Origin of the sequence: Escherichia sp. Lx600-2, from assembly GCF_036662595.1 — a bacterium.
In the GTDB taxonomy this organism is placed as follows: Bacteria; Pseudomonadota; Gammaproteobacteria; order Enterobacterales; family Enterobacteriaceae; genus Escherichia; species Escherichia coli.
Map to the genome: position 1 here is coordinate 1 of NZ_JAYQWM010000003.1, position 57671 is coordinate 57671.

Genomic DNA, 57671 nt, shown 5'->3' on the forward strand with positions numbered 1-57671 from the left:
ATTACTACCCATATATAGCGCCTATAAAATTTAATAAATAATGACGCCCTAGTTAAACTTAAAGTGCCTGGTTCAACTATCAAAAATCGCTCACCCTTTTTCACCTGTTTAAAATATGTTCAGCAACCCATCTTGATGGCGACCTCCTCTCCGCGATGATTTCAATAACATATTCTGTGTTGGCATATGAAATTTTGAGGATTACCCTACACTTATAGGAGTTACCTTACAGGGGTTCCTTCAATTTGTGTTGATTTACGCGAGATAACGCTATGGAATTAAAGGATTATTACGCCATCATGGGCGTGAAACCGACGGACGATCTCAAGACAATCAAGACCGCCTATCGTCGACTGGCCCGTAAATACCATCCTGATGTCAGCAAAGAACCGGATGCCGAAGCCCGCTTCAAAGAGGTCGCTGAAGCCTGGGAAGTGTTAAGTGATGAACAACGTCGCGCTGAGTATGATCAGATGTGGCAACATCGCAACGATCCGCAATTTAACCGTCAGTTCCATCATGGCGACGGTCAGAGTTTTAACGCCGAAGATTTTGACGATATCTTCTCGTCAATTTTCGGTCAGCATGCCCGCCAGAGCCGTCAACGCCCCGCCACACGCGGCCACGATATTGAAATCGAAGTGGCGGTATTCCTCGAAGAAACGCTTACTGAGCATAAGCGTACCATTAGCTATAACCTGCCGGTTTATAACGCCTTTGGCATGATCGAACAGGAAATCCCGAAAACGCTGAATGTGAAGATCCCGGCAGGCGTCGGCAATGGTCAACGCATCCGCCTGAAAGGCCAGGGGACGCCGGGCGAAAACGGCGGTCCAAATGGCGATTTGTGGCTGGTGATTCATATTGCGCCACATCCGCTGTTTGATATTGTCGGCCAGGATCTGGAAATTGTGGTGCCGGTTAGCCCGTGGGAAGCGGCGCTGGGTGCTAAAGTCACCGTTCCAACACTGAAAGAAAGCATTTTGCTGACTATCCCGCCTGGCAGCCAGGCCGGGCAACGATTGCGCGTTAAAGGCAAAGGTCTGGTGAGCAAAAAACAGACCGGCGATCTGTATGCGGTACTGAAAATCGTGATGCCGCCGAAACCGGATGAAAACACTGCCGCGCTGTGGCAGCAACTGGCAGACGCCCAGTCGTCTTTTGATCCACGTAAAGATTGGGGGAAAGCATAATGGCTAATGTTACGGTGACTTTTACTATTACCGAATTTTGCCTGCATACCGGCATCTCTGAAGAGGAACTGAATGAAATTGTCGGTTTGGGGGTGGTTGAACCGCGTGAGATCCAGGAAACAACCTGGGTATTTGACGACCATGCCGCCATTGTGGTGCAACGCGCGGTACGTCTACGTCATGAACTCGCTCTGGACTGGCCGGGGATCGCGGTGGCGCTGACGTTAATGGATGATATTGCGCACCTGAAGCAGGAAAACCGCCTGCTGCGCCAGCGGCTTTCCCGGTTTGTAGCTCATCCGTGATGTGTGTTTGCCGGATGTGATGACGCATCCGGCAACTGCGCCATAATGCCTGATGCGACGCCTGCCGCGTCTTATCAGGCCAACAAACGACGTTATCTGTTTTGGTGGTCGCCCTCCACTAACACCAGCAATAACTGGCTTAGTGCCGCGTAAAAACCAAAGCTGTCATACTGATGGCAACGCGTAGCAAACTCTGGTAACCATTCCCGCAGCGCAGTCAGCGTTTTTTGCCGCAAACTGTCGATTCTTCGCGCAGGAACGGTCCCCTCTCCCAGCGAAAAATGCAGATGACTCAACAACTCGAGATAGATCGCCAGATGATCTGCCGGTTCGTTGAAATTGCCGCTGGTTTCCATCCCTGCCTCAACTAACAAGCGTTTAATCTCTTGCTCGTCCTGTTTGTAGGCCGATGCATACGGCAGCGCCGCTTGTTTGTCAGTCATCAGAAACAGGCCACAAAAGTCAGCGGCCAGTTCCAGACGGGCATCGTCACGTACTGTCAGAGTGGCAACACGGTTTTCCAGCTCATCCACCGCCGCAGTGAGCGGCGGTTCGCTTTTCAGCAACGAAAACCATTCAGCCATCTGCGCACTGGCGATTTGCGTCAGTTGTTCATCGTCCAGTTCACGGGAGAACAACTGCGCCAGCCAGGCGTAAACACAGGCAATCTGTTGTGCTGTCAGCGTGGTCATAATTTCACCTGCGACGCGGGAACATATTCGCACTGCGCCACCATCTCCACGGGGCCGTTAAACGCCGTTACCTGCTCCACTGTTCCGTTGTACTTCTCAATTTCCACCAGCGTAGTGTGCGCACTGGTCGCCTGCGCCAGCTGCGAAGTACCGATGTCGATGGTCAAGACGTTGGGGTTACCGTATTTGCACAGCGCACCAGGCTCGCCGCCTTTATCTGGATCGTACCATGCCCCTTCGTGAATTCGCGCCACGCCGGGTGCATAGCGGTCAGAAACGACTGCCCCTGCCAACACCTGACCGCGAGCGTTAAAGACGCGTACCACATCACCGTTACGAATACCGCGCGCGCTGGCATCCTGCGGGTTAATGAACACTGGCTCTTTACCCGCTACCGTATATTGCTGACGCAGAGTTTCCGACTCACATAACTGCGAGTGAAGTCGGAAATCCGGATGCACAGATTGCAGATGCAACGGATACGTCTGCGAGCCAGGCCCACCGTGGGAGCGTTCGATTTTCTCAAACCACATCGGATGCCCCTGACAATCGTCGTAGTTCATATCGGCGATGGTTTTCGAATAGATCTCAATCAGGCCACTCGGCGTGCCCAGCGGTTCAAGATCCGGATCTTCGCGGAATGCCTGGTGGCGAACAAACATCTGCGGATGGTCAAACTCGACGTACTCTTTGTTATTCCAGAAGTCATCAAACGCTGGCAGATGAACGCCGCGTCCTTTGCCTTGCTGAACACCTTCCTGCCAGATGCGTTTCAGCCAGCCCATTTCGTCCAGCCCTTCGGTAAAGGCTTCTTCGCGATTAAAGCGGCGGCACAGCTCGCGGAAAATATCAAAGTCGTTGCGCGCCTCGAACTGCGGCGGCACGACCTGTTTCATGGCGATAATGCCACGGTTGGAGTGGTTGCCGTACTGGTCGAGATCGTTACGCTCAAACTGCGTGGTCGCAGGCAGCACGATATCGGCAAAGCGGCAGGTTGAGGTCCACTGGTTATCTATGGCGATAACCGTTTCCAGCTTGCGCCAGCCTTCAATAATGCGGTTGATCTGCTGATGGCGATGGAATGGGTTAGTTCCGGCAAAAATACACATTTTCAGCGGCGGCAGTTTTACCGATTTACCGTTCCAGTTGATCACTTTCCCCGGTTCGAGGATCGCATCGATAAAACGGGCAATCGGAATGGTGCTGCTGTAGCCTTTGTAATCACTGTTGTCGTGAACAGGCGGAATCGACGTAGAGCCGGAGAAACCACTCAGAATAACGCCTTTACGCCCCGGCGTGCCTGCGCCGTTATAGTGCCAGCCAAAACCAAAGCCACCACCTGGCAGGCCAATTTGCCCCAGCATCGCCGCCAGAACCACAATCATCCACGCCCACTGTTCACCGTGCTGCATACGCTGTACGCACCAGCCAGCAATAATCTGCGTTCTGTTCGCCGCCATCTGCCGCGCCAGCCCACGAATGGTTTCGGCATCAATGCCGGTCAGTTTTTCAGCCCATGCGGCATCTTTCGGCTGACCGTCTTTCTCGCCCAGCAGATACGGCAGGAACTGCTCAAAACCCACACAGTAGTTAGCGAGGAAGTTTTTGTCGTACAGGTTTTCACTGTACAGCGTATGCGCCAGCGCCAGTTGCAGCGGCACGTCAGTTTGCGGGTTAACCGCAATGTGCTTCACATGCTCGCGCCCCAGATACTCATGGGTGGATGTAACAACCGGATCGATGCTAATGACCTCAATTTCACCGGCGGCGACTTTCGCTTTCAACTGCGCGTAATATTCATAAACATCGTGATCCGGGCACCACCAGTTCGCTTGCTGGTTTTTCAGCAAATCGGAGCCCCACAGCACAATGGTTTTGCTGTTCTGCAATACCAGCGGCCAGGAGGTTTGCTGTTCATACACTTCCATCGAACCGACTACGCGCGGCAGGATCACCTGCGCAGCACCAGTAGAGTAATCTCCGCCCGTACCAACGCTATTACCATGCAAGGCAATAGCTTTCGCCAGCATCCCCGAAGCGTTATGGAACATCCCCGTCGATTGCCAACCACTGGCGGTCAGCAAGGCACTCGGCCCGTGAGTTTTCTGTACGCGTTCCAGTTCTTCATAGAACATGTCGAGGGCTTCATCCCAGCTCACACGCACAAAACGGTTATCACCGCGCTGGGAGGTATCGCTGAGATGGCGCTTACGCAGCCAGTCCACGCGTACCATCGGATAACGAATACGCGCCGCGTTGTGTACGTGGTCCGGCAATCCGGCGATCATTTTCGACGGATATTTATCCAGTTCGAACGGTTTTGCCGCCACAAAGCGACCATCCTTCACCGTCGCGCGGATAGCCCCCCAGTGCGACCCGTTAAGAATGCCCTCTTTCGAGATAACAGCCTCGGTCGCCGCTTGCGCCGCAGTCGCACGGCGCGGCGTTAACAATGACGGCCCCAGCATCCCGGCGACGGTTAAGCCGCCGAGTTGTGCCAGAAAACGCCGACGTGATGCCTGAAAGAGATCGTTATTGTTCATTATTTTTCTTCCTTCTTATCGCCGTGAGCCTTACCTGCGGTGTCAGACGCATTCATTTGCAGATATTTCAACAAGGTGCGTTCTTCACGTTTATCGAGGCTGGTAAAGCCAATCATGCCGTTGAGCGTGCCAATCCAGCCGTTAGCGTCAAAGTGAGAGATTTCCGGTGCGCCGTGGCACTGGTTACAGGTGCCGTTGTACAACGAATCCGCATAAGCCCAGATCGGTTTGATATCGTTCACCATGTCACCTTTCTTCATCCACGCGGTGGCTTGCAACTTGCTCCACTCGGTATTGGTGTCGGCAACGGTGGTTTTCTCCAGCGTTTTTACCTGCTGCTGCACATCACCACGAATCGAGGCAACAAAGATGCGTTTACCTGGGAATTGGGTGAGTACACGCTGACGTCCGGCGCTTTCTGTCCAGCCGGTAATTTCAATTTGCAGCCAGTCGCCGTCACGTTTAAGGACTTTCACTTCCGAAGCAGGCAGCAGTGAACCAGACGCTTCTTTATCGCCTTTCGCCGCATAAATTGGCTTAATATCAATAGAGTACAGCGTGTCACCACTGTCATTAGCACTGGCGCGCAGCTCATCGAACTGCTTACGGAAGCCGCTACTCATATCCGGTAACTGGTGGGCAATACCTTTATGACAGTCGATGCAGGATTGATTATCTTTCGCTGCCACCTTCATCTGACGTGCCGCTTCAGGATGCTGCTTCGCATGATCCATCGCGTCGTAGTTATGGCAGGAGCGGCAGGTTGCCGAGTTGTTTTCTTTCATTCGTGCCCATTCACGCTCGGCAAGTTCCGCGCGTTTGGCTTCGAATTTTTCAGGTGTATCAATGGAGTGGGCAATAAAGGTCTGGTAGATATCGTTGCTCGCTTCCAGTTTGCGCTTCACCATGCCTGGAATATCCGGCGGGATATGACAGTCATGGCATTCAGCTCGCACGCCGGAGGCGTTCTGGAAATGCACCGACTGTTTATATTCTTCATACACCGGTTGCATACTGTGGCAACTGACACAAAATTCGGTTGTGCTGGTGACTTTGATCCCAACGTGTGGCAATACAATCAGCGCAATGCCAATCACAATCCCAATAGCGACCAGCGCCAGTACCGACCAACGAGCACTGGGTCGGCGTAGCGCGTTCCAGAGTTTCCGCATAATAGCCCCTGTAAAATTATGGTTTAGTGAAGCGATCTTAATGAGCAAATATGAACAGCGGCACTGGTCAGAATGAATGGCTTACGGCAGAATATGAACAGATATGAACAGAATGAGTAAAACCCTCTGATGCCACATCACATTGTTATTGTTGAAGATGAGCCGGTTACCCAGGCGCGATTACAATCCTACTTCACTCAGGAGGGGTATACCGTTTCCGTTACGGCGAGCGGTGCCGGGCTACGGGAAATTATGCAGAATCAGCCGGTGGATTTAATTCTGCTGGATATCAACTTGCCCGATGAAAATGGCCTGATGTTAACCCGCGCCCTGCGAGAACGCTCAACGGTGGGGATTATTCTGGTTACCGGACGCAGCGATCGGATTGACCGTATTGTTGGGCTGGAAATGGGCGCAGACGATTACGTCACCAAACCGCTGGAACTGCGCGAACTCGTAGTACGGGTAAAAAATCTGCTCTGGCGAATCGACCTCGCGCGACAAGCTCAACCGCTCACTCAGGACAACTGCTATCGCTTTGCGGGTTATTGCCTGAATGTGTCGCGCCATACGCTGGATCTGGATGGCGAGCCGATTAAACTGACCCGCGCAGAGTATGAAATGTTGGTGGCATTTGTGACGAATCCGGGCGAAATTCTCAGCCGTGAACGTCTGCTGCGTATGCTCTCTGCGCGTCGGGTGGAAAACCCTGACCTGCGCACCGTCGATGTGTTAATTCGTCGTTTACGCCATAAACTCAGCGCGGATTTACTGGTGACACAACATGGCGAAGGTTATTTCTTAGCCGCTGATGTGTGCTGATAAAAATAGACCGGACGAAATCCCCCCGGTGACAGCGAGCGGCGGATATGTTCTCGGTCGGCATTTTTCGGCGTCAGAACTAAAATCGGTGGGCTGACATTATCAGACACCGATTGCCCCTGTAACTGCCTGATGGCCTGCTCAACCGCCAGTTCCCCCTGCCAGACCATTTGATCGCTGGCAGCCATAATCACTCTTCCCCGCTTCAGCCCGCGATACACCTGATGTGAAAGATAAAACGACACCACGGTAAGCGGCGTTTTCAGGTTACGCCCTTCCCCCATTGCCGCCTCTGCCGCAATGGCCGTTCCGGCAACGACGTCGATTTCTGAATGGCGTTCCAGCATCTCCTGCAACAGGTTACGCTGGATTTCAATATCGTTATCACCAAGCGCAATATCAACAATACGCACCGGGCTTCCGGCAATGGCTGCGCGAAAACCCTCGACCATCTCCTTACTGCCCCCGGCGTTATCGGGTCCGGGCATCAACAGCACATTCAGTGGTTTACCGTGCGCCCATTGCACCAGATATCGCCCAGGTTGATAGCCCATCTGAAACCAGGGTACACCAACGCGGCTTTTCACCTGGGGAGCATCAATAGCATTTACCAGTTCGATCACCGGCAGACTTGCTACCTGATTTTGCAGATCGGGAAATGACGTCGTACTACTACCGAGCAAAATGGCCTCTGCGCCCCACTGTTTACACTGGTCGATTTGTGCTTGCTGGGTAGTCAACTGGCTGTAGCCGCCTGCCTCCAGCACTTTTAAATCCACACCGTAGCGGCGAGCAGCCTCCTGCATACCATAGTTCAACGATAACCAGTATGAATCTTTCAGGCTGGGATAAAGCGCGCACAGTTTCCATACGCGTTTGGCTTTAAGCGGCATAGAGGCTTGCACCGTGAAATGCTGCGCATCATGCCAGCGCAACAGGTTATCAGCCGAAAATGCCGGCAACATGAAAAGGGAAAGAAGTAAAAATAGCAGTACGCGCATGATAGCCTCATCAATAATAAGGCTTTATGCTAGATGCATTCCGCTTTGCGACTCAACATTTTTCACCTAAAGTGCACCGACCGTGAATTTAACCCTGACCCGAAGACTCTGGATGGGCTTTGCCCTGATGGCGCTGTTAACCCTGACCAGTACCCTGGTGGGATGGTACAACCTGCGCTTTATCAGCCAGGTGGAAAAAGACAACACTCAGGCATTGATTCCTACCATGAATATGGCGCGCCAGTTGAGCGAAGCCAGCGCCTGGGAACTTTTCGCCGCGCAGAACCTGACCAGTGCCGATAACGAAAAGATGTGGCAGGCGCAGGGGCGAATGCTCACCGCACAAAGCCTGAAGATTAATGCGTTGCTGCAAGCGTTACGGGAACAAGGTTTTGATACCACCGCTATTGAACAACAGGAGCAGGAGATCTCCCGTTCGTTACGTCAGCAAGGGGAACTGGTGGGGCGACGTCTGCAACTACGCCAGCGACAACAGCAACTCAGTCAGCAGATAGTCGCTGCCGCCGATGAGATCGCACGCCTGGCGCAAGGTCAGGCGAATAATGCGACAACTTCCGCTGGAGCGACCCAGGCCGGGATTTACGATTTGATCGAACAAGATCAGCGTCAGGCTGCTGAAAGTGCACTCGATCGGCTGATTGATATCGATCTTGAGTATGTTAACCAGATGAATGAACTGCGCCTTAGCGCTCTGCGGGTGCAGCAAATGGTGATGAATCTGGGGCTGGAGCAGATCCAGAAAAATGCACCAACGCTGGAAAAGCAGCTCAATAATGCGGTGAAAATTCTGCAACGTCGGCAAATACGCATTGAAGATCCGGGAGTTCGTGCGCAGGTCGCAACAACGTTAACTACCGTTAGCCAATATAGCGATCTGTTGTCGCTGTTCCAGCAGGACAGTGAAATCAGCAATCACCTGCAAACTCTCGCCCAAAATAATATCGCCCAGTTCGCGCTGTTTAGTAGCGAAGTCAGTCAGCTGGTCGACACCATTGAGCTGCGCAATCAGCATGGACTGGCGCATCTGGAAAAAGCCAGTGCACGCGGGCAATACAGCCTGTTATTGCTGGGGATGGTTTCACTTTGCGCACTGATTCTGATCCTCTGGCGCGTGGTTTATCGCTCAGTCACGCGTCCACTTGCCGAACAAACGCAGGCGCTGCAACGGCTGCTGGACGGTGATATTGACTCCCCTTTTCCGGAAACCGCTGGCGTACGGGAGCTGGATACCATCGGGCGGCTGATGGATGCGTTTCGCAGCAGTGTTCATGCACTGAATCGCCACCGCGAACAGCTGGCGGCGCAGGTCAAAGCGCGTACAGCTGAATTGCAGGAACTGGTGATAGAACACCGACAGGCACGGGCGGAAGCAGAAAAAGCCAGCCAGGCAAAATCGGCGTTTCTGGCGGCGATGAGCCATGAGATCCGCACACCGCTGTACGGTATTCTCGGCACCGCGCAACTGCTGGCAGATAACCCCGCACTTAACGCCCAGCGTGATGATTTGCGGGCGATTACCGACTCTGGCGAATCGTTGCTGACCATCCTGAACGATATTCTCGATTATTCGGCTATCGAAGCAGGCGGCAAGAATGTTTCGGTCAGCGATGAACCCTTTGAACCGCGACCGCTGCTGGAAAGTACCCTGCAATTAATGAGTGGACGGGTGAAAGGTCGCCCGATTCGCCTGGCAACGGCAATTGCCGACGATGTACCGACTGCGTTAATGGGCGATCCGCGGCGTATTCGTCAGGTCATTACCAACCTGTTGAGCAACGCCCTGCGTTTTACTGACGAAGGGCAGATCGTTTTACGTAGCCGTACTGATGGTGAGCAATGGCTGGTCGAAGTGGAAGACAGCGGCTGCGGTATTGATCCCGCGAAACTGGCAGAAATCTTCCAGCCATTTATTCAGGTAAGTGGCAAACGCGGCGGCACCGGGCTGGGGCTGACTATCAGTAGCCGTCTGGCCCAGGCGATGGGCGGCGAACTGAGCGCCACCAGCACGCTGGAGGTTGGAAGCTGTTTTTGTTTACGCTTGCCGTTACGTGTTGCCACAGCACCCGCGCCAAAAACAGCCAATCAGGCGGTGCGTCTGGACGGTTTACGTTTGCTGTTAATTGAAGATAACCCGCTAACCCAGCGAATTACCGTTGAGATGCTGAACACCAGTGGTGCGCAGGTTGTTGCTATTGGCAATGCCGCGCAGGCTTTAGAGATACTGCAAAATAGCGAACCGTTTGCTGCCGCACTGGTGGATTTTGATCTGCCGGATATCGACGGCATTACCCTTGCCCGGCAACTGGCACAGCAATATCCGTCGCTGGTTTTGATTGGCTTTAGCGCCCATGTCATTGACGAAACGCTGCGCCAGCGTACCAGTTCACTATTTTGCGGGATTATCCCTAAACCGGTGCCGCGTGAAGTGCTCGGTCAGTTACTGGCGCACTATCTCCAACTGCAAGCCAATACCGATCAACCGCTGGATGTATCGCAACTCAATGAAGACGCTCAGTTAATGGGGACGGAGAAGATCCACGAATGGCTGGCATTATTTACACAACATGCCCTGCCGCTTCTCGATGAAATCGACATTGCCCGCGCCACTCAGGATAGCGAGAAAATAAAGCGTGCCGCGCATCAGCTAAAAAGCAGTTGCTCGAGTCTGGGAATGCGTAGCGCCAGCCAGCTCTGCGCACAACTGGAGCAGCAGCCATTATCTGCCCCCCTTCCACACGAAGAAATTACACGCAGTGTTGCCGCTCTGGAAGCATGGTTGAATAAGAAAGACCTGAACGCGATTTGAATCAATATCAGCCAGTTAAGAATAACTAGAATAGTGGCATTTGGCATGCAACTTAACGGACTGGCAAAATCATGGCAGAGAAAAAAAGAACCCGCTGGCAGCGGCGGCCAGGCACGACGGGCGGCAAATTACCGTGGAATGACTGGCGCAATGCCACGACCTGGCGTAAAGCGACGCAATTCTTACTATTGGCAATGAATATTTATATTGCCATCACGTTCTGGTATTGGGTGCGCTATTACGAAACGGCAGGTAGTACGACATTTCTCGCCAGACCGGGAGGTATCGAAGGCTGGCTACCGATTGCCGGTTTGATGAATCTGAAATATAGCCTTGCAACAGGTCAGGTACCGTCCATCCACGCCGCCGCGATGCTGTTATTGGTCGCTTTTATCGTCATCAGTCTATTACTCAAAAAGGCCTTTTGTTCATGGTTATGCCCGGTTGGTACGCTTTCTGAATTAATCGGCGATCTCGGTAACAAACTGTTTGGTCGGCAATTTGTCCTTCCCCGCTGGCTGGATATTCCTCTGCGCGGCGTGAAGTATTTGCTGTTGAGTTTTTTTCTCTATATCGCGTTATTGATGCCCGCTCAGGCGATTCACTATTTTATGTTGTCGCCCTACAGCGTGGTGATGGACGTTAAAATGCTCGATTTCTTTCGTCATATGGGGACCGCGACATTAATCAGCGTGACCGTTTTGCTGATTGCCAGCCTGTTTATTCGCCATGCCTGGTGTCGTTATCTTTGCCCATATGGCGCGCTGATGGGCGTGATTTCGCTATTATCGCCGTTTAAGATTCGTCGCAATGCCGAAAGTTGTATCGACTGTGGCAAATGCGCAAAAAATTGCCCATCACGGATCCCGGTAGATAAATTAATTCAGGTACGAACAGTGGAATGTACCGGCTGTATGACTTGCGTAGAGTCATGTCCGGTAGCCTCAACATTGACCTTTTCACTGCAAAAACCTGCGGCAAATAAAAAAGCCTTTGCGTTGTCTGGCTGGTTAATGACGCTACTGGTTCTGGGGATTATGTTTGCGGTGATTGGTTACGCAATGTATGCGGGAGTATGGCAAAGCCCGGTACCGGATGAATTGTACCGACGCTTAATTCCACAAGCGCCAATGATTGGTCACTAAATTAGCAACAAGCGGAACATCACCTCGCACGGGTGATGTTCACAAAATCACATTATTTTGATTTTGACATCATAACTTTCAAGCCCGGTCATTTTTTCTCGTGCGGTGAAGCGAATTTCAGAGACTTCTTTCCCTGTATTCTTGTTCAGCTCGGCGATTTTTTGCGCGATAAAGTCGGCGATTTCCGTTTCGGCTTGTTTTTTTAACTCTTCAATATTCACTGTTAACCTCGTCTGGTCTTGAAAGACAGCAACACGCCAGTAAGGTGTTGGTTCCCGGTACCCTGGTCAGGTAAGAAATGTTATAAGCCATCTCCCCGAAAGATTCAATAATCAACAGGTTATCGCTTACTATACATACAGCGTTGAAGAAAAATAAGGCAGATATAAAAAAGGCTCCACGAGGGAGCCTGATATTATTTTGTGAAATCCAGCGGCGCATGGTCAGTGCGTATTTGCAGCGCGACGTTATCAAAGGTGATCATAGTCGATTTACAAAAAATACACTTAGCGCCCAAAGGGTTTCGCTCCGTCACATCGAATGCCGATGTACGGTACTGTGAACCATGACAACATGGACAGCGGAAATGGAGATGTTGAGTAATAACGGCAACCTTAGAGCGTAACAACGTTCGCTGCCGCGGGGCCACGTTGCCCCTGCTCAATAGAAAATTCAACTTTCTGATTTTCGTTCAGCGTGCGGAATTCATTGCTCTGGATGGCGGTGAAATGGACGAAAACGTCTTTGCTGCCATCATCAGGAGTGATAAAGCCAAAACCTTTATCTGCGTTAAACCATTTTACTAAACCAGTCATTTTATTAGACATATTTTACTTCCTTCATTTTGGGCCTTTCGGCAAACAGGGCTTTAATACAGAAACTACTTAGTGTTCAGGAGAGAGACTCAAAAGAAGGGGATAATGCCTGATAATGAGAACTGCTTTAGTAAACTACTTTATATGCTGTCTGTCTTTCAAACCGACGCAGCTATTAACGCATGATAATTGAGATTAAGCAAATTTTATTTTAGCCGTCCGGCGGTCTTAAATATCGCTGGCTTTATTTTATTAACCCCGTATAGTGCAGCGCAGTATTTTCAGTAAGGAATTTGTTTGTCCCGTAAAATGACAGGAATTGTCAAAACCTTTGATCGCAAAAGCGGCAAAGGATTCATTATCCCCTCCGACGGTCGTAAAGAAGTCCAGGTCCATATTTCCGCATTCACTCCCCGCGACGCAGAAGTGCTTATACCAGGATTACGCGTGGAATTTTGTCGCGTAAATGGCCTGCGAGGACCAACAGCGGCAAATGTTTATCTCTCTTAATATGACGCTGCTTGTTTAAAGCTGACTGGTTTTAATGGAATAGTTCAATAGTCAACACCATGCATTATAACGCAAGTTACTTTTTACCAGGAAACTAATCCATTTAACCGAATATCTCGGCAACTAATAGTTATAAATGCCACTTAACAGCCAGTTATAGTACCACTTGAAACTATATTACCAACAATAGTTAATAGCTTTCTTAACAATTTTCTTATCTTTAATTTGTATTTTTCTAAGATTTATCTTATGCACACAAGTCGTATTTCAAGAGGGAAATCGTCAACAATCTTATATTTCCCTCTGCGCGCCTTTCTCACCCGCTGTATATAGTGCAAGTGGTATGAGGAAAGGGAGATTTCACAAGGATGTTATACTCAAAGTAGACAATCCTGATCTCAAGCGTACGTATTGTCCATGCGATGAATAAAGGAAAAGTTATGAAACACAAGCTTTCTGCAATCCTTATGGCCTTCATGTTGACGACGCCAGCTGCGTTTGCTGCCCCTGAAGCAGCAAACGGGACCGAGGCAACGACGGGTACTACTGGCACCACAACGACCACTACCGGTGCAACCACGACGGCTGCTACCACTGGTGGCGTGGCTGCTGGCGCTGTCGGCACGGCGACAGTTGTCGGTGTGGCAACGGCTGTTGGTGTGGCGACGTTGGCAGTAGTTGCAGCAAATGACAGTGGCGATGGCGGTTCTCATAACACCTCAACCACCACGTCCACTACGCGCTAATTCTGCTTAAACGCGTCGAAATTAAAGTTAAATAATACCCGGTTGCGATATTCGTACCGGGCTTTAGAGATTTGCATTTTTTTAATTAACCTTTCAAGGATTAAAGGTGCGCCCTCTTATTTTATCGATTTTCGCACTATTTCTTGCGGGATGTACGCACAGCCAGCAAAGTATGGTCGATACATTTCGCGCCAGCCTTTTCGATAATCAGGATATCACCGTAGCGGATCAGCAGATCCAGGCGTTGCCTTATTCCACGATGTATTTACGCCTTAATGAAGGGCAACGAATCTTTGTGGTACTGGGATATATAGAACAAGAACAAAGCAAATGGTTATCCCAGGATAACGCCATGCTGGTTACCCATAATGGACGTCTTTTAAAGACCGTCAAACTTAATAATAATCTGCTGGAAGTGACAAATTCCGGGCAGGACCCTCTGCGTAACGCGCTGGCAATAAAAGACGGCAGCCGCTGGACGCGCGATATTCTCTGGAGTGAAGACAACCATTTTCGCTCTGCGACCCTGAGTTCCACTTTTTCCTTTGCTGGATTAGAGACGCTGCATATTGCGGGTCGCGATGTGCTGTGTAATGTCTGGCAGGAAGAGGTGACTTCCACGTTGCCAGAAAAACAGTGGCAAAACACATTCTGGGTCGATTCGACTACTGGCCAGGTTCGTCAAAGTCGGCAAATGTTAGGCGCAGGGGTTATTCCCGTAGAAATGACGTTTCTTAAACCCGCACCATGAATAAATTACAGTCGTATTTCATTGCCAGCGTACTTTACGTAATGACACCCCATGCCTTTGCGCAAGGAACGGTGACTATTTATCTGCCTGGCGAACAACAGACACTTTCCGTTGGCCCCGTGGAAAATGTTGTCCAGTTGGTGACACAACCGCAACTGCGCGATCGCCTCTGGTGGCCTGGTGCCTTGCTGACCGACTCTGCGGTGAAAGCTAAAGCGCTTAAAGACTACCAACATGTCATGGCACAGCTTGCTTCCTGGGAAGCAGAAGCTGACGACGATGTGGCGGCAACGATTAAATCCGTGCGCCAGCAGTTACTCAATCTCAATATCACTGGTCGCTTACCGGTCAAACTGGACCCTGATTTTGTACGAGTGGATGAGAACAGCAATCCCCCGCTGGTCGGGGACTATACGCTCCATACCGTACAGCGTCCGGTGACTATTACTCTGCTGGGTGCGGTTTCTGGGGCTGGGCAATTGCCCTGGCAGGCAGGCCGTAGCGTTACCGATTATCTGCAAGATCACCCCCGTCTTGCAGGCGCGGACAAGAATAACGTTATCGTGATTACGCCTGAGGGTGAGACTGTCGTCGCCCCTGTTGCCCTGTGGAATAAAAGACATGTGGAACCACCGCCTGGCAGCCAGCTTTGGTTAGGCTTTTCTGCGCATGTACTGCCCGACAAATATGCTGATTTAAATGACCAGATTGTGTCTGTTTTAACGCAACGTGTTCCTGACTGATGAAGAAGAATTCTTATCTTTTAAGCTGCCTGGCCATTGCCGTCTCCAGTGCCTGTCATGCTGAAGTATTAACCTACCCGGATCCGCTGGGTTCGTCGCAATCGGACTTTGGCGGCACAGGATTGTTGCAGATGACAAATGCGCGCATCGCACCGGAAGGTGAATTCAGCGTCAACTACCGGGATAACGATCAATACCGTTTCTACTCCACGTCCGTGGCGCTGTTCCCATGGCTGGAAGGCACCATTCGTTATACGGATGTGCGCACACGCAAATATAGCCAGTGGGAAGATTTCAGCGGCGATCAGTCATACAAAGACAAATCATTCGATTTTAAACTTCGCCTGTGGGAAGAAGGTTACTGGCTACCGCAAGTGGCGTTTGGTAAACGTGATATTGCTGGTACGGGTCTGTTTGACGGTGAGTATTTGGTGGCCAGCAAGCAAGCGGGGCCATTTGATTTCACCCTCGGGATGGCATGGGGCTACGCCGGTAATGCGGGCAATATTACCAACCCGTTTTGCCGGGTGAGCGATAAATATTGTCATCGCGCAGGGTCTCACGATGCGGGCGATATCAGCTTTAGCGATATCTTTCGTGGCCCGGCCTCCATCTTTGGCGGCATTGAGTATCAAACGCCGTGGAATCCCCTGCGTCTGAAACTCGAATACGACGGCAACAATTACCAGAATGATTTCGCTGGCAAACTGCCTCAGGCAAGCCATTTCAACGTCGGTGCAGTTTATCGCGCTGCCAGCTGGGCAGACCTCAACCTGAGTTATGAACGCGGTAACACGTTGATGTTTGGTTTCACTTTACGGACCAATTTCAACGATCTGCGCCCTGCCCTGCGCGATACGCCAAAACCGGCATATCAACCTGCGCCTGAATCTGAAGGATTGCAGTACACCACGGTAGCAAACCAACTTACCGCCCTGAAGTATAACGCGGGCTTTGACGCGCCAGAAATTCAGCTACGCGATAAGACGCTGTATATGTCTGGTCAGCAATACAAATACCGTGACTCTCGTGAAGCGGTCGATCGTGCCAACCGGATTCTGGTGAATAACCTGCCGCAAGGCGTTGAGAAGATTAGCGTGACGCAAAAGCGCGAGCATATGGCGATGGTGACTACCGAAACCGACGTAGCCAGCCTGCGCAAACAGCTGGCTGGTACAGCGCCTGGTAAATCAGAGCAACTGCAACAACAACGTGTTGAAGCAGAAGATCTTTCTGCCTTTGGTCGGGGCTACCGTATTCGTGAAGATCGCTTTAGCTACTCTTTCAACCCAACACTTTCACAATCGCTGGGCGGCCCGGAAGATTTCTATATGTTCCAGTTGGGGCTGATGTCCAGCGCCCGCTACTGGTTTACTGACCACCTGCTGCTTGATGGCGGTATTTTCACCAATATTTACAATAACTACGACAAGTTTAAGTCTTCGCTATTACCCGCGGACTCTACCCTGCCCCGCGTGCGCACGCATATCCGTGATTACGTTCGCAATGACGTTTATCTCAACAACTTGCAGGCGAACTACTTTGCCGACTTAGGCAATGGTTTCTATGGCCAGGTGTATGGTGGTTATCTGGAAACGATGTACGCCGGTGTCGGTTCCGAGCTGCTTTATCGCCCGCTAGATGCCAGCTGGGCGCTGGGTGTGGACGTTAACTACGTGAAGCAGCGTGACTGGGACAACATGATGCGCTTCACCGATTATTCCACGCCAACTGGTTTCGTGACGGCTTACTGGAACCCGCCGACGCTCAATGGCGTACTGATGAAACTTAGCGTTGGGCAATATCTGGCAAAAGATAAAGGGGCAACGATCGACGTCGCCAAACGCTTTGACAGCGGCGTGGCGGTAGGGGTATGGGCGGCAATCAGTAACGTATCTAAAGATGACTACGGCGAAGGCGGCTTTAGTAAAGGTTTTTATATCTCGATTCCGTTCGACTTGATGACCATTGGACCTAACCGCAACCGCGCGGTGGTTTCGTGGACACCATTGACGCGTGATGGTGGACAAATGCTGTCACGCAAATACCAGCTCTATCCAATGACGGCAGAGCGAGAAGTACCGGTTGGACAATAACCTGACGTAATTCATAACATTACATTGACTGATAAATATAAACCAATGAAAAAGAACATTTTTAAGTTTTCGGTACTGACATTGGCTGTTCTGTCTTTGACAGCATGTACCCTTGTTCCTGGTCAGAATTTATCGACCAGTAACAAGGATGTCATTGAACTACCTGACAATCAGTATGACCTGGACAAAATGGTCAATATCTATCCCGTCACGCCAGGATTGATTGATCAGCTGCGCGCCAAACCGATTATGTCGCAGGCTAACCCGGAGCTGGAGCAGCAAATCGCGAACTATGAATATCGTATCGGCATTGGTGATGTGTTGATGGTTACGGTCTGGGATCACCCGGAACTAACCACCCCCGCAGGGCAATACCGTAGCGCCAGTGATACCGGCAACTGGGTTAACGCCGATGGTGCGATTTTCTACCCCTATATTGGTCGCCTGAAAGTGGCCGGGAAAACACTTACCCAGGTACGCAACGAGATTACAGCGCGTCTGGATTCAGTCATTGAAAGCCCGCAAGTCGATGTCAGCGTCGCGGCGTTCCGCTCGCAAAAAGCGTACGTCACCGGCGAAGTCAGCAAATCGGGTCAGCAGCCGATTACCAATATTCCTCTGACCATCATGGATGCGATTAACGCCGCGGGCGGTCTGACCGCAGATGCAGACTGGCGCAATGTGGTGCTCACCCAGAATGGCGTAAAGACCAAAGTGAACCTCTATGCGCTGATGCAGCGTGGCGACTTGCGCCAGAACAAACTGCTGCACCCGGGCGATATTTTATTTATTCCGCGCAACGATGATCTGAAAGTCTTCGTGATGGGTGAAGTGGGTAAACAGAGCACGCTGAAAATGGACCGCAGCGGTATGACCCTGGCGGAAGCGCTGGGTAACGCTGAGGGTATGAATCAGGATGTCGCTGATGCGACGGGGATTTTTGTTATTCGTGCAACGCAAAACAAGCAGAATGGCAAAATCGCCAATATTTATCAGCTGAATGCGAAGGACGCATCGGCAATGATACTCGGAACGGAATTCCAGCTTGAACCTTACAACATTGTTTATGTCACTACCGCGCCGCTGGCTCGTTGGAACCGTGTGATTTCCCTGCTGGTACCGACGATTTCCGGGGTGCATGACCTGACAGAGACTTCACGGTGGATTCAAACATGGCCCAACTAAAATTTAACTCAATCCTGGTGGTTTGTACCGGCAACATTTGCCGTTCGCCCATTGGCGAGCGCTTGTTGCGTAAACGTCTGCCAGGCGTAAAAGTCAAATCGGCAGGTGTTCATGGTCTGGTAAAACACCCTGCAGATGCGACAGCAGCAGATGTTGCCGCTAATCATGGCGTATCTCTTGAAGGACATGCCGGACGTAAGCTCACTGCTGAGATGGCACGAAATTACGATCTGATTCTGGCAATGGAGTCGGAACATATTGCTCAGGTTACCGCAATCGCTCCCGAGGTCCGCGGGAAGACAATGCTGTTTGGGCAATGGCTGGAACAGAAAGAGATCCCGGATCCCTATCGTAAAAGTCAGGACGCATTTGAACATGTCTACGGTATGTTGGAACGCGCCAGTCAGGAATGGGCGAAGCGCCTCAGCCGGTAATTTGAGTTTATAAAATACGATGACAACTAAAAATATGAATACGCCACCAGGCAGCACTCAGGAAAATGAGATCGATCTGCTTCGTCTGGTCGGCGAGTTATGGGATCACCGTAAGTTTATTATCAGCGTGACCGCGTTATTCACCCTGATCGCTGTCGCTTACTCGCTGTTAAGCACGCCAATTTATCAGGCAGATACTCTGGTCCAGGTTGAGCAGAAACAGGGCAACGCCATTCTCAGCGGCCTGAGCGATATGATCCCTAACTCATCGCCCGAGTCTGCACCGGAGATCCAACTGCTGCAATCGCGCATGATTCTCGGTAAAACCATTGCTGAACTGAATCTGCGCGACATGGTTGAGCAAAAGTATTTTCCGATTGTGGGTCGCGGCTGGGCGAGATTAACCAAAGAGAAACCAGGTGAGCTGGCGATCAGCTGGATGCATATTCCACAACTGAATGGTCAGGATCAGCAACTGACACTCACGGTTGGGGAAAACGGCCACTATACGCTGGAAGGTGAAGAGTTCACCGTCAATGGTATGGTCGGCCAGCGTCTGGAAAAAGATGGCGTTGCGCTGACTATCGCGCATATTAAGGCCAAACCAGGAACACAGTTTGTCCTGAGCCAACGTACCGAACTGGAAGCGATTAACGCGTTGCAGGAAACCTTTACCGTTAGCGAACGCAGTAAAGAAAGCGGGATGCTGGAACTTACCATGACCGGTGATGATCCCCAGTTGATTACCCGTATACTGAACAGCATCGCTAACAACTATTTGCAACAGAATATCGCTCGCCAGGCGGCGCAGGATTCACAAAGCCTTGAATTCTTACAGCGCCAGTTGCCTGAAGTGCGCAGCGAGCTGGACCAGGCGGAAGAAAAACTCAACGTTTATCGCCAGCAGCGCGATTCGGTTGACCTTAACCTGGAAGCCAAAGCCGTTCTTGAGCAGATTGTGAACGTTGATAATCAACTCAATGAGCTGACCTTCCGCGAGGCAGAGATCTCCCAGCTGTATAAGAAAGATCACCCAACTTATCGTGCGCTGCTGGAAAAACGCCAGACGCTGGAGCAAGAACGCAAACGCCTGAATAAGCGGGTATCGGCAATGCCTTCCACCCAACAGGAAGTGTTGCGTTTAAGTCGTGACGTAGAAGCGGGCCGTGCGGTATATCTGCAATTACTTAACCGCCAGCAGGAGTTGAGTATTTCGAAATCCAGTGCGATTGGTAACGTGCGGATTATCGACCCGGCAGTCACTCAGCCGCAGCCAGTGAAACCGAAAAAAGCGTTGAATGTGGTGCTTGGTTTTATTCTTGGCCTGTTTATTTCGGTGGGTGCCGTGCTGGCGCGTGCGATGTTGCGTCGTGGTGTAGAAGCCCCGGAACAACTGGAAGAGCACGGCATCAGCGTTTATGCCACCATCCCGATGTCCGAGTGGCTGGATAAACGTACCCGTCTGCGTAAGAAAAATTTATTTTCTAATCAGCAGCGCCATCGTACTAAAAATATCCCCTTCCTGGCGGTGGATAACCCGGCGGATTCTGCTGTTGAAGCCGTACGTGCGCTACGAACCAGTCTGCATTTCGCTATGATGGAGACTGAGAATAACATTCTGATGATAACCGGTGCGACGCCAGACAGTGGTAAAACATTTGTCAGTTCAACTCTGGCAGCGGTGATCGCCCAGTCCGATCAAAAAGTGTTATTTATTGATGCCGACTTACGCCGTGGTTATTCGCATAACCTGTTTACCGTGAGTAATGAACATGGCTTGTCGGAATATCTGGCAGGTAAAGATGAGCTCAACAAAGTGATCCAGCATTTTGGCAAAGGAGGCTTTGATGTGATTACTCGCGATCAGGTGCCACCTAACCCGTCTGAACTGCTGATGCGCGATCGGATGCGTCAATTACTGGAATGGGCGAACGACCATTACGATCTGGTGATTGTCGATACGCCGCCGATGCTGGCGGTGAGCGATGCTGCGGTCGTGGGGCGCTCTGTCGGCACCAGCCTGCTGGTTGCGCGTTTTGGCCTGAACACCGCCAAAGAGGTGAGCTTGTCAATGCAGCGTCTGGAACAGGCAGGCGTCAATATTAAAGGCGCAATCCTCAATGGTGTGATTAAACGCGCCAGCACCGCTTACAGTTACGGCTATAACTATTACGGTTATAGTTACTCCGAGAAAGAGTAAAACTGAAGGTAAAGTGACCGGATGCGGCGTGAACGCCTTTTCCGGTCTACGCATTAGACAGTTCTTCGTTTGTCATCAGCCTCAGAGCATTCAGGTAGCTGAATGCTCTTTTTTATGCATTACAAACTGCACGCCGGTATGCGTGCTTCATTCACGATTTGCGTAAAACCGGCCAACGAACACATGCCCTGCGCATTTCGCTCTTCACATCCTGCCAGGGTCAGTTTCACCTCTCCGGGCGGCGTATTTAATGACAGCGGCGTTTTATCACGCATCTGCTGTAAAGTCTGGAAGACCAGCGAAACCTGAATCCACTGGCTGTTATCGCTTAGCCGACGCCAGCGTTCAAACACCAGTTCACCACCTGGCGGCGTGTTATCCGGCTGACCTGGAAGCGTCCAGTTGAGCTCCAGTGCGCCGCCGAGATTTGCCAGATTAGTATCGTGTCCGGCGATAAACAGCACTGAAGTGGGTAATGTCACACCATACGCCTGTTTTTGCGGTGGATGGGGCGTCAACGCTGTCATAATCAAATCCAACAACGGGGTGGCGCGGCTGCGGGCAACCTCTGGCGTGCGTTGTAGTAAATAAAATTGCGCGTTATGCAAACTTAGCAACGTGTTCCACTGGTGTGAATCAGTGATCCTTCCCCACCCCGGCTCCGGCATTCCCTGTGCCTGTTGCAGGAGAAATATTTCCGTCAGCATTGATGCGAGGCTTACCGCACCGGTTAATGAGACATTGTCGGCGCTCACCTTGAGTTCCGATGGTAATGCCTGCGTTAATGAACAGCTTTCGTCCTGTTTCTCACGGTTAAGGCACAAGTTTGATTGCGGGAAATTAAGCACCCGTTCCAGTTCGCGAAACGCCGTTTGCCGATGCCCGGTAAAGTCAGCAATTGACCCTCCTGCCCTGCTGAGGATCGCGTCAGTCACGTTCGCGTTATCCAGTTGGCAAACGCCAGTTTTTAGAGGATTAAATAACGGATCGGGACTGGACGTATCTGCCTGGGTATGTACGGTTATTGCACAGTCAGGTGCCAGCCCGGCGGCGAAGGCTTCGCCTGTTTTACGGGTACGCTCGTCGACATCAGCAATAATCGCGACCTGACCAGACTGCGGGCAGCCCTTTTTCGCCAGCAATCCGTCGGCTACCAGACGCTGGCGTTGGTAATGTCCGAGATAGGCGATTAGCTCACCACCGCGCGGTGTCAGCCAACCCAGTTTTACCGGCCAGGTTGGCCATGCGTCTGGGGTGACATCCTGCATCAGTTGCGTGGCCTTGGTTGGTGCACGCACACCATGACGACTGACAATCACCACACTTTCCAGCTTCAGTTCCGGCTCACTCTGAGCGAATGTAGATTGCGGGGTTAACGGAATCAGAAGAGATAAAAATGGGATCAAGATCGCTTTCATCGATATGTTTCCGCTTTTCATATCCGACATTATTGATTGCCTGATGCGACGCTAATGCGCCGCATCAGACTTACGTTCGTTAACTTTTCAATCGCGGGTCCAGCCATACCAACACAAGGGTGGAGAGCGAACACATCAACAAAATGCCGACGAACCAAAGTAAATACCACATTGTTCCTGCTCCTTAGTACAGCTCGTTTTCGTTACGGCGGAGAGTTTCTGTCGTCATGCGTCCCCACATTTTGTAGTAGCTCCAGAGTGTGTAGAGCAACACAATGGGCAAAAATATCAGCACGATTACCAACATAATGCTCAGCGTCAGCTGACTGGAAGTGCTGTCCCACAACGTCAGGCTGGAGATTGGACTCACGCTTGACGGCATGACAAAGGGGAACAGCGTGATGCCTGCCGTGAAAATCACGCCAAATTGCATCAATGATGCCATCAAAAATCCCCAACCCGGGCGACCACGATAAATCGCCATCACCGTCAGCAATGGGCAGAAGAACCCCAGTAGCGGGAAGATCCACAAAACGGGCGACTCGACAAAATTATTCATCCAGGCACCAGGTAGCACTGCCACCAGTTTCATTAACGGATTGGAAGGACCGTTAGCATCCTGGGCGAGCAGTACAAAGCCATCAATACCGACCCACAGCCAGTAACCCGCCAGCAAAAAGCACAGCATCACCAGTAGTGCGGCGCGTTTAGTCGCCAGCTGTGAACGCAGATGAATCACACCAACAGTTTTCAGTTGTAACCAGACGCCACCTTGCAAAATCACCATCCCAAGGCTGAGCAATCCGCACAATAAAGGGAATGGCGTCAGCAGTTGCCAGAAGCTGCCGAGATACTCCACGCGTAATTGCGGTGTGAAGGCAAACGGCACGCCGAGCAACAAGTTGCCGAAGGCGATACCGAAGACTACCGGCGGCACCAGACTGCCGATGACCAGACCGGCATCCCACATTTTACGCCAGCGTGCATCGGCGATTTTTCCGCGATAATCAAAGGCCAGCGGGCGGAAGAACAGCGAGCACAGCACCAGGATCATCGCCACATAAAAGCCGGAAAACGCCGCTGCATACACTCTGGGCCAGGCGGCAAATAATGCCCCACCTGCGAGGATCAACCAGACCTGATTGCCTTCCCAGTGCGCACCAACGCTATTAATCACTATCCGGCGTTCATCATCATCACGCGCCACCAGCGGCAGCAAACAGCCAATCCCCATGTCAAATCCGTCGGAGATCATAAAGACCACCAGGATCACGCCAATCAGCAGCCACCAGATGAAGCGCAATGTTTCATAATCAAACATGATTTTCTCCTTTACCCCTGTTGCTGCGTCGGTTGTTCACTCTGCATCGCGCTCGGCCCCAGACGGGCATATTTCTGCATCAGGTAGACTTCGGCGATTAAGAACAGGGTGTAAAGCCCTACGATCATGATCAGTGAGAAAGCCAGTTGTCCTGTGGTTAAGGCGGAGTGCGCGGAGTATGTCGGTAAGATGTCCTGTATCGCCCACGGCTGACGACCAAACTCGGTCATAAACCACCCGGCTTCAATCGCAATCCACGGCAACGGCAAACTCCAGAGCGCCATTTTCAGCACCCAGCGATGCTGGTCGATTTTGCCACGCAGCGTCTGGACAAGCGCAATAAGCATCACCAGTAGCAGCAGGGAACCACAGCCCACCATGATGCGGAAACTCCAGAATACCGGCGCAACCTGAGGTATCGCGCCACGCATCGCCGCCTGGTACTGTGCGGCTGTGACATGATTCATATCCGGCGCATAGCGGGAGAGCAACATGCCGTAGCCCAGGTCGCCTTCCAGCTCCCGGAATGCCTGCAACACATGCGGCTCACGATTGCCTTGCGATATTTCCTGCATTAACAGCCAGGCCATACGTCCGCGTTGCAAGCGTGGGTAGGTTTCAGCCATCAAATTCTTCAGACCCGGCACGGGTTTATCTAATGAGTGAGTGGCGAGGATCCCTAGCAGCGCGGGAATTTTGATGGCAAAGGCGTTACGCTCTTGATCCTGTTCCGGCCAGGCAACCACATGGAACGGTGCAGGTGCAGGTTCCGTTTGCCACTCCCCTTCCATCGCCGCCAGTTTTACCGGTTGTACTTGCGCGACTTCATACGCAGAACTGTCTCCGAGTTGCAGCGTGCCAATAATCGCCAGAGTACCGAAGACGGAACCGATGGCAAACGAGCGTAATGCGACATCGCGCTCCCGTCCGCGCAGTAAATACCAGGCGCTGATCGCCATAATAAACATGGCCCCGGTCACGTAGCCCGCCATTACGGTGTGCACAAATTTCACCTGGCTGACCGGGTTAAAGACCAGCTCGCTGAAGCTGGTCATCTCCATACGCAGGGTGTCGATATCAAAATGCGCACCGGTCGGGTATTGCATCCAACCGTTGGCATTCAATATCCACAATGCAGAGAGATTTGAACCGAACGCCACCAGCCACGTCACCAGCAGGTGCTGGTATTTATTCAGCCGTTGCCAGCCGAAGAAGAACAGCCCGACAAAGGTGGATTCGAGGAAGAAGGCCATTAATGCTTCCATCGCCAGCGGTGCGCCAAAAATATCGCCCACATAGTTGGAATAGAATGACCAGTTAGTACCAAACTGAAACTCCATGGTCAGGCCGGTAGCCACGCCAAGAGCAAAGTTGATACCGAAGAGCTTACCCCAGAAGCGCGTCATATCGCGGTAGATTGTTTTGCCGGTGACCACGTAAATGGTTTCCATGATAGCCAGCAAAAAAATCAGCCCCAGGGTAAGGGGTACAAATAAAAAGTGATACAGCGCGGTCAGCGCAAACTGCCAGCGCGATAAATCAATGACATCCCACATGCGCACTCCTGTAGGCGAAGAGAGAAAAATAACCCGATAATGGTAGATCTCCCTCTTTATCCTGAAACTCTACGACCAGAGGTATTCGCCGATTGCGATATTCATAAGACTGAAAGCGATACTTACCGTCTTTTTACGTCGGTGCAGCTTCCGCCAGCCACTGACATACCTCGCTAAGCCGCTGCGCAGAGTCGACCAAATCTTCTGGCGCTGCCAGCACCACTTCCGGTATTGGGCAGATTTCATAACTTTCCAGTAAAGGGCCTTTTAAGGTGTCCGTACAGCGTAAATGCCAGACATGGCGTAACCCCGTGGCGTTGATATAGCTCTCGCCATAGCCAATGGTACGAATCTGAATATTTCCCGGCCCACAGAGACGTGAGAGAAAAAGCCGATCAGCCTCGCTGATGGGTAATTGCGTCAGATTAATGCTGTGCGGCTGCGCGTCGGGGTTACGTACATGCGCCAGTAACTCATGCGCCAACGGTAGGCCATTCATCAGGCCATCAATGGGCGGCGGTAACAGCGAATCTGTCGGCAAGAGATTTTGCGTTGCCGCCTGCCACAACGCCAGCGGCGCGCAGCCAGCCTCCAGTTTGTCCTCCAGCAACTTTTCGCCGCGACGTCTGCGCACCCGCCATAATCCGCAGAAGATCGCCTCCTGTATTTCACTTTCACTGTCGTCAGCCTGCTGAATGCGCACTGACACTTCCCCTTCCCCGAGAAGCGTATTGATAAAGTGACGATCGTCGGCATTGAGATTTAACAGATCGACTGCCAGCACCTCGCCCAACGGCGGCTGGCGTTCGCTTAGTTTATGTTGTAACTCGTTTAACAGCGCAATCACCTGCGGGCTGTGAGCACATTGCTCCAGGGCTGCCATACTCGGTTCATCATTCACCTGACAGGTGATCGGCAGTGGATTCATGCTGAAACTGTCATCGTTCGGTTGCGTTCCTGGCCCCAGCAGATGGAAAAAAGTTTCGCTCATGAGGCACGCTCCTGTTGTGGTTCGACAAGCCCACGCATCAGGTTTATCAGTTCCGCCCACGGGTGAATACCATTCAGCACGCCGCGATAGTTTCCGCCGGTAAACACTAATGTGGCGGGAAAGCGAAAGACGCCAAAGCGATCTCCGATGGCTTCGCTCTGTTCAAGGTCAGCAATCGCCACCTGCCATGTGTAGTCGGGAAACTCGCGCAGTAATTCGCCAATCATTACCGGATTATCGCTGACCTCTGGCGTGCGTTTCGGGTCACTGCTTAATAACACCACGCCGTCTGGCGCTTGCGTAAGCCAGTCGTCAAGACGGAATTCACTAACCGGCGTCCAGCCGCGCGCCAGCATTCGTTGCCACAACGCATCAAATGGCGTGTCGTTGCTCATCCCTGCTCCTCCAGTGTCATCCTGTACTGGCGCAAGCGAACGCCTTCGTAATTTTCCATCGACAGACAGTCATAATTGAGACAGCGCGATTCATTAGCCGGTTGCGGCACAATTCCCCATGCAGCCAGCTGCGCCAGCGCCGCCTGTTCCGCTGCGGGCAGTTGCTCCCGTGCCAGTTCGCTCAGGCTGCCGCCGTAGTCGTCGAGCATTGCGGGTTGCAGACCGACGAGGGCAATATGTGCTGGCAGATGTCCGCGGATATCTGCCAGCGCCAGCACTTCGGAGAAACTGTTCTGGTGCAGGCTCATTTTCTTCGCGCTGAGATAAGCCGGAATACGTTCTCCGGCATAGGTTCGCAGCGTTCCAGGTTCCAGCCCGTAGTCAATGGCATCGAGAATCAACAGATGGCTGGCGCTTTCGACATACCCCAGCAAGTTCAGTCCCTGAGTACCGCCATCGACAATCTCCACATACTCGGGCCAGTGGTAATGGGCATACAACCGTTCCGCCACCCGCACGCCGAAACCTTCATCGGCCCACAGCAGGTTGCCCAGCCCCATGACCACCACGCGTTGCTCGCTCATGAACGCTCCTTGTTACTTATTTTGCCAAATTTGTGGCTACGGTAGCCGTTGACCATGGTGGAGATCACCGTGTCGTCGGACATGATGTCTTCACGCAGCGCCATATAGACATGACCGATCACAAACGCGCCAATCAGCCACATCCCCAGCCGATGCCAGCTGTGAATGTCCATTGAGTTGCCTCCCGTCCAGTAGAAAAATTCCACCACATAACGGAACGGCGCAAAAATAGCGTACTGGCTGTGTTCGCTGTACAGCGCAAAGCCGGTGATGATCATAAAGACCGACATCAGGAAATAGCCAAACATCGCCGCCTGGGCGATGGGGTTATGGCCTATATCGGCACTCGGACGTTTTGCCAGAAACAGATACCAGCGGATTTCATACCACACGCCCTGCCACCAGCTTTTACGCCATACTGGCACGATAAACAGCTCGCGGGAGTATCGATTGCCAACAAAAGCCCAGTAGATCCGCATCAGCAAGACCACGGTAAAAACCATCCCGGCGCTGAAGTGAATTAACCTGATGTAGCCCATATAGAACAGATACGTCGCCTCGCCGCTGACGGAAGGTAGCGGTTTGCCGATAAAGTAACCGGTGACCATCAACACCGCCATGCATAACACCGTCAGCCAGTGCCAGATACGCACTGGCGCTTCAAAGACATAGTGGCTGACAACGTTGTCGCTTTTCTGTTGCATGATGATTCTCCTTCGCTGTTAACGCACCTGCACGGAGATCAGCTCGCTACCGTCGTCGCCCAGCACGTGTGTTGAACAGGCGAGGCACGGATCAAAGCTGTGCAGAGTACGCAGGATCTCCAGCGGTTGCTCGGGGATCGCCATTTTGGTGTTCATCAGCGCCGCTTCATAAGCGCCAATCTGCCCTTTGGGATCGCGCGGGCTGGCGTTCCAGGTGGTCGGCACCACGCACTGGTAGAGATCAATCTTGCCATCGCGAATGGCGGCCCAGTGGCCTAACGCCCCGCGCGGCGCTTCGGTAAAACCGACACCACGGCACTCTGTCGGCCAGGTTGTGGGTTCCCATTTTTCCGTGGAGGCGGTGGCAAGATTGCCGTTTTTCAGGTTAGTCATCAGCTTGTTGAAGAAATACTGCAACTTACCTGCGGCCCACTGTGCTTCGTGCGCGCGACACAAAATGCGGCCTAACGTTGACTGGATGCCGGAAAGCGGCAGGTTCAACGCCGACATCATGCGATCGACCGACTCAACGGTCGCAGCATCGCCTTTGTGATAAGCGATTAACGTGCGTGCCAGCGGCCCCACTTCCATCGCGTTACCGCGCCAGCGGGGCGCTTTGATCCACGAGTAGCGTTCCTGTTCATTCAGCTGCTGAATGTTGGTATCGCTGCCTTTGACATCGCCGGGGTTGTACCACGGGTCGGTGATGCCATCGAACGGATGACGCCCGACCTGATCGTTGGGATATCGATACCAGGCGTGGTCGACAAACTCCTGCACCTGCTGCGGATCAACCAAATCCACTGGCAGCACATTGTTGAAGTCGCCGTTAATCACCGCGCCGCCAGGCATCAGCAGACTTTTCTCGCCAAAGTCGTTGGCAATATCCGGGAATGCGCCGTAGCTGAGGACACATTTATCAGAAAGACCCGTGCCGATTTCGCTCCACGGTTTGTTGAACTGACCGATGGCTAAGGCGTCGGGGATCATCACGTTGTTAATGAAGTCTGCCGTGCGGGTGATAATCGACTGCACCAGGTTCAGGCGTTCCATATTGACCGCCCCGACCGCGCCGCTTTCGTCAATGTTAATGGCGCAAGGCATCCCGCCGACAATCCAGTTTGGATGCGGGTTTTTACCGCCAAAGACCGCGTGGATTTTGACAATTTCACGCTGGAAATCGAGAGCTTCGAGATAGTGGGCAAAGCCCATCAGGTTGGCTTCTGGCGGCAACTTGTACTGCGGGTGCCCCCAGTAGCCATTGCGGAAGATCCCCAACTGCCCGCCTTCAACGAATTTCTTCAGGCGGTTTTGTACGTCGAAGAAATAGCCAGGGGATGATTTCGGCCAAGAGGAGAGACTTTGCGCCAGTTCGGAGGTTTTCCGCGGGTCGGCTTTCAGCGCATCCAACACATCGATCCAGTCCATCCCGGCAAGCTGATAGAAGTGCACCAGATGATCGTGGCACCAGAGCGTTGCCAGCATAATGTTGCGGATGATATTGGCGTTGTCCGGCACTTTAATACCGATGGCATCTTCGATGGCGTAAACCGAAGCCAGAGCGTGTACGCCAGTACAGACGCCGCAGATACGTTCAACGAACGCCCACGCATCGCGCGGGTCGCGCCCTTGCAGGATGATCTCCAGCCCGCGAAACATGGTGCCGCAGGAGACGGCATTGGTGATTACATTCTGATCGTTAATATTCACTTCGCAGCGCATGTGGCCTTCAATGCGCGTAATCGGGTCGACCACCAGGCGGCGTCCGGCATTATTGATGGTGTATCCCTGAGTTTCGTACTGAGTGCTCATGCCTGTTTATCCTCATTGCCTGGCTGATGTTCGGTTTCTGTAGGTTGCTGATTATGACGTCTGCGCTGGTCAACGGCGCTGGCGACTGCGTGCACACCAACAGCCGCTGCCACCACACCAAGCGCGGTTAAACCGACGGTATCGGCGGTGGAATGAGTACCCATTTGTGGAATATCGACCACGCGGCTGTAGAACGAACCGCGATCCCAGAAACCATTTTCCGCACAGCCCAGGCAGCCGTGACCAGACTGGATTGGGAAAGAAACGCCATCATTCCAGCGTGTGGAGGAACAGGCGTTATAGGTGGTAGGCCCTTTGCAGCCCATTTTGTACAGGCAATAACCTTTGCGGGCAGCGTCATCATCCCAACTCTGGACGAACTCTCCGGCGTCGAAGTGAGCGCGGCGATAGCATTTATCGTGGATACGCTGACCATAAAACATCAGTGGACGACCCATTCTGTCGACATCTGGCAAGCGATCAAAGGTCACCATGTAAGTAATGATGGCGCTCATCACATCCGGGATCGGCGGGCAGCCAGGTACTTTGATAATGGGTTTGTCGGTGATGACTTTGTCGATAGGCGTTGCCTGTGTCGGATTAGGTCGCGCGGCCTGCACGCAGCCCCAGGACGCACAGGTTCCCCAGGCGATAATCGCGCTGGCTCCGGCAGCGGCACGTTTGAGTTTCTCAATAAACGGTCGACCGCTGCTGATACAGAACATCCCCTGCTCGCCCAGCGGCGGATTACCTTCTACTGCGAGGATATATTTGCCATTGTAATGCGTGATGATGTCTTCAAAGACTTCTTCCGCCTGGGTTCCGGCGGCAGCCATCAAAGTATCGTCGTAATCGAGGGAAATCAGGGAAAGGATGACGTCCTTTGCCAGCGGGTGAGCGGAGCGGATAAAAGATTCGGTACAGCAGGTGCATTCCAGACCGTGGATCCATACCACTGGAATGCGGGGTTTGTTCTCCAGCGCCCAGGCAATCTTTGGTGCCATTCCCGCGCCTAATCCCAGCGACGTGGCAGCCAGACTACAATATTTGAGAAAGCTGCGCCGGGTAACGCCCTGACGCCGCATGGCCTGGTAAAATGTTTCCTCGTTATTCATATCGCACGTCTCTCCTCCTTGCGACACCGGCAGGACACCGGGCGCACATGGTCGGCAAGCGACGTCCCTGTAGCAAGGCAAACCATCGCTTCACGTGAGATGCTGAAAACGAAAGCTCATCCTTCTGCACTGGCGCACGTCGCCAGAAAGTAATGTTAATAAAGCGTAGTGAAACTTTTGCACAAAACAATACAAACTGTGTGGATTTATCTTTTAGCGATAAAAATGGACCTATTTTTCTTTTTGCCGGGCGGTGGGATGTTTAGCCAGTTGCTAAACGAGCAAAAGAGAAGGAATTCATGGTGATGAAATGATCAATCTGCTGTTATTTCACGCTATCAATGCACTTTTGGCTGTTTTTCAGGCAAACAAACAAATTAGGGGTTTACACGCCGCATCGGGATGTTTATAGTGCGCGTCATTCCGGAAGTGTGGCCGAGCGGTTGAAGGCACCGGTCTTGAAAACCGGCGACCCGAAAGGGTTCCAGAGTTCGAATCTCTGCGCTTCCGCCAGATAAGATAAGGGGTTAGCTAAATGCTAACCCCTTTTTCTTTTGCCTGTCGAAATTCTCAGGGCGTTATATTTGCTTAATGACCTGATAATCCGCTGTTAAACCTGTTCCAGATCAAATGCGTAAAGATGGGTAAAACTTCTGGGTGCCCTTACGCATTATCATTATGCTGCTTAATTAATTACATCTGTCATAGAGAGTGACTCAATGGATCGTATTGTTAGTTCTTCACATGACCGTACATCACTGCTTAGCACCCATAAGGTGCTGCGTAATACCTATTTTCTGCTGAGCCTGACGCTGGCCTTTTCGGCGATTACCGCAACTGCCAGTACGGTGCTGATGCTGCCATCTCCGGGTCTGATTCTGACGCTGGTGGGTATGTATGGTTTGATGTTCCTGACCTATAAAACGGCGAATAAGCCGACCGGGATTATCTCCGCATTCGCCTTTACCGGTTTTCTGGGTTATATCCTCGGACCAATTCTGAACACCTATCTGTCTGCCGGAATGGGTGACGTAATCGCTATGGCACTGGGCGGAACGGCGTTAGTGTTCTTCTGCTGCTCTGCATATGTGCTGACCACCCGCAAAGATATGTCGTTCCTCGGCGGTATGCTGATGGCGGGTATTGTGGTGGTGCTGATTGGTATGGTTGCTAATATCTTCCTGCAGCTGCCTGCTCTGCATCTGGCGATCAGCGCGGTCTTCATTTTGATCTCCTCTGGCGCTATTTTGTTTGAAACCAGCAACATCATTCATGGCGGTGAAACGAACTATATTCGTGCCACGGTTAGCCTGTATGTTTCGCTGTACAACATCTTCGTCAGCCTGCTGAGCATTCTGGGCTTCGCCAGCCGCGATTAATCTCACCCGCTAACACTGTCATAGCCTCGCTTTATGCGGGGCTTTGTTTTTTGTTACACTGCCGGCAGTCTGATTAAGGTAGTAATAATTATGCTGATCTTCGAAGGTAAAGAGATAGAAACGGATACCGAAGGCTATCTCAAAGAAAGCAGCCAGTGGAGTGAGCCGCTGGCAGTGGTGATTGCAGAGAACGAAGGGATTTCGCTGTCGCCAGAACACTGGGAAGTGGTGCGTTTTGTGCGTGATTTCTATCTGGAATTTAATACGTCTCCGGCGATTCGTATGCTGGTAAAAGCGATGGCGAATAAATTTGGCGAAGAAAAAGGTAACAGCCGCTATTTATACCGACTGTTTCCGAAAGGTCCGGCTAAGCAAGCCACCAAAATTGCTGGCCTGCCAAAACCGGTAAAGTGTATTTAACGGATACGAAAATCGGTTAATTCATCCGAGGGATGATGCGGCTCGCTGAGCACCCGTTCTACACGCGCAGAACGCGGGCCGCCACTCTTTAACCACTGCATTAATTTTTCTACCTGCCCTTCTTCACCGCAAGCAACCACTTCCACGCCGCCATCGTCAAGATTTTTGGCGTACCCGGTTAAACCCAGTCTTTTCGCTTCGTACTGTGTGGTGTAGCGAAATCCTACGCCCTGAACTCGCCCGTAAACCCAGGCAATTATGCAGACTTTCGACATTGCTGCTCTCCTTATCCTTAATGGACGCGTTGCAAATCCATGGAAAACTCCGGACAATGACGCCCATTTCTTTGCATCGACAGAAAAGTAAATTATGAGTGTACGTTTAGTGTTAGCCAAAGGGCGCGAAAAATCATTACTTCGTCGCCATCCGTGGGTCTTTTCCGGGGCCGTTGCCCGCATGGAAGGTAAAGCCAGCCTCGGTGAAACCATCGATATTGTTGATCATCAGGGAAAATGGTTAGCACGCGGCGCTTATTCGCCAGCTTCGCAAATCCGGGCGCGCGTCTGGACGTTTGACCCGTCTGAGTCTATCGACATTGCTTTTTTTTCCCGCCGTTTGCAACAAGCACAAAAATGGCGTGACTGGCTGGCGCAAAAAGATGGCCTCGACAGCTATCGTTTAATCGCCGGTGAATCTGATGGCCTGCCGGGTATTACTATCGATCGTTTCGGTAATTTTCTGGTGCTGCAACTGCTGAGTGCTGGGGCAGAGTATCAGCGCGCGGCATTAATTAGCGCCCTGCAAACGCTGTACCCGGAATGTGCGATTTACGATCGCAGCGATGTTGCGGTACGTAAAAAAGAAGGGATGGAGCTGACCCAGGGCCTCGTCACCGGCGAGTTGCCGCCTGCCCTGCTGCCGATTGAAGAACATGGCATGAAGCTGCTGGTGGACATACAGCACGGACACAAAACGGGCTACTACCTGGACCAGCGAGACAGCCGCCTGGCTACCCGCCGCTACGTTGAAAATAAACGCGTACTGAACTGTTTCTCCTATACCGGTGGTTTCGCCGTATCGGCACTGATGGGCGGTTGCAACCAGGTTGTCAGCGTTGATACCTCCCAGGAAGCCCTGGATATTGCACGGCAGAACGTTGAGCTGAACAAACTGGATCTGAGCAAGGCTGAGTTTGTCCGTGATGATGTCTTTAAATTGCTGCGTACTTATCGCGATCGCGGTGAAAAATTTGACGTTATCGTGATGGACCCGCCGAAGTTTGTTGAGAATAAAAGCCAGTTGATGGGCGCGTGTCGTGGCTATAAAGACATCAACATGCTGGCGATTCAGTTGCTGAATGAAGGCGGTATTCTCCTGACTTTCTCCTGTTCCGGTCTGATGACCAGCGATTTATTTCAGAAAATCATCGCGGATGCCGCAATTGATGCCGGTCGTGATGTACAATTTATAGAGCAGTTCCGTCAGGCGGCCGATCATCCGGTGATCGCTACCTATCCGGAAGGGCTATATCTGAAAGGGTTTGCCTGTCGCGTCATGTAACTTGAAATGTGGAATTTTACCCTTATATCAAAGGTAAAGATTTCCCGGGAGGTGACTATGATTGCCAGCAAATTCGGTATCGGCCAGCAGGTCCGCCATTCCCTGTTAGGTTATCTCGGAGTGGTCGTGGATATCGACCCGGTTTATTCGCTCTCTGAACCGTCGCCTGATGAGCTGGCGGTGAATGACGAGCTTCGCGCCGCTCCGTGGTATCACGTGGTGATGGAGGACGATAACGGCCTACCGGTTCATACCTACCTGGCTGAAGCCCAGCTAAGTAGCGAATTGCAGGATGAACATCCTGAACAGCCATCCATGGATGAGCTGGCGCAGACCATCCGCAAACAACTCCAGGCCCCGCGTCTGCGTAACTAATCCCTGAACAAATCCCCGGAAGGTTTTTGCCTTCCGGGGATTTTTTATTTGGCCAGGCCCAGGCGAGGGATCTCAATAGCCGGGCAGCGATCCATCACCACATTCAACCCGGCATCCCGTGCCAGTACTGCCGCTTGCTCATTAATCACCCCCAGTTGCATCCAGAGGGTTTTCGCGCCAATGGCAATAGCTTCCTGTGCCACGCCCCACGCCGCTTCTGAATTACGGAAAACATCGACCATATCGACCTTTTCCGGAACGTCTGCCAGCGTGCCATACCCCTGCTGGCCTAGCAGCGTTTTGCCGGCAACTTTTGGCGAAACCGGAATGACGTGATACCCCTGGTCGAGTAGATATTTCATCACGCGATAGCTGGGACGATCGGGTTTGTCGCTTGCCCCCACCAGCGCAATGGTATGAGTGGACGTTAAAATGCCTGCAATATCGGTTTCTTTCATTATTTCCTCCAGACTGTTTCACAAAGTGTACGACAAAGCCGACATGCCAACCATGCAGCTAATACGAATGAATGAGAGCAAAAGCGGGAAATATGTCTATATGTTAGTAAGTATGATTAAAGAAAAATTTTGACACATTATTATTCGGGCGGTCTTTTGACAGGAGCTACCTATGAAAACCGGCATCGTGACCACCTTGATTGCATTATGTTTGCCGGTATCCGTTTTTGCCACCACGCTGCGGCTTTCAACCGATGTCGATCTTCTGGTACTCGACGGCAAGAAGGTCTCCAGCTCTCTGCTGCGCGGTGCGGACAGCATTGAACTGGATAATGGACCGCATCAGTTAGTGTTTCGCGTTGAGAAGACGATTCATCTTTCCAATAGTGAAGAACGGCTGTATATATCCCCACCGCTGGTGGTCAGTTTTAATACCCAGCTCATCAACCAGGTCAATTTTCGCCTGCCTCGCCTGGAGAATGAGCGGGAAGCTAACCATTTTGATGCCGCGCCGCGCCTTGAATTGTTGGATGGCGATGCGACGCCGATTCCGGTAAAGCTAGATATTCTCGCCATTACCTCAACGGCAAAAACGATTGATTATGAGGTCGAGGTTGAACGCTATAACAAATCCGCGAAACGCGCTTCACTACCGCAATTTGCCACGATGATGGCAGATGACAGTACGCTGCTTTCGGGTGTTTCCGAGCTGGATGCTATTCCACCGCAGTCTCAGGTGCTCACAGAACAACGGCTGAAGTATTGGTTTAAACTGGCTGACCCACAAACGCGAAATACTTTCCTGCAATGGGCGGAAAAACAACCATCTTCCTGAGATTTTTGTGCCTGTGCGCAGGCTTTTTCGGTCTTTATCTTGCAGCGATAAGTGCTTACAGTAATCTGTAGGAAAGTTAACTACGGATGTACATTATGGAACTGACGACTCGCACTTTACCTGCGCGGAAACATATTGCGCTGGTAGCACACGATCACTGCAAACAAATGCTGATGAGCTGGGTGGAACGGCATCAACCGTTACTGGAACAACACATACTGTATGCAACAGGCACTACCGGTAACTTGATTTCCCGCGCAACCGGCATGAACGTCAACGCGATGTTGAGTGGCCCAATGGGGGGTGACCAGCAGGTTGGCGCATTGATCTCAGAAGGGAAAATTGATGTATTGATTTTCTTCTGGGATCCACTAAATGCCGTGCCGCACGATCCTGACGTGAAAGCCTTGCTGCGTCTGGCGACGGTATGGAACATTCCGGTCGCCACCAACGTGGCAACGGCAGACTTCATTATCCAGTCGCCGCATTTCAACGACGCGGTCGATATTCTGATCCCCGATTATCAGCGTTATCTCGCGGACCGTCTGAAGTAATATTGCACAGGTGGCAAACGCCACCTGTTTCTTACGGTTTTCTCGCCACCGGCACATCCAGATTTTTCAGTATTTCCACAAAGGGAGAGGGATTCTCTTTGTTAAACAGTGCCCATACTCGATGGCGTGCCCGGGTCAGCGCCACGTACATTAACCGCCGTTCTTCAGCGTCCGGGAAATCCTCAACCGGTGGCAGTAGCGCCTCTTCCATAATCGACTCCCGCGCCGCAGCCGGAAAACCATCACTTCCCTCCTGCAAGCCAACGATGATGACGTAATCCGCCTGTTGCCCTTTGCTGGCATGAATGGTCATAAAGTCGATTTGCAACTTCGGCCAGCGTGTTGCCGCTTTTTCCAGGCTGGCAGGCCTCATGTGATGGTAACGCGCCAGGATCAGAATGCGCTCTTCCGGTTTGGCATAACCAGAGAGCTTATCCAGCAAAGCGTCAAGTTGACTCTCATCCAATAACGTGACGGCTTTTTTGTCTCCATTGGTTAAGCTGTTTAGCGGCTTTTTCAGCTGGCCTGGGTTCTGCTGAATAAACCGGTTTGCCACCTCACCGATACGACTGTTAAAACGGTAAGTCGTGTCTAAATCACAGCGATCGCCTTCACCAAAGTTTTCATGGAAAGCGGTGGTGAGCGACATTTGCGCACCGCTGAATCGGTAAATCGCCTGCCAGTCATCACCAACGGCGAACAACGTCGTCTGACTGTTTTGCTTGCGTAATGCCGCTAACAACGCTGCCCGCTGCGGCGAGATATCCTGAAATTCATCAACCAGAATATGCTTCCACGGGCTGATAAAGCGACCTTTCTCCAGAATCACAATCGCCTGATGAATAAGGCCCGAAAAATCGACAGCGTTTTCTGCCTTCAGCGCACCTTTCCAGGCTTTTAATAACGGGGCCATCAACTTGATACGTTTACTGAACAGATCGCGAATCTCTTCGGGTGCACTGGCAATCATTTCTGCCTGTGCACCACCGTGCATCCGCATCAGACTTACCCAACGATCGAGGCGTGAGGCAAGACGACGCTGTAATTTTTCATCATCCCAGAAGTTACCTTCTGGCACTGACCACTGCATTTCTTCCGTCAGCCATTGCCGCCAGCCCTTCGCCTGCGCTTTCTTTTCGCTGCATTGCTTGCGCCACTCAGCAATAAAGAGTTCATGACGGGCAGCGGTATCATTTTCCAGTTTGCTGACTATCGGAACTTTTTTGCTGCCCTGCTGAATAATATGCAGCGCCAGCGCATGAAACGTGCGTGCGGTAATGTCTTCGGTATGTAGCCGTTCGCGAATACGCTCGTCCATCTCTTCAGCGGCTTTGCGACCAAACGCCAGCAATAAAATTTGCTCAGGGGACGCTTCACCACGCGCCAGCAACCAGCCTGCACGGGCCACCAGCACCGACGTTTTTCCGCTTCCTGCACCTGCCAGCACTAACAGAGAATGCTCGCCATTAACGACTGCCCGGGCCTGCGCCGGATTCAGCGGTGAAGACTCGACCTGGCGGAAAAAATCCGCATACTCGGTAAGCATGGCTTCGGTATACGCCTGGTTATGCTGCAACCGAGCGCTTTCAATATCTTTCAACCAGGCCTGACATTTACGCCACGCCTCACGGCAGTTATCGAATTCTTCCAGTCGGTTAACCGGCAACGGCAACGCCGACAAAGCCTGGCGGATTTGTTGCTGAACGCCAGAGGTTTGCTCACGCGTCAGCCATTTATTTTCTCCAGTGCGCGTGGCAATCAAATCCAGTTGCTGGCGTAAAACACCAGACGCAATTTCGCTCATCTCGCCACTCCACCGCCGCCAGTGAGCATCAAGATGATGGTAAAAACGCTGCGTCTCGCCCCATTCGGTGCCGTGCAGACGCACCACTTTTTCGTCCGGCAGTACAAATTCCAGCTCGCCCCATACCAGACCGCGCTTACAGTGAATCGCCAGTAATTGATTGAAAGGAATAAGGTATTCGTGGCGATCGCCGGAGACTTTAATCCCGGCATTGAGGATCACCGCCCGATCGTAAGGGTGCTGTGCCAGACGTTTTCCAAGCGTTGTCGCTTTCAGTTCCATGACTCTGTAGATCCACACGAAATTATTTCTTATCAGTGTAACCGTCAGAGAAAACGTGCTCCAGCCCAAAAAAACGTTACAATTGCCGCCCATTACTGAAAACCACAGTAAAGCGAGGTTTTATGCGTACCGTTTTGAACATTCTGAACTTTGTGCTTGGCGGATTTGCCACCACTCTGGGCTGGCTGTTGGCGACTCTGGTCAGTATTGTGCTGATTTTTACCTTACCGCTGACACGATCCTGCTGGGAGATCACTAAACTGTCTCTGGTGCCTTATGGCAATGAAGCTATTCATGTCGATGAACTGAACCCGGCTGGCAAAAATGTGCTGCTGAATACTGGCGGTACGGTATTGAATATTTTCTGGCTGATTTTCTTTGGCTGGTGGTTATGCCTGATGCACATTGCAACGGGCATCGCACAATGTATTTCAATCATTGGCATTCCTGTCGGCATTGCGAACTTTAAAATTGCCGCTATTGCACTATGGCCGGTTGGTCGTCGCGTGGTATCGGTAGAAACAGCGCAAGCTGCGCGTGAAGCCAATGCACGTCGTCGTTTTGAATAATCCACTAATATGGCCTTTATGCTAAGTCCTTTGCTCAAACGCTATACATGGAACAGCGCCTGGCTGTATTACGCGCGTATTTTTATTGCGCTTTGTGGAACCACAGCGTTTCCGTGGTGGCTGGGTGATGTAAAACTGACGATTCCGCTGACGCTGGGGATGGTGGCAGCGGCGCTGACCGATCTCGATGACCGACTGGCGGGACGTTTGCGTAACCTCATCATTACGCTGTTCTGCTTTTTTATCGCCTCGGCCTCAGTAGAATTGCTGTTTCCCTGGCCCTGGCTATTTGCGATTGGCTTAACGCTCTCTACCAGCGGCTTCATTTTGCTCGGCGGTCTGGGTCAACGCTATGCAACAATTGCCTTCGGTGCATTGCTGATCGCCATTTACACTATGTTGGGAACATCACTGTATGAGCACTGGTATCAGCAGCCGATGTATCTGCTGGCTGGTGCCGTCTGGTACAACGTCCTGACACTTATTGGTCATCTGCTGTTCCCGGTCCGCCCGCTGCAGGACAACCTGGCGCGTTGCTATGAACAACTGGCGCGTTATCTTGAGCTCAAGTCGCGCATGTTTGATCCTGATATTGAAGATGAAAGCCAGGCACCGCTGTACGATTTGGCTCTCGCCAACGGTCAGCTGATGGCGACATTGAATCAGACGAAACTCTCGCTGCTGACCCGCTTACGTGGCGATCGTGGTCAACGGGGAACGCGTCGCACGCTGCATTATTACTTTGTCGCACAGGATATTCACGAGCGTGCCAGCTCTTCTCATATTCAGTATCAAACATTGCGTGAACATTTTCGCCACAGCGACGTGCTGTTCCGTTTTCAGCGGCTGATGTCGATGCAGGGCCAGGCGTGCCAGCAACTGTCACGCTGTATTTTGCTGCGTCAGCCTTATCAACATGATCCGCATTTTGAGCGCGCTTTTACGCATATTGATGCTGCCCTGGAGCGGATGCGCGATAACGGCGCGCCTGCCGATTTACTCAAAATACTGGGATTTTTGCTGAACAATTTACGCGCCATTGATGCCCAACTGGCAACAATTGAATCAGAACAGGCCCAGGCACTGCCCCATAATAATGACGAAAATGAGCTCGCTGATGACAGCCCGCACGGATTGAGTGATATCTGGCTGCGTCTTAGCCGTCACTTCACGCCGGAATCCGCCCTCTTCCGTCATGCGGTAAGAATGTCGCTGGTGTTGTGCTTCGGCTACGCCATCATTCAAATAACCGGAATGCATCACGGGTATTGGATCTTGCTGACAAGTTTGTTTGTCTGCCAGCCAAACTATAACGCCACGCGCCACCGCCTGAAGTTAAGGATTATTGGTACGCTGGTAGGTATCGCCATTGGCATTCCTGTGCTGTGGTTTGTGCCATCACTGGAAGGGCAGCTGGTGCTGCTGGTTATTACCGGCGTGCTCTTTTTTGCCTTCCGTAACGTGCAATACGCTCATGCAACGATGTTCATCACACTTTTGGTGCTACTGTGTTTTAACTTACTGGGTGAAGGTTTTGAAGTAGCGTTACCTCGCGTAATCGATACGCTGATTGGTTGTGCCATTGCGTGGGCGGCAGTGAGCTACATCTGGCCTGACTGGCAGTTTCGCAATCTGCCGCGCATGCTCGAACGCGCCACAGAGGCCAACTGTCGCTATCTCGATGCCATACTGGAGCAATACCATCAGGGGCGTGATAACCGTCTTGCGTATCGTATTGCCCGCCGCGATGCACACAACCGTGATGCTGAACTGGCGTCGGTGGTATCAAATATGTCCAGCGAACCGAACGTTACCCCGCAAATTCGCGAAGCCGCGTTTCGGTTGCTGTGCCTTAACCATACGTTTACCAGCTATATCTCAGCCCTCGGTGCTCACCGGGAGCAGTTAACTAATCCTGAAATTCTGGCGTTTCTTGATGACGCAGTTTGCTATGTTGATGACGCGTTACATCATCAACCTGCTGATGAAGAACGCGTCAATCAGGCATTAGCTGGCCTGAAACAGCGGATGCAGCAACTTGAACCACGGGCAGACAGCAAAGAACCTCTGGTCGTACAACAAGTTGGGTTATTGATTGCATTACTGCCTGAGATTGGTCGTCTGCAACGCCAGATTACTCAAGTTCCGCAGGAAACTCCTGTTTCGGCGTAAGAGAGTCAGCCCATTCTGCAAGCTCCTGGCGGCGTGCCACCGGGAGCGCAGCTTCATGAATGCCGATAATGGCACCTTCAAGCATAAACAGAATCTTTTCTGTCACCAGACTGTTTTGCTGCCGCAGTCGCAACCAACACATTTTTGCCCCAAGTATACGTAACGCCCGTACATCCTTAATCCCCACCTCCCCGAGAATCGCTTCCAGATGAAAAGACATATTGGGCAAATCTTTCAGTCTTTCCCGGGTATTGCGCGTGCTTTTCTCTTTCAGCGCTGCATCGAGAGAATATTTCGACAGACGCACCAGCTTCAGTTGATTTCGCCATAGACTTTCATCAACCCGATAGTAATTGAGGGTAACGGATCGGCCACACTTTTTATATGTCAGCCAGACAGGCGGATGTTTTACACAGTACTGTGCACTTTGCTCACAAGCCCGAAGATACAACTCACCATCAGAAACCATCGCAAACACCGTGTCGTCAACGGTCAGGCTGTAACTGCCAAACAATGATCGGTATTCAATTGTGCCCAACGTTGCCAGGTATTCTTGTGATTTATAGATCCGCTTATAGGAGAGGCTTTTCATAAAATTCCTTTTAAAATCATAACATAAAAGAATGATTCACATTAACGGATCCGTTAACTACGAAAATAGGCAACTTATTCTTAAGGGGCAAGATTAATTTATGTTTTCCCGTCACCAACGACAAAATTTGCGAGGCTCTTTCCGAAAATAGGGTTGATCTTTGTTGTCACTGGATGTACTGTATATCCATACAGTAACTCACAGGGGCTGGATTGATTATGTACACTTCAGGCTATGCACATCGTTCTTCGTCGTTCTCATCCGCAGCAAGTAAAATTGCGCGTGTCTCTACGGAAAACACTACAGCCGGGCTTATCAGTGAAGTTGTCTATCGCGAAGATCAGCCCATGATGACGCAACTTCTACTGTTGCCATTGTTACAGCAACTCGGTCAGCAATCGCGCTGGCAACTCTGGTTAACACCGCAACAAAAACTGAGTCGGGAATGGGTTCAGGCATCTGGGCTACCCTTAACGAAAGTAATGCAGATTAGCCAGCTCCCCCCTTGCCACACTGTGGAGTCAATGGTTCGCGCTTTACGCACGGGCAATTACAGTGTGGTGATCGGTTGGTTGGCAGATGATTTGACTGAAGAAGAGCATGCTGAACTTGTTGATGCGGCAAATGAAGGTAACGCGATGGGGTTTATTATGCGTCCGGTAAGCGCATCCTCTCACGCAACGAGACAACTTTCCGGGCTAAAAATTCACTCTAATTTGTATCATTAAGTAAATTTAGGATTAATCCTGGAACTTTTTTTGTCGCCCAGCCAATGCTTTCAGTCGTGACTAATTTTCCTTGCGGAGGCTTGTCTGAAGCGGTTTCCGCGATTTTCTTCTGTAAATTGTCGCTGACAAAAAAGATTAAACATACCTTATACAAGACTTTTTTTTCATATGCCTGACGGAGTTCACACTTGTAAGTTTTCAACTACGTTGTAGACTTTACATCGCCAGGGGTGCTCGGCATAAGCCGAAGATATCGGTAGAGTTAATATTGAGCAGATCCCCCGGTGAAGGATTTAACCGTGTTATCTCGTTGGAGATATTCATGGCGTATTTTGGATGATAACGAGGCGCAAAGAATGAAAAAGACAGCTATCGCGATTGCAGTGGCACTGGCTGGTTTCGCTACCGTAGCGCAGGCCGCTCCGAAAGATAACACCTGGTACACTGGTGCTAAACTGGGCTGGTCCCAGTTCCATGACACTGGTTTCATCGACAACAATGGCCCGACCCATGAAAACCAACTGGGCGCTGGTGCTTTTGGTGGTTACCAGGTTAACCCGTATGTTGGCTTTGAAATGGGTTACGACTGGTTAGGTCGTATGCCGTACAAAGGCGACAACATCAACGGCGCTTACAAAGCTCAGGGCGTTCAGCTGACCGCTAAACTGGGTTACCCAATCACTGACGATCTGGACGTTTACACTCGTCTGGGTGGTATGGTATGGCGTGCAGACACCAAGTCTAACGTACCTGGTGGCGTATCCACTAAAGACCACGACACCGGCGTTTCTCCGGTCTTCGCTGGCGGTGTTGAGTACGCGATCACTCCTGAAATCGCTACCCGTCTGGAATACCAGTGGACCAACAACATCGGTGACGCACACACCATCGGCACTCGTCCGGACAACGGCCTGCTGAGCCTGGGTGTTTCCTACCGTTTCGGTCAGGGCGAAGCAGCTCCGGTAGTTGCTCCGGCTCCAGCTCCAGCACCGGAAGTACAGACCAAGCACTTCACTCTGAAGTCTGACGTTCTGTTCAACTTCAACAAAGCTACCCTGAAACCGGAAGGTCAGGCTGCTCTGGATCAGCTGTACAGCCAGCTGAGCAACTTGGATCCGAAAGACGGTTCCGTAGTTGTTCTGGGTTACACCGACCGCATCGGTTCTGACGCTTACAACCAGGGTCTGTCCGAGCGCCGTGCTCAGTCTGTTGTTGATTACCTGATCTCTAAAGGTATCCCGGCAGACAAGATCTCCGCACGTGGTATGGGCGAATCCAACCCGGTTACTGGCAACACCTGTGACAACGTGAAACAGCGTGCTGCATTGATCGACTGCCTGGCTCCGGATCGTCGCGTAGAGATCGAAGTTAAAGGCATCAAAGACGTTGTAACTCAGCCGCAGGCTTAAGTTCTCGTCTGGTAGAAAAACCCCGCAGCTGCGGGGTTTTTTTTCGCCTTTAGTAAATTGAACTGACTTCGTCAGTTATTCCTTACCCAGCAATGCCTGCAGATCCTGCTTCAAAGAAGACATTTTATTCGCGTATTTCTCTTTGTTTTCCGCATCTTCAATCAGCTGAACAATCGTTTCAGAAAGCGTTTTACCGCGACGCTGCGCAAGACCAGCCAGACGTTGCCAGACAATAAATTCCAGATCGATCGATTTTTTGCGCGTATGCTGGTGTTCCGCATTAAAATGGCGCTTCCGTCTGGCCCGAATGGTTTGCTTCATGCGATTGACCAGTTCCGGATTCATATGCTTGTCAATCCAGCCATTTACCAGCACGGGTTCATTTTCCAGCGAGAGCAACACATCGACGGCTTCCTGGGCGGCACTGGCTTCTATGTAACGGGTGATTAACTCCCCTTCGCGATGCTTCTTCACCAGATACTTCCATTTCCAACCGCTTTCAAGATTTTCAAGTTGTTGATATTTCATAGCGATCTCAATGTTACCGTGTAACTCTTTACAGAATATCAGTTTTTTAGGCCAGTGAAGAAAAGAATCTCCATCCTGTGAGCTTTAACGCCCATGCCAGGAGTATTGTCGGTGCTTTCTACGTGTGCTGTAGTGCCGGTTACGGTATAATCGCGGCTTTGACAACAGACTAAAAAACATCAACTTTGACCATTACGAAACTTGCATGGCGTGACCTGGTTCCTGATACCGATAGCTATCAGGAAATATTTGCTCAGCCACATTTGATTGACGAAAACGATCCTTTATTCAGTGATACTCAACCGCGACTGCAATTTGCGCTGGAGCAGTTGCTGCATACGCGAGCATCCTCCTCTTTTATGCTGGCTAAGGCCCCGGAAGAGTCTGAGTATCTGAATCTTATTGCCGACGCCGCGCGTACGCTACAAAGCGATGCAGGCCAACTGGTGGGCGGTCACTATGAGGTTTCCGGCCACAGCATCCGCTTACGTCACGCAGTGAATGCAGATGATAATTTTGCGACTTTAACGCAAGTTGTCGCTGCCGACTGGGTAGAAGCGGAGCAACTCTTTGGCTGCCTGCGCCAGTTTAATGGCGACATTACCCTGCAGCCTGGTCTGGTGCATCAGGCAAATGGCGGTATTCTCATCATCTCTTTGCGTACACTGCTGGCGCAACCTCTGCTGTGGATGCGGCTGAAAAATATCGTTAACCGCGAGCGTTTTGACTGGGTTGCGTTTGATGAGTCGCGCCCTCTCCCCGTCTCTGTGCCTTCGATGCCATTGAAGCTGAAAGTCATTCTGGTAGGCGAACGCGAATCATTGGCTGATTTCCAGGAGATGGAGCCAGAGCTTTCAGAGCAGGCTATTTATAGCGAATTTGAAGATACTCTGCAGATTGTCGATGCGGAGTCAGTAAGCCAGTGGTGTCGCTGGGTGACATTTACCGCCAGACATAATCACTTACCTGCACCGGGAGCGGATTCCTGGCCGGTACTTATCCGCGAAGCAGTACGCTACACCGGTGAACAAGAAACACTTCCGCTTAGCCCGCAGTGGATCCTCCGCCAGTGTAAAGAAGTCGCCTCCCTGTGTGATGGCGACACCTTCTCCGGCGAGCAGCTAAACTTAATGCTACAGCAGCGTGAATGGCGTGAAGGTTTCCTCGCTGAACGCATGCAGGATGAGATCCTTCAGGAGCAAATCCTGATTGAAACCGAAGGCGAACGCATCGGGCAAATTAACGCCCTTTCGGTCATTGAATTTCCGGGTCATCCACGCGCTTTTGGCGAACCTTCTCGCATTAGCTGCGTTGTGCATATTGGCGATGGTGAATTCACCGACATCGAACGCAAAGCGGAGCTTGGCGGCAATATCCATGCGAAAGGGATGATGATCATGCAGGCGTTCCTGATGTCGGAACTACAGCTTGAGCAACAGATCCCCTTCTCAGCATCGCTGACATTTGAGCAGTCATACAGTGAAGTTGATGGAGATAGTGCCTCGATGGCTGAACTCTGCGCCCTGATAAGCGCCCTCGCTGATGTGCCGGTGAATCAGAGTATCGCTATCACAGGTTCAGTCGATCAGTTCGGTCGCGCCCAGCCGGTCGGTGGTTTAAATGAGAAAATCGAAGGCTTCTTTGCTATTTGCCAGCAACGTGAGTTAACGGGTAAACAAGGTGTCATTATCCCCACTGCTAACGTTCGCCATTTAAGTCTTCACAGTGAACTGGTGAAAGCGGTAGAAGAAGGCAAATTCACCATCTGGGCAGTAGACGATGTGACTGACGCACTGCCGTTATTATTAAATCTGGTGTGGGATGGCGAAGGCCAAACGACGCTGATGCAAACCATCCAGGAACGTATCGCGCAAGCATCGCAACAGGAAGGACGTCACCGTTTTCCATGGCCATTACGTTGGCTGAACTGGTTTATTCCGAACTGATCGGACTTGTTCAGCGTACACGTGTTAGCTATCCTGCGTGCTTCAATAAAATAAGGCTTACAGAGAACATGGTAGATAAACGCGAATCCTATACAAAAGAAGACCTTCTTGCCTCTGGTCGCGGTGAACTGTTTGGCGCTAAAGGCCCGCAATTGCCAGCACCGAACATGCTGATGATGGACCGTGTGGTCAAAATGACCGAAACGGGTGGTAACTTCGACAAAGGGTATGTTGAAGCAGAACTGGATATCAATCCGGATCTGTGGTTCTTCGGATGCCACTTTATTGGCGATCCGGTTATGCCGGGATGCCTGGGCCTGGACGCAATGTGGCAGCTGGTAGGGTTCTACCTCGGCTGGCTGGGCGGCGAAGGTAAAGGCCGCGCGCTGGGCGTTGGCGAAGTGAAATTCACTGGTCAGGTACTGCCGACAGCGAAAAAAGTGACCTACCGTATTCACTTTAAACGCATTGTTAATCGTCGTCTGATTATGGGTCTGGCAGATGGCGAAGTGCTGGTTGATGGTCGTCTGATCTATACCGCCAGCGACCTGAAAGTCGGTCTGTTCCAGGATACGTCTGCCTTCTGATTATAATCAGACAGAGTATCAAAAGGCGAAACCTCCGCAATGCGGAGGTTTCTTTTTAAAGAGACAGAATCAGGCCATTACTACCCTGTCCGCCATGGCTTCTCGCCAGCCTCCCAGCCATTGTGACCTTTGATTCAGCGTCTGATAGGGACACATTTCTTTTGAGCGTCCGGCGATGCCGGCCTGATAACCACGTTGATGTGCCCGTTCCAGGCGATCTCGTTTTTGTCTCTTCATGCCTCGTTTCCCTCATACTGGTTTCTGGTGGAAAAGAAAACAGTGATTACTAAATGTGCAATCACAGTTAAGCAATACCGCGAATCATAACTGCCGTCAATGCGCAAAATTCACGCCACTGTCATATTTGTGAGCTACACGGGCATGTCGGTTGTACAAAAAATGTGAAGAGGAACAACTTTTTCCGCACGTTAGAAACAAAAAAACCGCCTCAGGCAACATACCGGAGACGGTTATATTTACAAATCTTTATAATTAAGGTAGACGCTTTATCTCTTGTGCAATAGAAGCGGCTTCCTGACTCCAGACACTGGCCAGCACTTTAACCATCTCATCGTAACCATCCTGAGTTTGCACTCCTTCCAGACGGAACGGACGTTTGATCAGTTGTCCCTGGTGGTTCAACAGCCACTCACCACTGACAATGACCTTGCCATCATAGCGACCGTTAAACTCCGTTACGGTAACATTGAGCGTGTCCTGGGCGCTTCCCAGAGGCTGGGAGGCAACCACCCAGCCGGGCAGTTGCGTGCTCAGGTTGGCAACCAGGGTGTTGCGCAACTGTTGATCCAACGGGCTGGCCCACAAGTTGTTGTTGGCAATCACATACTTCACATCACTGGTTTGATAAACCACACCATTCCCCGCCAGATAGTCAGGTACAGCGACCTGCTCTACCCATAACAGGCGATTGCCCTGGCTGGCGGTACTTTGTGTACCGCTCTGCACCACAGGTAACTGGTAATAGTTTTTATTAATTTCGCCGGAGCTGCATCCGGCCAGCCACAGTGCTGCAATCGTCACTAGCCACTTTTTCATTGTTTCGCCCTCTTCGGCTCTGGATCTTTTTTGTCCTTCGCTTCAAATACCAGCGCGTTACTCTTCTCATTGAGCGTTTTCAGCACCGGTTGCAGTTCTCGCAACACCTGATCAAGGCGCTGCATATCCGCCACCATCTTGTTGTAGGCTGCGGAGCCAGGCTGGAAGCCCTGCATGCTGCGATTCAATTCACGCAACGTTGACTGCATATCCGTCGGCAACTGCTGCATCGACTGGCTGGCGAGGATCTTGTTCATGCTATCCAGCGTCGTTTGCAGGTTTTTCATTGTGCGTTGACTTTCAGAAAGCGTACTGGTTGCCTGTTCAATCATCGGATTCAATGGCAGTTTGTTGATCTTATCCAACGCTTCCATCAGTCGTTGCTGGATTTGCGCCAGGCCGCCACTAACGGTCGGGATAATCTGATAACCATTAAATTCACGAATACCGGTTATTGCAGGCGTATTTGGATAGAAATCGAGATCAACATACAGTGCGCCAGTGACCAGGTTTCCGGTTTTCAGCGATCCGCGTAAACCACGTTTCAACAATTCGCCAAGGTGCTCAACAACATCCGCATTTTCGCCAAGCTGCATTTTCAGCCGCTCTGGCTCGATACGAATCAGCACCGGAATACGGTAATCATCGTTAAATGTCTGACGCATATTCGGCGCAAAGAATGGCACTTTGCTTACGGTACCCAGGCGAATACCCCGGAATTCTACCGGAGCTCCCGGTTGCAGACCGCGTACCGAATCTTTAAAGAACATCAGATAATCAATGTGATCGGTGTACAACGAATCCTGAATGCTCTTCTGATCATCATACAAAACGAAAGCTGTTTTCGGTGCCACTGGCTGCCCTAAATCCAGACCTTCCGGCACATCAAAGCTGACACCGCCACTCAGCAGCGTTGTCAATGAGCCCATCTCCACACGCATTCCCGCTGACGTCAGATCAACCGCAATGCCACTATCTTTCCAGAAGCGAACATTGCTGGTCACCAGTCGGTCATAAGGTGCATTGATGAACAGTTGATAACTGATATTGCGTTTTTGCGTATCGAAGGTGCTGGTTTCAACCGAACCTACCCGATAGCCACGGAACAGCACCGGATCTCCTGGCGAGAGCTGCCCGGCTTTTTTGCTATCGAGAATCACACGGATACCTTTCGCATCAGGCGGGGCCAACGGTGGCGAGTCCAGCAAATCGTATTTATCCATTTTGCTGCCTTTCGCGCCTGGCTGCAGTTCGATATAAACCCCAGACAGCAGGGTTCCCAGACCGCTAATCCCTTCTCGACCAATCTGCGGTTTCACCACCCAAAAGACGGTATCTTTATGCAGCAATTTTTCCATACCGGAATTCAGCCGCGCTTTGATTTCAACGTGTGTCAAATCATCAGCGAGTGTGGCGCTTTCAACCACGCCGACGTCAACGCTACGGCTTTTAATGGTGGTTTTGCCACCTTCAATTCCTTCCGCATTCGCGGTGATCAGGGTCACTTCCGGTCCCTGATGGCTGTAATGATAAAAAAGAACCCAGGCCCCAATGAGCGCCGTGACGATAGGAAATATCCACACGGGAGACCAGTTCTTCACTTTCTGGATTTTGGCTTCCCCATTATTAGATTCCATACTGTCAGGACTCCTCATGCTCTGATTCAGGTTGACGATCCCACGACAAACGCGGGTCAAACGTCATAGCAGAAAACATTGTCATTATGACGACTAAAGCAAACATTAATGCACCCATTGCCGGATAAATACTCATTAAACCTCCCATACGCACCAGCGCCGAGAGCACCGCGATAACGAAAACGTCAATCATCGACCAGCGGCCTACAAACTCAACAACTTCATAAATCAAATGCATTCTTTCACTGTCGCGCTTGCCATGCCCTTTGGCATCCCAACACAGCCACGCGATGGCGATCATCTTTAACGTTGGCACCATAATACTGGCCAGAAAGATCACCGCAGCGACGGGATAAGAGCCTTCGCTCCATAACAGGATGACCCCAGCGAGAATCGTCGACGGCATCTTCGAGCCTAATAAATCCGTCACCATGATGGGCAAAATATTAGCCGGAAGATACAGCATGATGGACGTAACAAGCAGCGCGAGTGTCCATTGCAGGCTGTTTCTACGTCGAACGTACCCTTTAGTACCACAGCGCGGGCACACGGGTTCATCAGCAGGAAGGATTGCCGTACAACAGGAGCACGAACGCAGCCCCTGACGTATCCCCGTGACGCCTGGTTTTAGCGGCTGGCGCAGTTCTGGCATCGGGGCGATATCGTCCCATAACCAGCGACGATCAACGCACTGAAAAGCACGCAGTTGCAGGACACAAAATAAACACCAGGGGAGAAAGCTGCTGCCTACGCCAATGCTGCCGTAAGCCATCAGTTTAACGAAACTGACCAGCACACCCGCGAGGAAAATCTCCGCCATTCCCCAGGTTTTGAGTTGAAAAAGCACCCGTGCCAGTTGCTCTTTTAAACGGACCGGTAATTCCGCGCGATTCACCAGTAACAGAATGGTTATCAGACAAAACGCGGGAACCAGTTGCACAAACAACAGGAAAAAGGTGCCGAGGCTGGCGTAGTCCTCAGAAAAAAGCACGCCGGGAATTTCCAGTAATGTAATTTCACTGGTAACTCCTGCAACGTTCATATTCACAAAAGGAAACAAGTTGGACAGCAACAGCATGAACAGTGCAGCCAACGCATAGGCGGTAGGACGCTGCCGAGGGGCATCCCACGCCACGGTTAACGTTGTGCCACACCGGGGACATGCCGCTTTCTGACCATGCTCAAGGCGCGGTAACGCCACCAGCATGTCACACTGCGAGCACAGGATGTGCTTCGCGGCATGATGATGTTCGCACATTGGTACTCCTTAATGATGCGCTATTTTACAGATGACTAACAAAGTGTTGGTTTTCATGCCTGATAAACCCAGTGCATCAGGCAATTCTACCGTTGTCAGCTGTCTCTGTTTAAATCGACTATTTTGCGATCAGCCACCATTTTTTAACGCTTCAAGATACTCCCAGCGTTCAAAGGCTTGCTCCAGTTCCTGTTCTGCGGCAGCCATATCAGCGAGCACTTTTTGCGTCTGCTCATGCGGCTGACTGAAGAAGGAAGCATCCGCCACCTGCGTCTGTAGGGCTTCCAGCTTCGCCTCCAGATCTTCGAGCAATTGCGGTAGCTGCTCCAGTTCGCGCTGCAATTTATAGCTTAGTTTGCTACTGCTGCGTTTTACAGTTTCTGCTTTTGGCGCGGCGGGTTCTTCGTTTTTCTTCACCGCAGGCTGTTTGAGCGCCACATACTGCTCTTGCTGACCACGGGCATCATGATAACCGCCGACATAACGACCAATTTTACCGCCGCCTTCGAAGATCCAGCATTCTGTAACGGTGTTATCGACAAACTGACGATCGTGGCTAACCAGCAATACCGTGCCCTGGTAGCTGTCGATCAGTTCTTCCAGCAGTTCCAGCGTTTCGACATCAAGATCGTTGGTCGGTTCGTCAAGAATCAATAAGTTGCTTGGTTTGAGGAACAAACGCGCCAGCAGCAAGCGGTTCCGCTCACCGCCAGAAAGCGCACGTACCGGCGTCATCGCCCGTTTCGGATGGAACAGAAAGTCCTGCAAATAGCCCAATACGTGGCGTGGCTTGCCGTTAACCATCACCTCTTGCTTACCTTCGGCAAGGTTATCCATCACCGTTTTATCGGGATCCAGTTCCGCACGGTGCTGATCGAAATAAGCCACTTCCAGTTTGGTGCCAACGTGAATACGTCCGCTGTCCGCTTGAAGCTGACCGAGCATCAGTTTCAGCAGCGTGGTTTTGCCGCACCCATTCGGACCAATCAGGGCAATTTTGTCGCCACGTAGAACCTGGGCAGAAAAATCTTTCACCAGTTGCTTTCCGTCAACCTGGTAGCAAACGTCTTCCATTTCGAAAACGATCTTACCGGAGCGGCTGGCCTCTTCCACCTGCATCTTTGCGGTACCCATCACTTCGCGACGTTCGCCACGCTCGCGACGCATCGCTTTCAGGGCGCGTACGCGGCCTTCATTACGGGTACGGCGTGCTTTGATCCCCTGGCGAATCCACACTTCTTCCTGCGCCAGTTTGCGATCGAACTCGGCATTTTGTAGTTCTTCCACGCGCAGGGCTTCTTCTTTTTCCAGCAGGTACTGATCGTAATTGCCCGGATAGGTCACCAGCTTGCCGCGATCGAGATCAACAATGCGCGTCGCCATATTGCGGATAAACGAACGGTCGTGGGAGATGAAAATAATCGTCCCATTGAAGGTTTTAAGGAACCCTTCCAGCCAGTCGATGGTTTCGATATCCAGGTGGTTAGTCGGTTCGTCGAGCAGCAATACGCGCGGATTGCTCACCAGCGCGCGTCCTAATGCCGCTTTACGCAACCAGCCGCCGGAAAGCGACGACAGCGCAACATTAGGATCTAACCCCAGTTGCGCCAGCACTTCGTTGATGCGGTTTTCCAGCTGCCACAGGTTGTGGTGATCCAGCTGTTCCTGAACCTTTGCCAGTTCGTTGAGATTTTTCTCGCTCGGGTCGTTCATCACCAGGCGCGAAATATCGTGATAGCGTTTCAGGTATTCCGCTTGTTCTTCAATGCCTTCGGCAACGAAATCATAAACACTACCCTCAACGTTACGCGGCGGATCCTGTTGCAGACGCGCTACAATCAAATCCTGCTCGTAAATAATGCGACCGTCATCCAGCCCTTGTTCACGGTTGAGGATTTTCATTAACGTCGATTTGCCTGCGCCGTTGCGGCCCACCAGACAAACACGTTCGTTATCTTCGATATGCAGTTCTGCGTTATCGAGAAGCGGCGCGTCGCTGAACGACAGCCATGCGCCATGCATACTGATTAATGACATTACTATTCCTTTCAGGCTGCGGTAATCAGCCAGCAGTTGTGGATCTGGCGGTTACGGGCGAAATCCTGGGAGAGCGTTTTTTGCGTAATTTCTTGTGCTTTCAGTCCCAGTTTTGCCAGGCCGTCGAGATCCATACGGAAGCCACGTTTGTTGTTCGAGAACATGATCGTCCCACCTGCACGCAGCAGACGTTTCAAATCTTTCATCAGCGCCAGATGATCGCGCTGAACATCAAACGCATCTTCCATTCGTTTAGAGTTAGAGAAGGTTGGCGGATCGATAAAGATCAGATCGAACTGTTCATTTGCCTCACGCAGCCACGCCAGGCAATCGGCCTGAATCAGGCGATGCGCACGCCCGGTTAGGCCATTCAGACGCAGGTTGCGTTCTGCCCACTCCAGATAAGTACGCGACATATCCACGGTGGTGGTGCTGCGTGCACCGCCTAATCCCGCATGCACGGTGGCGCTGCCGGTATAAGAAAACAGGTTGAGGAAATCTTTGCCTTTGCTCATCTGACCGAGCATACGGCGGGCGATACGGTGATCGAGGAACAGACCAGTATCGAGATAATCCGTCAGGTTCACCCACAAGTGAGCGTTATATTCGGTAACTTCAAGAAACTCGCCCTTCTCGCCCAGTTTCTGGTACTGGTTTTTGCCCTTCTGGCGTTCACGGGTTTTCAGCACCAGTTTGTTTGGCGCAATCCCCAGTACCGAAATGGTTGCAGCGATAATATCGAACAGACGCTGACGCGCTTTGTGAGCATCAATAGTTTTTGGCGGTGCATACTCCTGCACCACCACCCAGTCGGCATAACGGTCAACGGCAACGTTATATTCCGGCAGATCGGCGTCATACAGGCGGTAACATTCAATTCCTTCCTGGCGAGCCCACTTCTCGAATTTTTTGAGGTTCTTACGCAGGCGGTTGGCGTAGTCTTCCGCTACCATCGCCGGTTTGCTGTCTGGAGTGCTTTCGGCAACGTGGTAATTTTTCTGTACGCAGTCCAGCGGGCCGTTTTTCGCCTTGTACTGTTTGTCTGCACGCAGCTGCAAGCAGCTTAGCAGATCCGGCGAGGCACTAAACAAAGAGAGATTCCAGCCACCAAACTGGTTTTTCATGATCCGACCCAGCAGGCTATGCAGCGCAATCAGCGCCGGTTCGCTGTCCAGACGTTCCCCGTATGGCGGGTTGCTTAACACTGTGCCGTACGGCCCTTTCGGCAGCGGATTGGTCAGTTGCGCGACATCTTTCACCTCAAAGGTGATCAGTTCACCAATCCCCGCAAGACGGGCGTTAGTGCGTGCACGTTGAATCACCCGTGCGTCGCTGTCCGAACCGTAAAGATGAGAGCTATACTCAGCCAGGCCTTTACGTGCGCGAGTTTGCGCTTCCGCTTTCACTTCCTGCCAGATAGCTTCATCATGCTGCGCCCAGCCGCTAAAGCCCCAACGCCCACGGTGCAAGCCTGGTGCGCGATCGGTCGCCAGCATCGCCGCTTCAATCAGCAACGTACCGGAACCACACATCGGATCGAGCAGCGGTGTTCTTGGCTGCCAGCCGGATCGCATCACAATAGCGGCTGCCAGGGTTTCTTTGATCGGCGCAATACCAGCACGATCGCGATAGCCACGCAGATGTAAACCATCACCACTCAGATCAAGAGCGATACTGGCGGTTTCTTTATGCAGCCAGACGTTAACGCAGATATCCGGCGCATCGCGATCAACATTTGGACGCGGCAGATTTTTCCGCGTGAAAGCATCGACGATCGCGTCTTTCACTTTCATCGCACCGTACTGACTGTTGCGGATGGTGTCATTCAAACCACTGAAGTGGACAGCGAAGGTCGCGCCAGGATTAAACATCTCTGTCCAGTTGATCGCCTGAACACCGAGATAGAGGTCTAAATCGCTGTAAACCTTACACTCGCCCAGCGGCAACATAATACGCGAGGCCAGGCGGCTCCACATCAGGCTCTGGTAAACAAGCCGTGTGTCGCCCTTGAAATGGACCCCACCCTGAACCACCTGGCATTCAACGGCCCCCAGGTTTTCCAGTTCAGTTTTTAACAGCTCTTCCAGCCCACGGGCCGTACTGGCAAACAGAGAATTCATATCGTCACTTTTACTCTAAGAGCCTACCGCAGTAGGCGTAATTGTTGCAGTCAGTCTGGACATGGACAGCGCGGAGAAACCGGAGCGTACACAAGTACGTGAGGATTTCGAGCACAACCCAGGGCCAAACTGACAAATAAAATAGCCTAATGGGACAGGCGCTAAGAAAATTGTTGCGCATTATAGCTAATAAGCGCGTCATGTCATAAAGTTGAGGGCTTATTTTCATTTGAGGACCACACCGTGGCGACATTAACCCGGCTTTTTATTCATCCTGTTAAATCGATGCGCGGCATTGGTCTTACACATACCCTGGCAGATGTCAGTGGTCTGGCCTTCGATCGCATCTTTATGATCACGGAACCTGATGGTACGTTTATTACCGCTCGCCAGTTTCCCCAGATGGTACGGTTTACTCCTTCACCTGTGCATGATGGCTTGCATCTCACCGCACCAGATGGCAGTAGCGCATATGTTCGTTTTGCTGATTTCGCCACACAAGACGCACCAACCGAAGTTTGGGGCACACATTTTACCGCGCGAATTGCGCCAGACGCGATCAACAAATGGCTAAGTGGATTTTTCTCCCGCGAAGTGCAATTACGCTGGGTGGGGCCACAAATGACCCGGCGCGTGAAACGCCACAACACTGTACCTCTGTCATTTGCTGATGGCTATCCTTACCTTCTTGCTAACGAAGCCTCGTTACGTGATCTCCAACAACGTTGTCCGGCCAGTGTAAAAATGGAGCAATTCCGCCCCAATCTGGTGGTTTCCGGCGCGTCAGCCTGGGAAGAAGATCGCTGGAAAGTGATTCGCATTGGTGATGTGGTGTTTGATGTGGTTAAACCTTGTAGCCGCTGTATTTTCACCACCGTCAGCCCAGAAAAAGGGCAAAAACATCCGGCAGGCGAACCATTAAAAACATTGCAATCTTTCCGCACTGCCCAGGATAACGGCGATGTCGATTTTGGTCAGAATTTAATTGCCCGTAATAGCGGCGTGATTCGCGTTGGCGATGAGGTGGAAATTCTGGCAACGGCTCCGGCAAAAATTTACGGCGCAGCTGCCGCTGATGATACCGCCAACATCACGCAACAACCGGACGCAAATGTAGATATTGACTGGCAGGGACAGGCATTTCGTGGAAATAACCAACAAGTGTTGCTGGAGCAATTAGAAAATCAGGGAATTCGTATCCCTTATTCTTGCCGCGCGGGCATTTGTGGAAGTTGCCGTGTTCAGCTTTTAGAAGGCGAAGTCACGCCGCTGAAAAAATCAGCAATGGGCGATGATGGCACCATTCTTTGCTGTAGCTGTGTACCGAAGACTGCACTTAAGTTGGCGCGTTAGACTGCCTGTTCGAGGCTGAAGCTGTCAACATTAACCTGCGGTTTCAGCCTGTCGTTCATGATTTTAATGGCGTCGCCCAACTGCATCGCGCGACCCGCAATAACAACGCAGGGTTGGGCTAGCAGACATAGCGCGGCATTCTCGCCAGATTCAACGACCAGCAAATTGACTTGCTCGTGAGTGTCGCTCAACCAAACGCAGGCCGCATCCCCCGGCATGGGCACCCACATTTCACCATGGGAAACAAAATGCCAGCTTTTCGGCATTTGCGGTTTGAGATAGCGAATTGCTACCAGTGCATTCAGCACCAGTTCGGCTTTTTGTTCTTTAGATAAATTAAAATCGCGGCACTTTTCTTCAAAAGAGAAATAGAGCGCGGCGTCGTCAACGCAAAAGCCTGCGGGAGAAAAGGCATCTGGAGTCAACATCTTGCGCGCAAAACGTGAGCGAAATAGCATACCATTGGCTAAATCGAGCATCATACGATCGTGCTCTTCATCGTAATACCAACGCCAGTTATCGTCTGGTTTAATTCGCATCTGCCTCTCCCCTACCCTATAAAACCGCAGCAACACAATCCATTGTCGCTTCGCTTAATAACCTCAACAATAAAAGTACAAAATGTCTAAATAAGCAACAGCGATGAATATAAAACAACCAGGGCTGAAAATAAAGCCCTGATTATCTTATAAAGAGGAATTCGAAGAAATAATTAGATATGGGTAACGATTTCTTTAATCAGCGGCGGACCTTTAAAAATAAAACCAGAATAAATTTGCACCAGTGAGGCACCCGCAGCAATCTTTTCACGCGCAGCGATAACCGAGTCGATGCCGCCAACACCGATGATCGGTAAGCGACCGTTTAATTCCAGTGACAAGCGGCGAATAATTTCGGTGCTTTTTAACTGAAGCGGACGACCACTTAAGCCACCGG

At 51.5% G+C, this 57671-nt stretch carries 57 protein-coding genes and 1 tRNA gene (1 of these 58 running past the window's edge); 27 read left to right on the forward strand and 31 right to left on the reverse strand.

Annotated features, from left to right (window positions below; translation table 11 throughout):
- Positions 1-272 precede the first annotated feature (272 nt).
- Together cbpA and cbpM are read left to right on the forward strand one after the other, a co-directional pair.
- On the forward strand, positions 273-1193 hold the full coding sequence (gene cbpA, locus OQV04_RS01420) for a curved DNA-binding protein (RefSeq protein ID WP_000420621.1): 921 nt from the start codon (positions 273-275) through the stop codon (positions 1191-1193).
- Positions 1193-1498, forward strand: a complete 306-nt coding sequence (gene cbpM, locus OQV04_RS01425) for a chaperone modulator CbpM (protein ID WP_000024560.1) — start codon at positions 1193-1195, stop codon at positions 1496-1498. The genes cbpA and cbpM overlap by 1 nt, the downstream gene beginning before the upstream one ends.
- A gap of 92 nt (positions 1499-1590) precedes the next feature.
- On the opposite strand, the gene torD is transcribed toward cbpM, so the two are convergent.
- From torD to torC, 3 genes are read right to left on the reverse strand one after another with little or no spacing between them, the layout of a single operon-like run.
- Positions 1591-2190, reverse strand: coding sequence for a molecular chaperone TorD (torD, locus tag OQV04_RS01430; RefSeq protein WP_000209878.1), 600 nt, complete (start codon positions 2188-2190; stop codon positions 1591-1593).
- Positions 2187-4733, reverse strand: a complete 2547-nt coding sequence (gene torA / locus OQV04_RS01435) for a trimethylamine-N-oxide reductase TorA (RefSeq protein WP_032280687.1) — start codon at positions 4731-4733, stop codon at positions 2187-2189. The genes torD and torA overlap by 4 nt, the downstream gene beginning before the upstream one ends.
- A complete protein-coding gene (gene torC, locus OQV04_RS01440; protein WP_001230244.1) occupies positions 4733-5905 on the reverse strand; it encodes a pentaheme c-type cytochrome TorC in 1173 nt (390 codons plus the stop codon). The genes torA and torC overlap by 1 nt, the downstream gene beginning before the upstream one ends.
- A gap of 129 nt (positions 5906-6034) precedes the next feature.
- Between torC and torR the strand changes: the two genes are divergently transcribed.
- Positions 6035-6727, forward strand: a complete 693-nt coding sequence (torR, locus tag OQV04_RS01445) for a two-component system response regulator TorR (protein ID WP_001120116.1) — start codon at positions 6035-6037, stop codon at positions 6725-6727.
- Here the strand turns inward: torR and torT are convergent.
- A complete protein-coding gene (torT, locus tag OQV04_RS01450; protein ID WP_032280684.1) occupies positions 6700-7728 on the reverse strand; it encodes a TMAO reductase system periplasmic protein TorT in 1029 nt (342 codons plus the stop codon). The genes torR and torT overlap by 28 nt on opposite strands.
- A gap of 82 nt (positions 7729-7810) precedes the next feature.
- On the opposite strand from torT, the gene torS reads away from it, so the two are divergent.
- Both torS and OQV04_RS01460 read left to right on the forward strand, forming a co-directional pair.
- Positions 7811-10555, forward strand: coding sequence for a TMAO reductase system sensor histidine kinase/response regulator TorS (gene torS, locus OQV04_RS01455; protein WP_332641589.1), 2745 nt, complete (start codon positions 7811-7813; stop codon positions 10553-10555).
- 71 nt (positions 10556-10626) lie between these two features.
- Positions 10627-11700, forward strand: coding sequence for a 4Fe-4S binding protein (locus OQV04_RS01460; protein ID WP_032280681.1), 1074 nt, complete (start codon positions 10627-10629; stop codon positions 11698-11700).
- A 47-nt stretch (positions 11701-11747) separates the two neighbouring features.
- On the opposite strand, the gene OQV04_RS01465 is transcribed toward OQV04_RS01460, so the two are convergent.
- Genes OQV04_RS01465 through cspG form a run of 4 tightly spaced genes read right to left on the reverse strand, consistent with a single transcriptional unit; the run spans position 11748 to position 12527 of the window.
- Positions 11748-11921, reverse strand: a complete 174-nt coding sequence (locus OQV04_RS01465) for a GnsA/GnsB family addiction module toxin (RefSeq protein WP_001019197.1) — start codon at positions 11919-11921, stop codon at positions 11748-11750.
- Positions 11911-12141: a protein YmcE gene (gene ymcE / locus OQV04_RS01470; protein ID WP_001323678.1), complete on the reverse strand. Its 231-nt coding sequence runs from the start codon at positions 12139-12141 to the stop codon at positions 11911-11913. Before ymcE ends, OQV04_RS01465 begins: the two co-directional genes overlap by 11 nt.
- Positions 12116-12304, reverse strand: coding sequence for a cold shock small protein YmcF (ymcF, locus tag OQV04_RS01475; protein ID WP_071524879.1), 189 nt, complete (start codon positions 12302-12304; stop codon positions 12116-12118). The genes ymcE and ymcF overlap by 26 nt, the downstream gene beginning before the upstream one ends.
- Positions 12305-12314: 10 nt before the next feature.
- Positions 12315-12527 (reverse strand): cold shock protein CspG, encoded by a 213-nt coding sequence (cspG, locus tag OQV04_RS01480; protein ID WP_000066490.1) that lies wholly within the window; start codon positions 12525-12527, stop codon positions 12315-12317.
- A gap of 285 nt (positions 12528-12812) precedes the next feature.
- On the opposite strand from cspG, the gene cspH reads away from it, so the two are divergent.
- The 8 genes from cspH (at position 12813) to etk (ending at position 21180) form a co-directional block, all read left to right on the forward strand.
- Positions 12813-13025 (forward strand): cold shock-like protein CspH, encoded by a 213-nt coding sequence (cspH, locus tag OQV04_RS01485; protein WP_000087763.1) that lies wholly within the window; start codon positions 12813-12815, stop codon positions 13023-13025.
- 440 nt (positions 13026-13465) lie between these two features.
- Positions 13466-13771: a threonine-rich inner membrane protein GfcA gene (locus OQV04_RS01490; RefSeq protein ID WP_001299283.1), complete on the forward strand. Its 306-nt coding sequence runs from the start codon at positions 13466-13468 to the stop codon at positions 13769-13771.
- 106 nt (positions 13772-13877) lie between these two features.
- Positions 13878-14522, forward strand: coding sequence for a lipoprotein GfcB (gene gfcB, locus OQV04_RS01495; protein WP_032280675.1), 645 nt, complete (start codon positions 13878-13880; stop codon positions 14520-14522).
- Entirely contained in the window at positions 14519-15265 is a 747-nt protein-coding gene (locus OQV04_RS01500) for a capsule biosynthesis GfcC family protein (protein ID WP_032280674.1), read from the forward strand. The genes gfcB and OQV04_RS01500 overlap by 4 nt, the downstream gene beginning before the upstream one ends.
- A complete protein-coding gene (locus OQV04_RS01505) occupies positions 15265-17361 on the forward strand; it encodes a YjbH domain-containing protein (protein ID WP_045176650.1) in 2097 nt (698 codons plus the stop codon). The genes OQV04_RS01500 and OQV04_RS01505 overlap by 1 nt, the downstream gene beginning before the upstream one ends.
- Before the next feature lie 45 nt (positions 17362-17406).
- Complete coding sequence (locus tag OQV04_RS01510; protein WP_032280672.1) at positions 17407-18546, forward strand: polysaccharide export protein; 1140 nt, start codon at positions 17407-17409, stop codon at positions 18544-18546.
- Complete coding sequence (gene etp, locus OQV04_RS01515; RefSeq protein WP_000057871.1) at positions 18534-18980, forward strand: protein-tyrosine-phosphatase Etp; 447 nt, start codon at positions 18534-18536, stop codon at positions 18978-18980. The genes OQV04_RS01510 and etp overlap by 13 nt, the downstream gene beginning before the upstream one ends.
- A gap of 19 nt (positions 18981-18999) precedes the next feature.
- A complete protein-coding gene (gene etk / locus OQV04_RS01520) occupies positions 19000-21180 on the forward strand; it encodes a tyrosine-protein kinase (protein ID WP_032280671.1) in 2181 nt (726 codons plus the stop codon).
- 119 nt (positions 21181-21299) lie between these two features.
- Here etk and appA read toward each other — a convergent pair whose 3' ends face one another.
- The 10 genes from appA to hyaA all read right to left on the reverse strand — a co-directional run bounded on the left by appA (position 21300) and on the right by hyaA (position 31076).
- On the reverse strand, positions 21300-22598 hold the full coding sequence (appA, locus tag OQV04_RS01525; protein ID WP_032280679.1) for a bifunctional acid phosphatase/4-phytase: 1299 nt from the start codon (positions 22596-22598) through the stop codon (positions 21300-21302).
- A 79-nt stretch (positions 22599-22677) separates the two neighbouring features.
- Positions 22678-22770 carry a cytochrome bd-II oxidase subunit CbdX gene (cbdX, locus tag OQV04_RS01530; protein WP_000270305.1) on the reverse strand — a complete coding sequence of 31 codons (93 nt, stop codon included), beginning with the start codon at positions 22768-22770 and terminating at the stop codon, positions 22678-22680.
- 12 nt (positions 22771-22782) lie between these two features.
- Positions 22783-23919, reverse strand: coding sequence for a cytochrome d ubiquinol oxidase subunit II (appB, locus tag OQV04_RS01535; protein ID WP_000460777.1), 1137 nt, complete (start codon positions 23917-23919; stop codon positions 22783-22785).
- An 11-nt stretch (positions 23920-23930) separates the two neighbouring features.
- Positions 23931-25475 carry a cytochrome bd-II oxidase subunit 1 gene (appC, locus tag OQV04_RS01540; RefSeq protein WP_000263563.1) on the reverse strand — a complete coding sequence of 515 codons (1545 nt, stop codon included), beginning with the start codon at positions 25473-25475 and terminating at the stop codon, positions 23931-23933.
- A gap of 133 nt (positions 25476-25608) precedes the next feature.
- The gene (locus OQV04_RS01545) at positions 25609-26466 is read right to left on the reverse strand and encodes a hydrogenase expression/formation protein (RefSeq protein WP_000004885.1); all 858 of its coding nucleotides are present in this window, start codon (positions 26464-26466) and stop codon (positions 25609-25611) included.
- On the reverse strand, positions 26463-26861 hold the full coding sequence (gene hyaE, locus OQV04_RS01550; protein ID WP_000063969.1) for a hydrogenase-1 operon protein HyaE: 399 nt from the start codon (positions 26859-26861) through the stop codon (positions 26463-26465). The genes OQV04_RS01545 and hyaE overlap by 4 nt, the downstream gene beginning before the upstream one ends.
- Positions 26858-27445 carry a hydrogenase 1 maturation protease gene (gene hyaD / locus OQV04_RS01555; RefSeq protein WP_000003670.1) on the reverse strand — a complete coding sequence of 196 codons (588 nt, stop codon included), beginning with the start codon at positions 27443-27445 and terminating at the stop codon, positions 26858-26860. The genes hyaE and hyaD overlap by 4 nt, the downstream gene beginning before the upstream one ends.
- Positions 27442-28149, reverse strand: coding sequence for a Ni/Fe-hydrogenase b-type cytochrome subunit (gene hyaC / locus OQV04_RS01560; protein ID WP_001186424.1), 708 nt, complete (start codon positions 28147-28149; stop codon positions 27442-27444). The genes hyaD and hyaC overlap by 4 nt, the downstream gene beginning before the upstream one ends.
- Positions 28150-28167: 18 nt before the next feature.
- Positions 28168-29961 (reverse strand): Ni/Fe-hydrogenase large subunit, encoded by a 1794-nt coding sequence (hyaB, locus tag OQV04_RS01565; protein WP_000107391.1) that lies wholly within the window; start codon positions 29959-29961, stop codon positions 28168-28170.
- A complete protein-coding gene (hyaA, locus tag OQV04_RS01570) occupies positions 29958-31076 on the reverse strand; it encodes a hydrogenase 1 small subunit (protein WP_032280669.1) in 1119 nt (372 codons plus the stop codon). Before hyaA ends, hyaB begins: the two co-directional genes overlap by 4 nt.
- 425 nt (positions 31077-31501) lie before the next feature.
- On the opposite strand from hyaA, the gene OQV04_RS01575 reads away from it, so the two are divergent.
- From OQV04_RS01575 to tusE, 3 genes are all read left to right on the forward strand, one after another.
- Positions 31502-31589: transfer RNA gene (locus OQV04_RS01575), tRNA-Ser, on the forward strand.
- Positions 31590-31795: 206 nt separating this feature from the next.
- On the forward strand, positions 31796-32455 hold the full coding sequence (gene yccA / locus OQV04_RS01580; RefSeq protein ID WP_000375136.1) for an FtsH protease modulator YccA: 660 nt from the start codon (positions 31796-31798) through the stop codon (positions 32453-32455).
- A 90-nt stretch (positions 32456-32545) separates the two neighbouring features.
- The gene (gene tusE, locus OQV04_RS01585) at positions 32546-32875 is read left to right on the forward strand and encodes a sulfurtransferase TusE (protein ID WP_000904442.1); all 330 of its coding nucleotides are present in this window, start codon (positions 32546-32548) and stop codon (positions 32873-32875) included.
- Here the strand turns inward: tusE and yccX are convergent.
- Positions 32872-33150 (reverse strand): acylphosphatase, encoded by a 279-nt coding sequence (yccX, locus tag OQV04_RS01590; RefSeq protein ID WP_032280668.1) that lies wholly within the window; start codon positions 33148-33150, stop codon positions 32872-32874. The genes tusE and yccX overlap by 4 nt on opposite strands.
- A 94-nt stretch (positions 33151-33244) precedes the next feature.
- Between yccX and rlmI the strand changes: the two genes are divergently transcribed.
- The gene (rlmI, locus tag OQV04_RS01595) at positions 33245-34435 is read left to right on the forward strand and encodes a 23S rRNA (cytosine(1962)-C(5))-methyltransferase RlmI (RefSeq protein ID WP_032280667.1); all 1191 of its coding nucleotides are present in this window, start codon (positions 33245-33247) and stop codon (positions 34433-34435) included.
- Positions 34436-34492: 57 nt separating this feature from the next.
- Entirely contained in the window at positions 34493-34810 is a 318-nt protein-coding gene (gene hspQ / locus OQV04_RS01600; RefSeq protein WP_001295356.1) for a heat shock protein HspQ, read from the forward strand.
- Between the two features lie 44 nt (positions 34811-34854).
- Here hspQ and OQV04_RS01605 read toward each other — a convergent pair whose 3' ends face one another.
- The gene (locus OQV04_RS01605) at positions 34855-35268 is read right to left on the reverse strand and encodes a CoA-binding protein (RefSeq protein WP_000665217.1); all 414 of its coding nucleotides are present in this window, start codon (positions 35266-35268) and stop codon (positions 34855-34857) included.
- A gap of 172 nt (positions 35269-35440) precedes the next feature.
- On the opposite strand from OQV04_RS01605, the gene OQV04_RS01610 reads away from it, so the two are divergent.
- Entirely contained in the window at positions 35441-36103 is a 663-nt protein-coding gene (locus tag OQV04_RS01610) for a DUF2057 family protein (RefSeq protein WP_000847791.1), read from the forward strand.
- 95 nt (positions 36104-36198) lie between these two features.
- Positions 36199-36657 carry a methylglyoxal synthase gene (gene mgsA, locus OQV04_RS01615; protein WP_032280666.1) on the forward strand — a complete coding sequence of 153 codons (459 nt, stop codon included), beginning with the start codon at positions 36199-36201 and terminating at the stop codon, positions 36655-36657.
- Positions 36658-36688: 31 nt separating this feature from the next.
- Here the strand turns inward: mgsA and helD are convergent, their stop codons facing one another.
- Positions 36689-38743 carry a DNA helicase IV gene (gene helD / locus OQV04_RS01620; RefSeq protein ID WP_000420536.1) on the reverse strand — a complete coding sequence of 685 codons (2055 nt, stop codon included), beginning with the start codon at positions 38741-38743 and terminating at the stop codon, positions 36689-36691.
- Positions 38744-38865: 122 nt separating this feature from the next.
- Between helD and OQV04_RS01625 the strand changes: the two genes are divergently transcribed.
- Together OQV04_RS01625 and yccS are read left to right on the forward strand one after the other, a co-directional pair.
- Positions 38866-39312, forward strand: coding sequence for a YccF domain-containing protein (locus OQV04_RS01625; protein ID WP_001261235.1), 447 nt, complete (start codon positions 38866-38868; stop codon positions 39310-39312).
- 9 nt (positions 39313-39321) lie between these two features.
- Positions 39322-41484 carry a YccS family putative transporter gene (gene yccS, locus OQV04_RS01630; protein WP_136747830.1) on the forward strand — a complete coding sequence of 721 codons (2163 nt, stop codon included), beginning with the start codon at positions 39322-39324 and terminating at the stop codon, positions 41482-41484.
- Here yccS and sxy read toward each other — a convergent pair.
- Positions 41447-42076: a CRP-S regulon transcriptional coactivator Sxy gene (gene sxy, locus OQV04_RS01635; RefSeq protein ID WP_000839153.1), complete on the reverse strand. Its 630-nt coding sequence runs from the start codon at positions 42074-42076 to the stop codon at positions 41447-41449. The two genes, yccS and sxy, sit on opposite strands and share 38 nt — an antisense overlap.
- Before the next feature lie 218 nt (positions 42077-42294).
- Between sxy and sulA the strand changes: the two genes are divergently transcribed.
- Positions 42295-42804 (forward strand): SOS-induced cell division inhibitor SulA, encoded by a 510-nt coding sequence (gene sulA / locus OQV04_RS01640; protein ID WP_000288706.1) that lies wholly within the window; start codon positions 42295-42297, stop codon positions 42802-42804.
- A 356-nt stretch (positions 42805-43160) separates the two neighbouring features.
- A complete protein-coding gene (gene ompA, locus OQV04_RS01645) occupies positions 43161-44213 on the forward strand; it encodes a porin OmpA (protein ID WP_032280676.1) in 1053 nt (350 codons plus the stop codon).
- 75 nt (positions 44214-44288) lie between these two features.
- Here the strand turns inward: ompA and matP are convergent, their stop codons facing one another.
- Positions 44289-44741 (reverse strand): macrodomain Ter protein MatP, encoded by a 453-nt coding sequence (gene matP / locus OQV04_RS01650; RefSeq protein WP_000877161.1) that lies wholly within the window; start codon positions 44739-44741, stop codon positions 44289-44291.
- A gap of 185 nt (positions 44742-44926) precedes the next feature.
- Here matP and OQV04_RS01655 point away from each other — a divergent pair, with 185 nt between their 5' ends.
- Both OQV04_RS01655 and fabA read left to right on the forward strand, forming a co-directional pair.
- Positions 44927-46687: an AAA family ATPase gene (locus OQV04_RS01655; RefSeq protein WP_032280665.1), complete on the forward strand. Its 1761-nt coding sequence runs from the start codon at positions 44927-44929 to the stop codon at positions 46685-46687.
- Between the two features lie 68 nt (positions 46688-46755).
- Positions 46756-47274: a bifunctional 3-hydroxydecanoyl-ACP dehydratase/trans-2-decenoyl-ACP isomerase gene (fabA, locus tag OQV04_RS01660; protein ID WP_000227927.1), complete on the forward strand. Its 519-nt coding sequence runs from the start codon at positions 46756-46758 to the stop codon at positions 47272-47274.
- 69 nt (positions 47275-47343) lie between these two features.
- On the opposite strand, the gene rmf is transcribed toward fabA, so the two are convergent.
- The 6 genes from rmf to rlmKL all read right to left on the reverse strand — a co-directional run bounded on the left by rmf (position 47344) and on the right by rlmKL (position 55382).
- Positions 47344-47511, reverse strand: a complete 168-nt coding sequence (rmf, locus tag OQV04_RS01665) for a ribosome modulation factor (RefSeq protein ID WP_000828648.1) — start codon at positions 47509-47511, stop codon at positions 47344-47346.
- 255 nt (positions 47512-47766) lie between these two features.
- Positions 47767-48330 (reverse strand): membrane integrity-associated transporter subunit PqiC, encoded by a 564-nt coding sequence (gene pqiC / locus OQV04_RS01670; protein WP_000759110.1) that lies wholly within the window; start codon positions 48328-48330, stop codon positions 47767-47769.
- On the reverse strand, positions 48327-49967 hold the full coding sequence (gene pqiB, locus OQV04_RS01675; protein WP_000445541.1) for an intermembrane transport protein PqiB: 1641 nt from the start codon (positions 49965-49967) through the stop codon (positions 48327-48329). Before pqiB ends, pqiC begins: the two co-directional genes overlap by 4 nt.
- Before the next feature lie 4 nt (positions 49968-49971).
- Positions 49972-51225 carry a membrane integrity-associated transporter subunit PqiA gene (pqiA, locus tag OQV04_RS01680; protein WP_000333170.1) on the reverse strand — a complete coding sequence of 418 codons (1254 nt, stop codon included), beginning with the start codon at positions 51223-51225 and terminating at the stop codon, positions 49972-49974.
- A 129-nt stretch (positions 51226-51354) separates the two neighbouring features.
- The gene (locus OQV04_RS01685; protein WP_000053083.1) at positions 51355-53262 is read right to left on the reverse strand and encodes an ABC transporter ATP-binding protein; all 1908 of its coding nucleotides are present in this window, start codon (positions 53260-53262) and stop codon (positions 51355-51357) included.
- An 11-nt stretch (positions 53263-53273) separates the two neighbouring features.
- The gene (gene rlmKL, locus OQV04_RS01690) at positions 53274-55382 is read right to left on the reverse strand and encodes a bifunctional 23S rRNA (guanine(2069)-N(7))-methyltransferase RlmK/23S rRNA (guanine(2445)-N(2))-methyltransferase RlmL (RefSeq protein ID WP_032280662.1); all 2109 of its coding nucleotides are present in this window, start codon (positions 55380-55382) and stop codon (positions 53274-53276) included.
- 243 nt (positions 55383-55625) lie between these two features.
- Between rlmKL and ycbX the strand changes: the two genes are divergently transcribed.
- On the forward strand, positions 55626-56735 hold the full coding sequence (gene ycbX, locus OQV04_RS01695; protein WP_032280661.1) for a 6-N-hydroxylaminopurine resistance protein YcbX: 1110 nt from the start codon (positions 55626-55628) through the stop codon (positions 56733-56735).
- Here ycbX and zapC read toward each other — a convergent pair.
- Both zapC and pyrD read right to left on the reverse strand, forming a co-directional pair.
- Complete coding sequence (gene zapC / locus OQV04_RS01700) at positions 56732-57274, reverse strand: cell division protein ZapC (protein ID WP_001295353.1); 543 nt, start codon at positions 57272-57274, stop codon at positions 56732-56734. The genes ycbX and zapC overlap by 4 nt on opposite strands.
- Positions 57275-57447: 173 nt before the next feature.
- Positions 57448-57671 carry the final stretch of a quinone-dependent dihydroorotate dehydrogenase gene (gene pyrD / locus OQV04_RS01705; RefSeq protein ID WP_001312721.1) on the reverse strand. It continues 787 nt past the right edge of the window, so only the last 224 of its 1011 coding nucleotides appear in the window; its start codon lies off the right edge, out of view — the gene reads right to left on this strand; its stop codon occupies positions 57448-57450.

Excerpts from the sequence above, each read along its gene's own strand:
- yccS (WP_136747830.1), top strand. The coding sequence starts at position 39,322 with ATGGCCTTTATGCTAAGTCCTTTGCTCAAACGCTATACATGGAACAGC.
- torT (WP_032280684.1), bottom strand. The coding sequence starts at position 7,728 with ATGCGCGTACTGCTATTTTTACTTCTTTCCCTTTTCATGTTGCCGGCA.
- OQV04_RS01545 (WP_000004885.1), bottom strand. The coding sequence starts at position 26,466 with ATGAGCGAAACTTTTTTCCATCTGCTGGGGCCAGGAACGCAACCGAAC.
- hyaD (WP_000003670.1), bottom strand. The coding sequence starts at position 27,445 with ATGAGCGAGCAACGCGTGGTGGTCATGGGGCTGGGCAACCTGCTGTGG.
- hspQ (WP_001295356.1), top strand. The coding sequence starts at position 34,493 with ATGATTGCCAGCAAATTCGGTATCGGCCAGCAGGTCCGCCATTCCCTG.
- rlmKL (WP_032280662.1), bottom strand. The coding sequence starts at position 55,382 with ATGAATTCTCTGTTTGCCAGTACGGCCCGTGGGCTGGAAGAGCTGTTA.
- OQV04_RS01685 (WP_000053083.1), bottom strand. The coding sequence starts at position 53,262 with ATGTCATTAATCAGTATGCATGGCGCATGGCTGTCGTTCAGCGACGCG.
- OQV04_RS01505 (WP_045176650.1), top strand. The coding sequence starts at position 15,265 with ATGAAGAAGAATTCTTATCTTTTAAGCTGCCTGGCCATTGCCGTCTCC.
- helD (WP_000420536.1), bottom strand. The coding sequence starts at position 38,743 with ATGGAACTGAAAGCGACAACGCTTGGAAAACGTCTGGCACAGCACCCT.
- sulA (WP_000288706.1), top strand. The coding sequence starts at position 42,295 with ATGTACACTTCAGGCTATGCACATCGTTCTTCGTCGTTCTCATCCGCA.
- appB (WP_000460777.1), bottom strand. The coding sequence starts at position 23,919 with ATGTTTGATTATGAAACATTGCGCTTCATCTGGTGGCTGCTGATTGGC.
- cbdX (WP_000270305.1), bottom strand. The coding sequence starts at position 22,770 with ATGTGGTATTTACTTTGGTTCGTCGGCATTTTGTTGATGTGTTCGCTC.
- hyaE (WP_000063969.1), bottom strand. The coding sequence starts at position 26,861 with ATGAGCAACGACACGCCATTTGATGCGTTGTGGCAACGAATGCTGGCG.
- hyaC (WP_001186424.1), bottom strand. The coding sequence starts at position 28,149 with ATGCAACAGAAAAGCGACAACGTTGTCAGCCACTATGTCTTTGAAGCG.
- cbpA (WP_000420621.1), top strand. The coding sequence starts at position 273 with ATGGAATTAAAGGATTATTACGCCATCATGGGCGTGAAACCGACGGAC.
- appA (WP_032280679.1), bottom strand. The coding sequence starts at position 22,598 with ATGAAAGCGATCTTGATCCCATTTTTATCTCTTCTGATTCCGTTAACC.
- zapC (WP_001295353.1), bottom strand. The coding sequence starts at position 57,274 with ATGCGAATTAAACCAGACGATAACTGGCGTTGGTATTACGATGAAGAG.
- torD (WP_000209878.1), bottom strand. The coding sequence starts at position 2,190 with ATGACCACGCTGACAGCACAACAGATTGCCTGTGTTTACGCCTGGCTG.
- rlmI (WP_032280667.1), top strand. The coding sequence starts at position 33,245 with ATGAGTGTACGTTTAGTGTTAGCCAAAGGGCGCGAAAAATCATTACTT.
- rmf (WP_000828648.1), bottom strand. The coding sequence starts at position 47,511 with ATGAAGAGACAAAAACGAGATCGCCTGGAACGGGCACATCAACGTGGT.
- hyaB (WP_000107391.1), bottom strand. The coding sequence starts at position 29,961 with ATGAGCACTCAGTACGAAACTCAGGGATACACCATCAATAATGCCGGA.
- fabA (WP_000227927.1), top strand. The coding sequence starts at position 46,756 with ATGGTAGATAAACGCGAATCCTATACAAAAGAAGACCTTCTTGCCTCT.
- hyaA (WP_032280669.1), bottom strand. The coding sequence starts at position 31,076 with ATGAATAACGAGGAAACATTTTACCAGGCCATGCGGCGTCAGGGCGTT.
- OQV04_RS01500 (WP_032280674.1), top strand. The coding sequence starts at position 14,519 with ATGAATAAATTACAGTCGTATTTCATTGCCAGCGTACTTTACGTAATG.
- etk (WP_032280671.1), top strand. The coding sequence starts at position 19,000 with ATGACAACTAAAAATATGAATACGCCACCAGGCAGCACTCAGGAAAAT.
- yccX (WP_032280668.1), bottom strand. The coding sequence starts at position 33,150 with ATGTCGAAAGTCTGCATAATTGCCTGGGTTTACGGGCGAGTTCAGGGC.
- cbpM (WP_000024560.1), top strand. The coding sequence starts at position 1,193 with ATGGCTAATGTTACGGTGACTTTTACTATTACCGAATTTTGCCTGCAT.
- ymcE (WP_001323678.1), bottom strand. The coding sequence starts at position 12,141 with ATGCGCCGCTGGATTTCACAAAATAATATCAGGCTCCCTCGTGGAGCC.
- matP (WP_000877161.1), bottom strand. The coding sequence starts at position 44,741 with ATGAAATATCAACAACTTGAAAATCTTGAAAGCGGTTGGAAATGGAAG.
- torA (WP_032280687.1), bottom strand. The coding sequence starts at position 4,733 with ATGAACAATAACGATCTCTTTCAGGCATCACGTCGGCGTTTTCTGGCA.
- pqiC (WP_000759110.1), bottom strand. The coding sequence starts at position 48,330 with ATGAAAAAGTGGCTAGTGACGATTGCAGCACTGTGGCTGGCCGGATGC.
- torC (WP_001230244.1), bottom strand. The coding sequence starts at position 5,905 with ATGCGGAAACTCTGGAACGCGCTACGCCGACCCAGTGCTCGTTGGTCG.
- pqiB (WP_000445541.1), bottom strand. The coding sequence starts at position 49,967 with ATGGAATCTAATAATGGGGAAGCCAAAATCCAGAAAGTGAAGAACTGG.
- tusE (WP_000904442.1), top strand. The coding sequence starts at position 32,546 with ATGCTGATCTTCGAAGGTAAAGAGATAGAAACGGATACCGAAGGCTAT.
- OQV04_RS01510 (WP_032280672.1), top strand. The coding sequence starts at position 17,407 with ATGAAAAAGAACATTTTTAAGTTTTCGGTACTGACATTGGCTGTTCTG.
- appC (WP_000263563.1), bottom strand. The coding sequence starts at position 25,475 with ATGTGGGATGTCATTGATTTATCGCGCTGGCAGTTTGCGCTGACCGCG.
- yccA (WP_000375136.1), top strand. The coding sequence starts at position 31,796 with ATGGATCGTATTGTTAGTTCTTCACATGACCGTACATCACTGCTTAGC.
- etp (WP_000057871.1), top strand. The coding sequence starts at position 18,534 with ATGGCCCAACTAAAATTTAACTCAATCCTGGTGGTTTGTACCGGCAAC.
- OQV04_RS01610 (WP_000847791.1), top strand. The coding sequence starts at position 35,441 with ATGAAAACCGGCATCGTGACCACCTTGATTGCATTATGTTTGCCGGTA.
- OQV04_RS01460 (WP_032280681.1), top strand. The coding sequence starts at position 10,627 with ATGGCAGAGAAAAAAAGAACCCGCTGGCAGCGGCGGCCAGGCACGACG.
- mgsA (WP_032280666.1), top strand. The coding sequence starts at position 36,199 with ATGGAACTGACGACTCGCACTTTACCTGCGCGGAAACATATTGCGCTG.
- OQV04_RS01605 (WP_000665217.1), bottom strand. The coding sequence starts at position 35,268 with ATGAAAGAAACCGATATTGCAGGCATTTTAACGTCCACTCATACCATT.
- OQV04_RS01625 (WP_001261235.1), top strand. The coding sequence starts at position 38,866 with ATGCGTACCGTTTTGAACATTCTGAACTTTGTGCTTGGCGGATTTGCC.
- OQV04_RS01490 (WP_001299283.1), top strand. The coding sequence starts at position 13,466 with ATGAAACACAAGCTTTCTGCAATCCTTATGGCCTTCATGTTGACGACG.
- sxy (WP_000839153.1), bottom strand. The coding sequence starts at position 42,076 with ATGAAAAGCCTCTCCTATAAGCGGATCTATAAATCACAAGAATACCTG.
- cspG (WP_000066490.1), bottom strand. The coding sequence starts at position 12,527 with ATGTCTAATAAAATGACTGGTTTAGTAAAATGGTTTAACGCAGATAAA.
- pqiA (WP_000333170.1), bottom strand. The coding sequence starts at position 51,225 with ATGTGCGAACATCATCATGCCGCGAAGCACATCCTGTGCTCGCAGTGT.
- torR (WP_001120116.1), top strand. The coding sequence starts at position 6,035 with ATGCCACATCACATTGTTATTGTTGAAGATGAGCCGGTTACCCAGGCG.
- ompA (WP_032280676.1), top strand. The coding sequence starts at position 43,161 with ATGAAAAAGACAGCTATCGCGATTGCAGTGGCACTGGCTGGTTTCGCT.